The 55,995-nt window shown below is 72.0% G+C and carries 53 protein-coding genes (2 of these 53 only partly in view); 29 read left to right on the plus strand and 24 right to left on the minus strand.

What is annotated here, in order from left to right; all coding sequences use genetic code 11:
• Window positions 1-40 carry the 5' portion of a hypothetical protein gene (locus AB0M83_RS19540; protein ID WP_364518857.1) on the minus strand. It extends 422 nt beyond the left edge of the window, so 40 of the gene's 462 nt are visible here — the first part of the coding sequence; its start codon is at window positions 38-40; its stop codon lies off the left edge, out of view.
• 72 nt (window positions 41-112) lie between these two features.
• Window positions 113-1,513, minus strand: coding sequence for an NAD(P)H-quinone dehydrogenase (locus tag AB0M83_RS19545; protein WP_364518858.1), 1,401 nt, complete (start codon window positions 1,511-1,513; stop codon window positions 113-115).
• Between the two features lie 128 nt (window positions 1,514-1,641).
• Here AB0M83_RS19545 and AB0M83_RS19550 point away from each other — a divergent pair, with 128 nt between their 5' ends.
• A complete protein-coding gene (locus AB0M83_RS19550) occupies window positions 1,642-2,094 on the plus strand; it encodes a gamma-glutamylcyclotransferase (RefSeq protein WP_364518860.1) in 453 nt (150 codons plus the stop codon).
• A gap of 67 nt (window positions 2,095-2,161) precedes the next feature.
• Here AB0M83_RS19550 and AB0M83_RS19555 read toward each other — a convergent pair whose 3' ends face one another.
• The 6 genes from AB0M83_RS19555 to AB0M83_RS19580 form a co-directional block, all read right to left on the minus strand.
• Window positions 2,162-2,995 carry a DUF559 domain-containing protein gene (locus AB0M83_RS19555; protein WP_364518954.1) on the minus strand — a complete coding sequence of 278 codons (834 nt, stop codon included), beginning with the start codon at window positions 2,993-2,995 and terminating at the stop codon, window positions 2,162-2,164.
• A 205-nt stretch (window positions 2,996-3,200) separates the two neighbouring features.
• Entirely contained in the window at window positions 3,201-4,502 is a 1,302-nt protein-coding gene (locus AB0M83_RS19560) for an amidohydrolase (RefSeq protein WP_364518862.1), read from the minus strand.
• 197 nt (window positions 4,503-4,699) lie between these two features.
• Window positions 4,700-5,002: a hypothetical protein gene (locus tag AB0M83_RS19565; RefSeq protein ID WP_364518864.1), complete on the minus strand. Its 303-nt coding sequence runs from the start codon at window positions 5,000-5,002 to the stop codon at window positions 4,700-4,702.
• A gap of 49 nt (window positions 5,003-5,051) precedes the next feature.
• The gene (gene meaB / locus AB0M83_RS19570; protein WP_364518866.1) at window positions 5,052-6,047 is read right to left on the minus strand and encodes a methylmalonyl Co-A mutase-associated GTPase MeaB; all 996 of its coding nucleotides are present in this window, start codon (window positions 6,045-6,047) and stop codon (window positions 5,052-5,054) included.
• A gap of 3 nt (window positions 6,048-6,050) precedes the next feature.
• On the minus strand, window positions 6,051-8,219 hold the full coding sequence (gene scpA, locus AB0M83_RS19575) for a methylmalonyl-CoA mutase (RefSeq protein WP_364518868.1): 2,169 nt from the start codon (window positions 8,217-8,219) through the stop codon (window positions 6,051-6,053).
• On the minus strand, window positions 8,216-10,051 hold the full coding sequence (locus AB0M83_RS19580) for a methylmalonyl-CoA mutase family protein (protein ID WP_364518870.1): 1,836 nt from the start codon (window positions 10,049-10,051) through the stop codon (window positions 8,216-8,218). Before AB0M83_RS19580 ends, scpA begins: the two co-directional genes overlap by 4 nt.
• Window positions 10,052-10,147: 96 nt before the next feature.
• Between AB0M83_RS19580 and AB0M83_RS19585 the strand changes: the two genes are divergently transcribed.
• Window positions 10,148-11,917, plus strand: a complete 1,770-nt coding sequence (locus AB0M83_RS19585) for a serine/threonine-protein kinase (protein WP_364518872.1) — start codon at window positions 10,148-10,150, stop codon at window positions 11,915-11,917.
• Here AB0M83_RS19585 and AB0M83_RS19590 read toward each other — a convergent pair.
• Window positions 11,914-12,546 carry a MerR family transcriptional regulator gene (locus AB0M83_RS19590; protein ID WP_364518956.1) on the minus strand — a complete coding sequence of 211 codons (633 nt, stop codon included), beginning with the start codon at window positions 12,544-12,546 and terminating at the stop codon, window positions 11,914-11,916. The two genes, AB0M83_RS19585 and AB0M83_RS19590, sit on opposite strands and share 4 nt — an antisense overlap.
• A 113-nt stretch (window positions 12,547-12,659) precedes the next feature.
• Here AB0M83_RS19590 and AB0M83_RS19595 point away from each other — a divergent pair, with 113 nt between their 5' ends.
• Genes AB0M83_RS19595 through AB0M83_RS19605 form a run of 3 tightly spaced genes read left to right on the plus strand, consistent with a single transcriptional unit; the run spans window position 12,660 to window position 14,793 of the window.
• Entirely contained in the window at window positions 12,660-13,601 is a 942-nt protein-coding gene (locus tag AB0M83_RS19595; protein WP_364518874.1) for a hypothetical protein, read from the plus strand.
• Window positions 13,598-14,017 (plus strand): ABA4-like family protein, encoded by a 420-nt coding sequence (locus AB0M83_RS19600; protein ID WP_364518875.1) that lies wholly within the window; start codon window positions 13,598-13,600, stop codon window positions 14,015-14,017. The genes AB0M83_RS19595 and AB0M83_RS19600 overlap by 4 nt, the downstream gene beginning before the upstream one ends.
• The gene (locus AB0M83_RS19605; protein ID WP_364518877.1) at window positions 14,014-14,793 is read left to right on the plus strand and encodes a purine-nucleoside phosphorylase; all 780 of its coding nucleotides are present in this window, start codon (window positions 14,014-14,016) and stop codon (window positions 14,791-14,793) included. Before AB0M83_RS19600 ends, AB0M83_RS19605 begins: the two co-directional genes overlap by 4 nt.
• Before the next feature lie 126 nt (window positions 14,794-14,919).
• Here the strand turns inward: AB0M83_RS19605 and AB0M83_RS19610 are convergent, their stop codons facing one another.
• On the minus strand, window positions 14,920-15,879 hold the full coding sequence (locus AB0M83_RS19610; RefSeq protein ID WP_364518879.1) for a GNAT family N-acetyltransferase: 960 nt from the start codon (window positions 15,877-15,879) through the stop codon (window positions 14,920-14,922).
• Between the two features lie 143 nt (window positions 15,880-16,022).
• Between AB0M83_RS19610 and fmt the strand changes: the two genes are divergently transcribed.
• Genes fmt through AB0M83_RS19625 form a run of 3 tightly spaced genes read left to right on the plus strand, consistent with a single transcriptional unit; the run spans window position 16,023 to window position 18,864 of the window.
• Window positions 16,023-16,949 (plus strand): methionyl-tRNA formyltransferase, encoded by a 927-nt coding sequence (gene fmt / locus AB0M83_RS19615; RefSeq protein WP_364518881.1) that lies wholly within the window; start codon window positions 16,023-16,025, stop codon window positions 16,947-16,949.
• Window positions 16,946-18,370, plus strand: coding sequence for a transcription antitermination factor NusB (locus tag AB0M83_RS19620; protein ID WP_364518883.1), 1,425 nt, complete (start codon window positions 16,946-16,948; stop codon window positions 18,368-18,370). Before fmt ends, AB0M83_RS19620 begins: the two co-directional genes overlap by 4 nt.
• Window positions 18,367-18,864, plus strand: a complete 498-nt coding sequence (locus AB0M83_RS19625; protein WP_364518885.1) for a flavoprotein — start codon at window positions 18,367-18,369, stop codon at window positions 18,862-18,864. The genes AB0M83_RS19620 and AB0M83_RS19625 overlap by 4 nt, the downstream gene beginning before the upstream one ends.
• A 252-nt stretch (window positions 18,865-19,116) precedes the next feature.
• Here AB0M83_RS19625 and AB0M83_RS19630 read toward each other — a convergent pair whose 3' ends face one another.
• The 5 genes from AB0M83_RS19630 to AB0M83_RS19650 all read right to left on the minus strand — a co-directional run bounded on the left by AB0M83_RS19630 (window position 19,117) and on the right by AB0M83_RS19650 (window position 24,970).
• Window positions 19,117-20,244, minus strand: coding sequence for a serine hydrolase domain-containing protein (locus AB0M83_RS19630; RefSeq protein ID WP_364518887.1), 1,128 nt, complete (start codon window positions 20,242-20,244; stop codon window positions 19,117-19,119).
• A gap of 35 nt (window positions 20,245-20,279) precedes the next feature.
• Complete coding sequence (locus AB0M83_RS19635) at window positions 20,280-21,389, minus strand: serine hydrolase domain-containing protein (RefSeq protein WP_364518889.1); 1,110 nt, start codon at window positions 21,387-21,389, stop codon at window positions 20,280-20,282.
• A 174-nt stretch (window positions 21,390-21,563) separates the two neighbouring features.
• Window positions 21,564-22,958, minus strand: coding sequence for an alkaline phosphatase (phoA, locus tag AB0M83_RS19640; RefSeq protein WP_364518891.1), 1,395 nt, complete (start codon window positions 22,956-22,958; stop codon window positions 21,564-21,566).
• 156 nt (window positions 22,959-23,114) lie between these two features.
• Window positions 23,115-23,774 carry a response regulator transcription factor gene (locus AB0M83_RS19645; RefSeq protein WP_364518893.1) on the minus strand — a complete coding sequence of 220 codons (660 nt, stop codon included), beginning with the start codon at window positions 23,772-23,774 and terminating at the stop codon, window positions 23,115-23,117.
• Window positions 23,771-24,970 carry a histidine kinase gene (locus tag AB0M83_RS19650; protein WP_364518895.1) on the minus strand — a complete coding sequence of 400 codons (1,200 nt, stop codon included), beginning with the start codon at window positions 24,968-24,970 and terminating at the stop codon, window positions 23,771-23,773. The genes AB0M83_RS19645 and AB0M83_RS19650 overlap by 4 nt, the downstream gene beginning before the upstream one ends.
• A 138-nt stretch (window positions 24,971-25,108) precedes the next feature.
• Here AB0M83_RS19650 and rpe point away from each other — a divergent pair, with 138 nt between their 5' ends.
• The 5 genes from rpe (at window position 25,109) to AB0M83_RS19675 (ending at window position 28,755) form a co-directional block, all read left to right on the plus strand.
• Window positions 25,109-25,780 carry a ribulose-phosphate 3-epimerase gene (gene rpe / locus AB0M83_RS19655; protein WP_364518958.1) on the plus strand — a complete coding sequence of 224 codons (672 nt, stop codon included), beginning with the start codon at window positions 25,109-25,111 and terminating at the stop codon, window positions 25,778-25,780.
• 77 nt (window positions 25,781-25,857) lie between these two features.
• Window positions 25,858-26,487, plus strand: a complete 630-nt coding sequence (locus AB0M83_RS19660) for a riboflavin synthase (protein WP_364518897.1) — start codon at window positions 25,858-25,860, stop codon at window positions 26,485-26,487.
• A complete protein-coding gene (locus AB0M83_RS19665) occupies window positions 26,484-27,812 on the plus strand; it encodes a bifunctional 3,4-dihydroxy-2-butanone-4-phosphate synthase/GTP cyclohydrolase II (RefSeq protein WP_364518898.1) in 1,329 nt (442 codons plus the stop codon). Before AB0M83_RS19660 ends, AB0M83_RS19665 begins: the two co-directional genes overlap by 4 nt.
• Window positions 27,809-28,315: a 6,7-dimethyl-8-ribityllumazine synthase gene (gene ribH / locus AB0M83_RS19670; RefSeq protein ID WP_364518900.1), complete on the plus strand. Its 507-nt coding sequence runs from the start codon at window positions 27,809-27,811 to the stop codon at window positions 28,313-28,315. Before AB0M83_RS19665 ends, ribH begins: the two co-directional genes overlap by 4 nt.
• Window positions 28,312-28,755, plus strand: a complete 444-nt coding sequence (locus AB0M83_RS19675; protein ID WP_364518902.1) for a PH domain-containing protein — start codon at window positions 28,312-28,314, stop codon at window positions 28,753-28,755. Before ribH ends, AB0M83_RS19675 begins: the two co-directional genes overlap by 4 nt.
• Before the next feature lie 102 nt (window positions 28,756-28,857).
• On the opposite strand, the gene AB0M83_RS19680 is transcribed toward AB0M83_RS19675, so the two are convergent.
• Window positions 28,858-29,637 carry an exodeoxyribonuclease III gene (locus AB0M83_RS19680; RefSeq protein WP_364518903.1) on the minus strand — a complete coding sequence of 260 codons (780 nt, stop codon included), beginning with the start codon at window positions 29,635-29,637 and terminating at the stop codon, window positions 28,858-28,860.
• Between the two features lie 71 nt (window positions 29,638-29,708).
• Window positions 29,709-30,431, minus strand: coding sequence for a trypsin-like serine protease (locus AB0M83_RS19685; protein ID WP_364518905.1), 723 nt, complete (start codon window positions 30,429-30,431; stop codon window positions 29,709-29,711).
• Between the two features lie 189 nt (window positions 30,432-30,620).
• Here AB0M83_RS19685 and uvrC point away from each other — a divergent pair, with 189 nt between their 5' ends.
• Genes uvrC through whiA form a run of 4 tightly spaced genes read left to right on the plus strand, consistent with a single transcriptional unit; the run spans window position 30,621 to window position 35,461 of the window.
• The gene (uvrC, locus tag AB0M83_RS19690) at window positions 30,621-32,588 is read left to right on the plus strand and encodes an excinuclease ABC subunit UvrC (protein ID WP_364518907.1); all 1,968 of its coding nucleotides are present in this window, start codon (window positions 30,621-30,623) and stop codon (window positions 32,586-32,588) included.
• A 29-nt stretch (window positions 32,589-32,617) separates the two neighbouring features.
• A complete protein-coding gene (gene rapZ, locus AB0M83_RS19695; protein WP_003101350.1) occupies window positions 32,618-33,475 on the plus strand; it encodes an RNase adapter RapZ in 858 nt (285 codons plus the stop codon).
• Window position 33,476: 1 nt separating this feature from the next.
• Window positions 33,477-34,469 (plus strand): uridine diphosphate-N-acetylglucosamine-binding protein YvcK, encoded by a 993-nt coding sequence (gene yvcK / locus AB0M83_RS19700; protein ID WP_364518909.1) that lies wholly within the window; start codon window positions 33,477-33,479, stop codon window positions 34,467-34,469.
• Window positions 34,469-35,461, plus strand: coding sequence for a DNA-binding protein WhiA (whiA, locus tag AB0M83_RS19705; RefSeq protein WP_086671216.1), 993 nt, complete (start codon window positions 34,469-34,471; stop codon window positions 35,459-35,461). Before yvcK ends, whiA begins: the two co-directional genes overlap by 1 nt.
• Here the strand turns inward: whiA and AB0M83_RS19710 are convergent.
• Complete coding sequence (locus AB0M83_RS19710; RefSeq protein ID WP_364518911.1) at window positions 35,427-36,284, minus strand: hypothetical protein; 858 nt, start codon at window positions 36,282-36,284, stop codon at window positions 35,427-35,429. The genes whiA and AB0M83_RS19710 overlap by 35 nt on opposite strands.
• Window positions 36,281-36,691, minus strand: a complete 411-nt coding sequence (locus AB0M83_RS19715; RefSeq protein WP_364518913.1) for a DUF6086 family protein — start codon at window positions 36,689-36,691, stop codon at window positions 36,281-36,283. The genes AB0M83_RS19710 and AB0M83_RS19715 overlap by 4 nt, the downstream gene beginning before the upstream one ends.
• A gap of 177 nt (window positions 36,692-36,868) precedes the next feature.
• On the opposite strand from AB0M83_RS19715, the gene AB0M83_RS19720 reads away from it, so the two are divergent.
• Entirely contained in the window at window positions 36,869-37,903 is a 1,035-nt protein-coding gene (locus AB0M83_RS19720) for a glucosyl-3-phosphoglycerate synthase (protein WP_364518915.1), read from the plus strand.
• A gap of 1 nt (window position 37,904) precedes the next feature.
• Here the strand turns inward: AB0M83_RS19720 and AB0M83_RS19725 are convergent, their stop codons facing one another.
• Window positions 37,905-38,774, minus strand: coding sequence for a sterol desaturase family protein (locus tag AB0M83_RS19725; protein ID WP_364518917.1), 870 nt, complete (start codon window positions 38,772-38,774; stop codon window positions 37,905-37,907).
• Between the two features lie 70 nt (window positions 38,775-38,844).
• On the opposite strand from AB0M83_RS19725, the gene AB0M83_RS19730 reads away from it, so the two are divergent.
• On the plus strand, window positions 38,845-39,453 hold the full coding sequence (locus AB0M83_RS19730) for a TetR/AcrR family transcriptional regulator (protein WP_364518919.1): 609 nt from the start codon (window positions 38,845-38,847) through the stop codon (window positions 39,451-39,453).
• Between the two features lie 168 nt (window positions 39,454-39,621).
• Window positions 39,622-39,990, plus strand: a complete 369-nt coding sequence (locus AB0M83_RS19735) for a hypothetical protein (protein WP_364518921.1) — start codon at window positions 39,622-39,624, stop codon at window positions 39,988-39,990.
• 57 nt (window positions 39,991-40,047) lie between these two features.
• On the opposite strand, the gene AB0M83_RS19740 is transcribed toward AB0M83_RS19735, so the two are convergent.
• The 3 genes from AB0M83_RS19740 to AB0M83_RS19750 all read right to left on the minus strand — a co-directional run bounded on the left by AB0M83_RS19740 (window position 40,048) and on the right by AB0M83_RS19750 (window position 43,880).
• The gene (locus tag AB0M83_RS19740; protein WP_364518923.1) at window positions 40,048-42,210 is read right to left on the minus strand and encodes a PQQ-dependent sugar dehydrogenase; all 2,163 of its coding nucleotides are present in this window, start codon (window positions 42,208-42,210) and stop codon (window positions 40,048-40,050) included.
• Window positions 42,211-42,551: 341 nt separating this feature from the next.
• Entirely contained in the window at window positions 42,552-43,403 is an 852-nt protein-coding gene (locus tag AB0M83_RS19745; protein WP_364518925.1) for a coproporphyrinogen III oxidase, read from the minus strand.
• A 39-nt stretch (window positions 43,404-43,442) separates the two neighbouring features.
• Window positions 43,443-43,880: a PPOX class F420-dependent oxidoreductase gene (locus AB0M83_RS19750; RefSeq protein ID WP_364518927.1), complete on the minus strand. Its 438-nt coding sequence runs from the start codon at window positions 43,878-43,880 to the stop codon at window positions 43,443-43,445.
• A gap of 86 nt (window positions 43,881-43,966) precedes the next feature.
• Here AB0M83_RS19750 and AB0M83_RS19755 point away from each other — a divergent pair, with 86 nt between their 5' ends.
• The 6 genes from AB0M83_RS19755 (at window position 43,967) to AB0M83_RS19780 (ending at window position 52,111) form a co-directional block, all read left to right on the plus strand.
• Window positions 43,967-45,418, plus strand: coding sequence for a hypothetical protein (locus AB0M83_RS19755; protein ID WP_364518960.1), 1,452 nt, complete (start codon window positions 43,967-43,969; stop codon window positions 45,416-45,418).
• Window positions 45,418-46,218, plus strand: coding sequence for a hypothetical protein (locus tag AB0M83_RS19760; RefSeq protein WP_364518929.1), 801 nt, complete (start codon window positions 45,418-45,420; stop codon window positions 46,216-46,218). Before AB0M83_RS19755 ends, AB0M83_RS19760 begins: the two co-directional genes overlap by 1 nt.
• A 10-nt stretch (window positions 46,219-46,228) precedes the next feature.
• Window positions 46,229-50,683: a hypothetical protein gene (locus AB0M83_RS19765; protein ID WP_364518931.1), complete on the plus strand. Its 4,455-nt coding sequence runs from the start codon at window positions 46,229-46,231 to the stop codon at window positions 50,681-50,683.
• Window positions 50,684-50,720: 37 nt separating this feature from the next.
• Window positions 50,721-51,509 (plus strand): TIGR03620 family F420-dependent LLM class oxidoreductase, encoded by a 789-nt coding sequence (locus AB0M83_RS19770; RefSeq protein ID WP_364518933.1) that lies wholly within the window; start codon window positions 50,721-50,723, stop codon window positions 51,507-51,509.
• Window positions 51,506-51,832 carry a helix-turn-helix domain-containing protein gene (locus AB0M83_RS19775; protein WP_364518934.1) on the plus strand — a complete coding sequence of 109 codons (327 nt, stop codon included), beginning with the start codon at window positions 51,506-51,508 and terminating at the stop codon, window positions 51,830-51,832. The genes AB0M83_RS19770 and AB0M83_RS19775 overlap by 4 nt, the downstream gene beginning before the upstream one ends.
• Before the next feature lie 90 nt (window positions 51,833-51,922).
• Window positions 51,923-52,111 (plus strand): hypothetical protein, encoded by a 189-nt coding sequence (locus AB0M83_RS19780; protein ID WP_364518936.1) that lies wholly within the window; start codon window positions 51,923-51,925, stop codon window positions 52,109-52,111.
• 52 nt (window positions 52,112-52,163) lie between these two features.
• On the opposite strand, the gene AB0M83_RS19785 is transcribed toward AB0M83_RS19780, so the two are convergent.
• The gene (locus tag AB0M83_RS19785; protein WP_364518938.1) at window positions 52,164-52,808 is read right to left on the minus strand and encodes a LysE family translocator; all 645 of its coding nucleotides are present in this window, start codon (window positions 52,806-52,808) and stop codon (window positions 52,164-52,166) included.
• A gap of 71 nt (window positions 52,809-52,879) precedes the next feature.
• Here AB0M83_RS19785 and AB0M83_RS19790 point away from each other — a divergent pair, with 71 nt between their 5' ends.
• The 3 genes from AB0M83_RS19790 to AB0M83_RS19800 all read left to right on the plus strand — a co-directional run.
• On the plus strand, window positions 52,880-54,058 hold the full coding sequence (locus AB0M83_RS19790) for a winged helix DNA-binding domain-containing protein (RefSeq protein WP_364518940.1): 1,179 nt from the start codon (window positions 52,880-52,882) through the stop codon (window positions 54,056-54,058).
• Window positions 54,059-54,445: 387 nt separating this feature from the next.
• A complete protein-coding gene (gap, locus tag AB0M83_RS19795) occupies window positions 54,446-55,447 on the plus strand; it encodes a type I glyceraldehyde-3-phosphate dehydrogenase (protein WP_364518942.1) in 1,002 nt (333 codons plus the stop codon).
• A gap of 5 nt (window positions 55,448-55,452) precedes the next feature.
• A protein-coding gene (locus AB0M83_RS19800) for a phosphoglycerate kinase (protein ID WP_364518944.1) crosses the window boundary here: on the plus strand, window positions 55,453-55,995 show its 5' end (the start). It continues 672 nt past the right edge of the window; only the first 543 of its 1,215 coding nucleotides appear in the window; its start codon is at window positions 55,453-55,455; its stop codon lies off the right edge, out of view.

The raw sequence follows: 55,995 nt of genomic DNA on the forward strand, positions 1-55,995 counted from the left end.
CGATCACCGCTGCCACAACGAAAACCACCGTCTTGCGCACCTTCGCACCCTTCGCGTCCTTCAGCCGTACAACCGACAAGACGCGACGGGTGCGAAGGGGTTGCGTAACGGATCAGTCGAGATCGTCGTGGCGCATGAGCTGGCGCCCGGCCTCGGTGATCGAGCCCGACAGCGACGGGTACACCGAAAATGTCAGTGCCAGGTGGTCCACTGTGAGCTGGTTCTGGACGGCGAGCGCAATGGGAAGGATGAGCTCGCTCGCCTGTGGCGCCACGACGACTCCACCGACGACGACGCCGGTGGCGGGGCGGCAGAACAGCTTCACGAAGCCTCGGCGGAGGCCCTCCATCTTCGCGCGCGCGTTGGTGGCCAAGGGCAGCATGATGGTGCGCGCGGGCACCTCGCCGGAGTCGATCGCCTGCTGGCTGATGCCGACGGTGGCGATCTCCGGGTGGGTGAACACGTTGGCGGCGACGGTCTTGAGCTTGATCGGCGCGACGCCCTCGCCCAGCGCGTGCCACATCGCGATGCGGCCCTGCATGCTCGCCACCGAGGCGAGCATGAGCACGCCGGTGCAGTCGCCGGCGGCGTAGATCCCCGGAACGGAGGTGCGCGAAACGCGGTCGACGGTGATGAACCCGCCGGGGCCGGGCGAGATGCCGACCTTGTCGAGGCCGATGTCCTTGGTGTTGGGGACCGATCCGACGGTCATCAGCGCGTGGCTGGCTTCGATCACGCGGCCGTCGGCGAGGAAGATCTCGACGCCCTTTTCGGTGCGCTCGACGCGGTCGGCGCGCGCCTGCTTGGCGACGGTCGTGCCGCGCTGCGAGAAGACCTCCTCGAGCACCGCGGCGGCGTCGGCGTCCTCGTGCGGGAGGACGCGGTCGCGGCTGGAGACGACGGTGACCTTGACGCCCATCTCGGTGTAGGCGGAGGCGAACTCGGCGCCGGTGACGCCCGAGCCGATCACGGCGAGGTGCTCGGGGAGCTCCTCGAGCTCGTAGAGCTGGCGCCAGTCGAGGATGCGCTCGCCGTCGGGCACGGCGCCGGGCAGGACGCGCGGGGTGGCGCCGGTGGCGATCAGGACGACGTCGGCGGGCAGCTTCTCGGTGCCCTCCTGCGTCGTCACGGCGACCTTGTGGGTCGCGAGGCCGGGCTCTTCGTCGCAGAAGCGGGCTTCGCCGACGACGACGCGGACGCCTTCACGCTGGACGCGGGCGCGGATGTCGGCCGACTGGGCGAGCGCGAGGCCCTTCACCCGGCCGTGGACGGTCGGGAGGTCGATGCTCGTGTCGGCCATGTCGGTGTTGATGCCGAGCTCGCCGAGGTCGTGCATCTTCGCCAGCGCGCCCGAGCTCGCGATGAACGTCTTCGACGGGACGCAGTCGTAGAGGACGCACGCGCCACCGAGGCCGTCCCGTTCGACGATCGTGACGTCGGCCCCGTGCTGGGCTGCGACCAGCGCGGCTTCGTAGCCGGCCGGGCCCCCGCCCATGATCACGATCCTGGTCACCTGGGTCCTCCTCCGAGTGCGTGCGTGCGGTGCTCTCACCGTACGCGGCGAAGGTGACCGGACACTGAAGTGGGCGAACACGGCGAGTACGTCCACTCGGGTCAGCGAGGTGTCGCTACGCTGTCGGCGTGCCGTTGTATGCCGCGTACGGATCGAACATGGAGCCCGCCCAGATGCTGGAGCGCGCGCCGCACTCTCCGATGGCCGGCACCGGCTGGCTGGAGGGGTGGCGCCTGACCTTCGGCGGCGAGGACCTCGGCTGGGAAGGTGCCCTGGCGACGATCGTCGAGGACCCGGGTTCCCGGGTCTTCGTCGTGTTGTACGACGTGACGTCGCTGGACGAGGCGGGCCTGGACCGCTGGGAAGGCGGCGAGCTGGGGATCCACTCGAAGATCCGGTTACGGGTCCAGACGATGGACGGCTCGGTGCTGGCCTGGCTCTACGTCCTGGACGCCTACGAGGGTGGCCTGCCTTCGGCGCGTTACCTGGGCGTGCTGGCCGACGCCGCCGAGGCCGCCGGAGCCCCCGCCGACTACGTCGACGACCTGCGTACCCGCCCCTGCTCCGGCATCACCGGCTAACGAGTTCCGCCTCCAATCACGCGAGTTACGGTCCCAATCACGCTGGTGACGGGCTCGATCACGCGAGTTACGCCGCTCGTCGCGCGAAGCAAGTCTCCAGTTCGGCGAGCACTCGACTCGGGTCGCGGAGATCGGCCGCGGTCGCTCGGATCGTGACCCATCCCCGGCCGGCCAACCGCCGGTCGCGTTCGGTGTCCCGCTCCTGCCGGTCTTCATGAGCCGCGAAGCCGTCGTACTCCAGCGCAATGCGGAGCGCCGGCCAGGCGATGTCGAGCACGTACAACTTGCGGCCGTCGATGTCGGTGATCTCGAACTGAGCCTCCGGCACCGGGAACCCTGCCTCGACCACGACGAGCCGGAGGATGCTCTCCGGCGGCGATTCGGCCTTGCCTGTGGCGAGCGCCAGGAGCATCTGCGCCCTGTGGATACCTCGCTTGCTCCGGCGGTCCAAAACCCGGTCACGGACGTTGTCGCGAAGCCTCCGGCAGTGGTCGGCCGAGAGCCCGCGCATGGCCTGTTCGAGCGCGGCGAACGCGGTTCGCTTGTCGCCATCGCAGAGGAAATCGGCGAGGGCGAAGTCGAGCGAGAAGACCTTCAGCCCATCGAGTTCGACTACGTCGAACTCCGTGAATTCGGCTCGATGGATGACCAACCCCGGCCTCGACTCCACCCGCCTGGCATAGGGCACGGTGAGGTGCACAGCAGCATCGTCGATCACCGAAATCCCGTGCAGAGCAAGGGAAGTTGCGCCGGACAGAGCGGCAGGCGGACCCACCGCGATCAGTGCGGCCTGGGCCAGGGTCGCGAGATTGAGCGCGTCTGCCGCGTGGATGACCACGCCGCGCCACGGCTGCGCGAGCACGCCGGTGGCCAGCCCTTCGAGCACCGCCCGCCGCCCCAAGACCTTGTCGGCCTCGCGGCGTGAAACGGCTCCGTGTCGCCCTCCCCAAGTGATCACATCAACGAGAATGAGGCCCTTCGCCAACCAAGGGAAGAGCCTCATTCTCAAGCTGTGGATAACTCGGTCTACCTGTGGACAACTCGTGTGCGTAACTCCGAACTCGCGTGATTGAGGACGGAACTCGCGTGATTGGAGCCGGAACTCGTTAGGCGAGGGTGGTTAGGGCTGTGTGGACCAGGGTTCGGACTCCGCAGAGCAGGGCTCGTTCGTCCAGGATGAACGTGGGGCGGTGGATGTCGGACTGGGGTTCCGGCGAACCGGACCAAACGCCCAACCGGGCGAAAGCTCCCTGGATGTGCTCCAGGTACCAGCCGAAGTCCTCGCCACCCGAGGACTGCTCTGTCGAGGCCACCGCGCCTTCGCCCAGGGCCGCTTCGACGCCGGCGCGCATCAGGGCCGTCGAGTCCGCGTCGGACACCACCGGCGGGACGCCGCGGCGGTAGTCCAGCGAAAAGCCCACCCCCGTCGGCGCCAGCAGTGACTCCACCGACGACGCCACCAGCGGCTCCAGCGACGTCCAGACCTCGTGGTCGGCCGTGCGCAGCGTGCCGCGCAGGACGCCGTCCTGCGGGACCGCGTTGGCCGCCTGGCCCGCGTGGACCGCGCCCCACACCAGCACCGTGCCGGAACGGGGGTCGACCCGGCGCGAGAGCACCGCGGGCAGGGACGTGATGACCGTGCCCAGCGCGTGGACCAGGTCGGCGGTCAGGTGCGGGCGGGACGTGTGACCGCCCGGCGACGTCAGCCGCAGCTCGATCAGGTCCGCCGCCGACGTCAGCGCGCCGACGCGCATCCCGACCTTGCCCACCTCGAGACGCGGGTCCACGTGCAGGCCGTAGATCCGCTCGACACCGTCCAGCGCGCCCGCCGCGATCATGTCCAGCGCGCCGCCGGGCATGACCTCCTCGGCGGGCTGGAAGATCAGCCGCACGCGCCCCGGGAGCTCCGGCGCGCCGGCCAGGGCGCGGGCCGCGCCGAGCAGGATCGCCGTGTGGGCGTCGTGGCCGCACATGTGGGCCGCGCCCTCGACGGTCGACGCGTAGGGCAGCCCGGTCGCCTCGGTGAGCGGCAGGGCGTCCATGTCCGCCCGCAGCGCCACGCACCGCTCGCCGCTGCCGATGTCGCAGACGACGCCGGTGCCGCCGGGCAGCACCCACGGCTTGAGCCCGACGGAGCGCAGCAGCGTGACGACCAGCTCCGTGGTCGCGAACTCGTGCCGCGACAGCTCCGGGTGGGCGTGGATGTGCCGGCGCCACGCGAGCACGTCGGTCGCGTTGGCGCGCAGCCAGTCGTCCAGCCAGAACGGGCCGCGGCCCGCACCAAGGTCCTCCACGGGAGCCATGCTTACGCCGGCTTCGGAAATGAGCGCTTCGGACCCCTCCATGGGGTTGATGATGCGCCCGTGGGGGTCGCCTGGAACGTCCGGTCGTGAGTCGAGCACCGTCACGCCACACCTCCTCCCGCAACACGGGTAACCCGGGCAGCGGCTGGGGTCACGCAACGTGCCGATCGATCTGTCGTACGCATTTGCAGACGATCGTGCACCATGCAGGCGGCAACGCGCGCCTCGGAAACGGCCGTCCTAGATGGCCGGTACCGGATCTGCGTTGAACGGCGTGCAGTAGTTCGGCAAAGCCGAACGCGTCACGAGCTCTTGGCCTTCTTCGAACGGACCCGCCTGCCCCAGATCACGATGGCGAGCAGCGCCACCGCGACCACGCCGGCGATCAGCTTGTTCTTGGTCTTTTCGGTGTTCGCCTTGTCCGTCTGGGCCGGGTCGAGGACCGGGCCGGGCGGCTGGGTCTGCGCCGGGGCCGGCGCGACGGCCGCGTGCGCCACCGTCACCGTGACGGCCGCCTGACGCACCGGTTCGGCGGACGCCGGCGACGCGCTGAACAGCACCGCGCCCAGCACCCCGGCCAGGACCAGACCCCGCAGTTTCGCCATGTCATCCCTTCGCCGTCACCAGGCATTCTGCCCGCGGAACGCCGGTGCGTCAGCCACCGCGCGGTGGACCGAACGCGTCGAGGATCCGCTGAGCACCGAGGGTAGCCGTCAGCTCACCGTCGCGCACCGCCCGTTCGACGTCGGGAACGACCGTTCGCACGTCCGGATGTGCCGCCAGGCGACTCAGCAACTGTTCGCGCACCATCGCCCACGTCCAGTCGACCTGCTGCCGCCGGCGCCGCTCGTCGAGCTCGCCGGACGCCGTGAGCGTCTCGCGGTGCTTCTCGATCGCGCCCCAGACCTCGTCCAGGCGCAGGTTGTGCAGGCCGCTGCAGGTGAGCACCGGCGGCGTCCACGACGCCTCGGGCCCGTAGATCATCCGCAACGCGCCCGAAAGCTCCCGGGCCGCACGGCGAGCGTCCCGTTCGTGGTCGCCGTCGGCTTTGTTGACGGCGATGACGTCGGCGAGCTCCAGCACGCCCTTCTTGATGCCCTGCAGCTGGTCGCCCGTGCGAGCGAGCGTCAAGAACAGGAAGCAGTCGACCATGTTCGCGACGGTCACTTCGGACTGTCCGACCCCGACGGTCTCGACCAGGACGGTGTCGTAGCCGGCGGCTTCCATCAGCACGATCGTCTCGCGGGTCGCCCGGGCGACGCCGCCCAGCGTCCCGGACGTCGGCGACGGCCGGATGAACGCCCGTTCGTCGACCGCCAGGCGCGCCATCCGGGTCTTGTCACCGAGGATGGACCCGCCGGTGCGCGTCGACGACGGGTCGACCGCCAGCACGGCGACGCGGTGCCCGGCCGAGGTCAGGTCGGTGCCCAGCTGGTCGATGAATGTCGACTTGCCGACCCCAGGAACGCCCGTGATGCCGATCCGCCGCGCGCCACCGGACGAAGGCAGCAGCTCGACCAACAGCTCCTGTGCCTGGGCCCGGTGGTCCTCCCGCTGCGACTCGACCAGCGTGATCGCCTTCGACAGCGTGCCGCGGTCCCCCGCCAGGACGCCCTTGGCGTAGGCGGTGACGTCGACCTTGCGCGGCAAGGGTCAGGACTCCTGCGCCGTCAGCTGGCCGAGCAGGTCGATGGCCGCGTCCGCGAGCACCGTGCCCGGCCCGAAGATCGCCGCCGCCCCGGCCTCGCGCAGCGCCGGGTAGTCCTGCGGCGGGATGACGCCGCCGACCACGACCATGATGTCCTCGCGACCCAGCTCGGCGAGCTCGTGGCGCAGCGCGGGCACCAGCGAAAGGTGCCCGGCGGCCAGCGACGACACGCCGACGACGTGCACGTCCGCCTCGATCGCCTGCCGCGCCACCTCGGCCGGGGTGGAGAACAGCGGGCCGACGTCGACGTCGAAGCCGATGTCGGCGAAGCCGGTGGCGATCACCTTCTGACCGCGGTCGTGGCCGTCCTGGCCCATCTTCGCGACGAGGATCCGGGGCCGGCGACCTTCCTCCGCGGCGAACTCTTCGACCAGCTGACGAGCCTTCTCGACGTTCTGCGACTTACCCACCTCTTCGCGGTAGACGCCCGAAATCGTCCGGATCTGCCCGGAATGCCGGCCCCAGAGCTTCTCCAACGCGTCGGAGATCTCGCCGACGGTGGCCTTCGCGCGCGCCGCGCCGATGGCCAGCTCAAGGAGGTTGCCGCCGTTCCCGGCGCCTTCGGTGAGCCGCCGCAACGCGTCTTCGGTGGCGGCGGAGTCACGCTCTTCGCGAAGGCGTCGCAGCTTCTCGAGCTGCTGCGTCCGGACACCCGCGTTGTCCACTTTGAGCACTTCGATGTCTTCGTCGCTCGTGACCTGGTACTTGTTGACGCCGATCACGGGCTGCCGGCCCGAGTCGATCCGGGCCTGGGTGCGGGCCGCGGCCTCCTCGATGCGCAGCTTCGGGATGCCCGCGTCGATCGCCTTGGCCATGCCGCCGGCCTGCTCGACCTCGCTGATGTGACCCCACGCCTTGCGCGCGAGGTCGTAGGTCAGCTTCTCCACGAAGGCGCTACCGCCCCACGGGTCGATCACGCGCGTCGTGCCGGACTCCTGCTGCAGCAGCAGCTGGGTGTTGCGGGCGATCCGCGCCGAGAAGTCCGTCGGCAGCGCGAGGGCCTCGTCGAGGGCGTTGGTGTGCAGCGACTGCGTGTGGCCCTGGGTCGCGGCCATCGCCTCGACGCAGGTGCGGACGACGTTGTTGTAGACGTCCTGCGCGGTCAGCGACCAGCCGGACGTCTGGGAGTGCGTCCGCAGCGAAAGCGACTTCGGCGACTGGGGGTCGAAGCCCTTGACCAGCTTCGCCCACAGGAGACGCGCCGCGCGCAGCTTCGCGACCTCCATGAAGAAGTTCATGCCGATCGCCCAGAAGAACGACAGCCGGGGCGCGAACTTGTCGACGCTCAGCCCGGCGTCGACACCGGAGCGGATGTACTCGACGCCGTCGGCGAGGGTGTAGGCCAGCTCGAGGTCGGCGGTCGCCCCGGCTTCCTGCATGTGGTAGCCGGAGATGGAGATCGAGTTGTACTTCGGCATGTGCTGCGAGGTGTAGGAAAAGATGTCGGAGATGATCCGCATCGACGGCTGCGGCGGGTAGATGTAGGTGTTGCGGACCATGAACTCCTTGAGGATGTCGTTCTGGATGGTCCCCGCGAGCTGCTCCGGCTTCACCCCCTGCTCCTCGGCCGCGACGACGTACAGGGCGAGCACCGGCAGCACCGCGCCGTTCATCGTCATCGACACCGACATCTTGTCGAGGGGAATCCCGTCGAAGAGCTGGCGCATGTCGTAGATGGAGTCGATGGCGACGCCCGCCATGCCGACGTCGCCGGAGACGCGCGGGTGGTCGGAGTCGTAGCCGCGGTGGGTGGCCAGGTCGAAGGCGACCGAGAGACCCTTTTGGCCGGCGGCGAGGTTGCGCCGGTAGAAGGCGTTGGACTCCTCGGCCGTGGAGAACCCGGCGTACTGGCGGATGGTCCACGGCTGGTTGACGTACATCGTCGGGTAGGGCCCGCGCAGGAAGGGCGCGATGCCGGGGTACGTGCCCAGGAAGTCCACATCGGACAGGTCGGCGGCGGTGTAGACCGGCTTGACGCCGATGCCCTCGGGCGTCTCCCAGGCCAGCGCGTCCGGGCCCTTGCCGGTGGCGGCCTCCACCGCGCGCGCCCAGGCGTCGCGGTCGGCCGGCTCGGGCGATCCGAGGCCGACGTCGGCGAAGTTCGGGATGGTCATCGCGAAACTCCCAGCTTGGCGTGCAGACCGGTCAGGACTTCCAGGGCGTCGCACCCGGCGAAGACGTTGCCGTCGACGCCGTCGAACTCGCCTTTTCCGGCCAGGAGGACGTGGTCGGCTCCCAGCGCGGCCGCCACCTCGGCGGCCTGCGCCGCGTAGGCGTCGTCGGTGCCGCAGAGGCAGGCGATCCTGGCGCCGGACGCGCGGAACGCACCAGGCAGGTCGTCGGTCGCGCCCGGGTTGACGGCCTCGATCCCGCCCGCCTGGAACAGGTTGGCGGCGAAGCCGGCCCGCGCGGTGTGCGCGGCCACCGGGCCGAGCGTGGCCAGGAAGATCTTCGGCCGCTCACCGTGCTCGGCCAGGTAGGCGTCGGACGCGTCGCGCAGGGCCTCGAAGCCTTCGGCGTACCGGTGCCGCGGCAGCCCACCGTCCACAGGGGACCCGAGCGGCGTCCTGACCACCGGCTTCTCGGCCAGGTTCGGGAACTCGCTGACGCCGGTGAGCGGGTCGCGCCGGGTGGCGATCCGCTTCGCGCGCTTCTCCCACGTCTCGGCGAGCCGCCCGGCCAGCGCGCCGGACGACAGCTCGGCGACCAGGCCGCCGGCGCCCTCGATGGCGGTGAACTCGGCCCAGGCGGCGTGCGCGAGGTCGTCGGTGAGCTTCTCGACGTACCAGGAGCCGCCCGCCGGATCGGCCACGCCGGCCAGCTTGGACTCCTCCAGCAGCACGGCGTGGGTGTTGCGGGCGATCCGTGCGGAGAACGCGTCGGGCTTGCCGATCGCGGCGTCGAACGGCAGCACCGTGACCGCGTCCGCGCCGCCGACACCCGCGCCGAAGCAGGCGACCGTCGTGCGCAGCATGTTCACCCAGGGATCGCGCCTGGTCAGCATCGACGGCGACGTCACGGCGTGCTGGCGCATCGGCGAAGAGAAGCCGCACACCTCGGCGACGCGGGCCCACAGGCGGCGGGCCGCGCGCAGCTTCGCGATGGTGGAGAACTGGTCGGCGGTCGCGGCGATCCGGAACTCCAGCTGGCCGGCCGCGGTTTCGGCGTCGAGGCCCGCGTCCGTCAGCGAACGCAGGTAGGTGACGCCGGCGGCGACGAGCGCGCCCAGCTCCTGCGCGTCCGACCCGCCCGCTTGGTGGAACGGCAGGCCGTCGGCGACGATGGTGCGCACCTTCGGGTACTTCCCGGCGACACGCGCGGCGAGCGCGGCGGCCGGTTCGAGCACGGCGGCCGAGCCGATGCGCGCCGCGAGCCCGATCGGGTCGGCACCGAGCACCGCGGTGGCTTCGCTCGCCGGGATCTCGCGTTCGTCGAACAGCGCCAGCAGCTCCGAAGCAGCCTCTTCGTACGAAGCACCCGCGTCCAGCACGACCGGCGCCAGGTCGAGGTAGACCTCGTTGAGCGCGTCGGCGATCGACGCGGGCGGGACGGACAGCCAGATCGACGTCACGCCGCCCTCGAGGTCGGCGAGGATCGCGCGGTTGACCTCGCGGGCGTCCGCACCGGTGAACCGGGCCCGGACGTCCCAGCCCGTGCTGATCCGGCCGTCCGGGCGGGACCCTCGCACGAACGGCGGCAGTCCCGGGAACCCGGTTTCGCCGGGTACGTCTTCGGCCGTGTACAGCGGCTGGATCTCGATCCCGTCGTAGGTCCGCGTGACGAGCTTGCTCTCCGGCGCGCCCGAGAAGTCCTCCGGCAGCTTGCCGCTCTTGCGCAGGACCCCGGCCACGAGCTCCTGCCACTGCTCGCGCGTCGCCTGCGGGAACTCGGCCGCGAGATCGAGGTCGGAGATCGGCGCTGACTCCGGACCGGCCACTTCAGTCATACCCAGTGATGGTAGAGGCACCGGCCGCGTCCGACCTGTGACTCTAGTCGCGCCCCTAGGCAGCTAAGGGTCAGCCGGGTACGACACAATCAGGGGGTGCCCCCCTCCAGCGAAGAGACACGACTGGTCGCCGGTCGCTACCGGCTGCGCTCGGTGCTGGGTTCGGGGTCGATGGGCACCGTCTGGTCGGCCTACGACGAGTTCCTGCACCGGCAGGTGGCCGTCAAGGAGATGAAGGTGCCGCCGGGCATCCCCTCTTCGCAGGCCGACGAGCTGCGGGAGCGGACGCTGCGCGAGGCCCGCGCGATCGCCGTCCTCTCCCACCCGAACGTGATCATCCTGCACGACGTCGCGCGCGAGGACGACCAGCCGTTCGTGGTCATGGAGCTGCTGCCCTCGCGCAGCCTGGCGCACATCCTGCGCGACCACGGGCCGCTGACCGTCGGGCAGGCCGCCGCGGTCGGCATCGCCGTCGCGTCCGCGCTCGAGGCCGCGCACGCCGCCGGGATCACCCACCGCGACGTCAAGCCGGGCAACGTCCTGGTCGCCAGCGACGGCCGGATCAAGCTGACCGACTTCGGCATCGCGCGCAACGTCTCCGAAGCCACCATGACCCGCACCGGGATCATGCTGGGCTCCCCCGCCTACATCGCGCCTGAGGTCGCCTCCGGCGGCGCGGTCGTCCCGGCCGCCGACCTCTGGGGCCTCGGCGCGACGCTGTTCGCCGCGGTCGAGGGCGCGCCGCCGTACGACGCCGACGGCGACCCCCTGGAGACCGTCGGCAAGGTCGTCAACGGCAAGGTGCCCAAGCCGAAGGCCGGACCGCTCGCCGACGTCATCTCCGCGCTGATGAAGAAGGAGCCCGGCGACCGGATCACCCTGCGCGAGGTCCGCCACCGGCTCTACCCGCTGCAGTCGAAGACGCCGCTCGACCTGTTCGGACCCGAGCTGTTCCGCACCCCGGACGGCAAGAAGACGTCCGCGCAGCCGGACGCGACCGACACGCAGGTGATCAAGACCGTCCTGCCCGAGAAGCCGGGGAAGGCGGAGAAGAAGGCCGAGGGGTCGAGCAGCGAGCTCGCCACCGACCCGGGCCCGCTGCCGTTCCTGCGCCCGCCCGCCCCGGCGCCGGCACCCGCGCCTTCGCCGGAACCGGCGACGCTGTTCGTCGCGCCGCCGCCGCGACCGGCAGGCCGGCGCACCGCCCGCGCGAGCGCCGTGCTCGTGGCCGTGGCGATCCTGCTCTTCCTGCTGGCCGCGGGCGGCGGGTTCGCGCTGGCCAGGACGGTCGGCGGGCAGTCACTGCTGCCCCCGGCGGCCGAACCGGCGAGCACACCGAACGGGCCCACCCGGGTGCCGCCGCCGACGCTGGTGCACCAGACCGGCAACGGCAGCGCCCTGAACAACGACGGCGGGCAGTACGGCCTCGACGTGCCGGAGGGCTGGCAGCGGTTCGTCGCCCCGCACAACACCAAGTTCGGGCTGAGCCTGGCCGTCCAGTACGTCTCGCCGGACGGGCGCCGGTCCCTGCGCCTGGAGCGGCTGGCGAAGTACTTCGACCAGTTCGACAGCTACGAGGACTACCTCGGCTGGCTGCGGGGGTCCTACCAGGGCAGCGAGCTCGAGCTCTTCGCGCCGTCGAAGTCGGCCGACGGCAAGAGCGCCACGGTGACCTACCGCTTGGCCGAGGGCGGCGCGGCGGCCAAGGGTGACGGCAGCGGGGGCACCCGAGTGACGTTTGTGAAGCTGGTCCAGGCCGGCTTGAGCCTGTGGATCCTGTCGGTCACCGTGCCGGCCGAGCAGGAGTCCGCGGGCCAGGTGGACGTCTTCGACCGCGTGGCACCCACGCTGCAGGTTTCGGACTAAGGCGCCCGGTTCAGCACCTCGAAGGACACGGACTCCTGCGCGAGGTGGCGCAGTCCCGTGAAGATCCGGTCGCCCAGGACCGTGGCGACCAGGCCGGCCTCGATGATCTTGTCGAACGACGTCAGCCCCGTCACGACCTCGACGTCCAGCACGGCGACGCGCAGCGCCAGCACGCAGTACTCGTCCAGCCGCTCGGCGAGCTTCTCGTGCCCGAGCTCCTTCGCCGTCGCGAGTGCGGCGATCAGGTTGCCGATCGCCCGGTTCTCCGATCCGTGCCACTTCCAGCCGTGGCGGTGGGAGAGGTCCTGCAGGAGCGCGGTCGCCCACTCGGCGGCTTCGTCGGACACCTTCGGCGGGTCGCCGGCCAGCTCTTCCTGGACGACGCCCATCGTCTCGTGCGGGGTGGCGTTGCCGTCGATCGCCTGCAGGACGGCGCCGACCGACGCCAGCGGCAGGCCGCCGACCTCCGTCAGTGCCTTGACCAGCCGGAGCCGCTGGACGTGTTCCGCCGAGTACCGCGCCTGGTTGGGGCTGGTGCGCTCGCCCGGCGGGAGCAGGCCTTCGCGCAGGTAGTACTTGACGGTCGCGACCGGCACCCCCGATTCGGCGCTCAGTTCGGCCATCCGCATGCGCATCCGCTCCGATCCCAGGGTCGGCCTCCGGGACAACCCTGACGACTTCTCAGTATGGATAGTTTAACTTCCCATAACGGAGAGCATGACTATCCGTTATGGGAGGAACCATGACCATCCTTGCCGACGTCCGGAGCAGAGCGCGCGGGTGGCACCGGCCGTCCGCGCTGGCGGCCGCCACCTTCGGGGTGATCGCGGTGCTGTGCGTCGCCGCGCTGCTCGTCGACCAGCGGACCCTGGCCGGCGCCCCGATCTGGGCGAAGCCGCTCAAGTTCGCCATCTCCGGCGCGCTCTACTTCGCCACCTGGAGCTGGCTCGTCTCGCTGCTGCCGCGGTTCCGGCGCACGGCGGGCTGGTTGACGAACTTCCTGGTGCTGATCTTCGCCCTCGAGTACGTGCTGCTCGTGTTCCAGGCCGCGCGCGGCCGGGCGAGCCACTTCAACAACGCGACCCCGCTGGACGCCACCATCTACAGCGTCATGGGCAAGATGATCATCGGCCTGTTCGGCGCGACGCTGGTGCTGACCGTGCTGGTGATGTTCACGAAGATCGACGACCGGGCGAGCTTCTGGGCCGTGCGCGCCGGCGCCGTCTTGTCGCTGGCGGGGCTCTCGCTGGGCATCCTGATGACGAACCCGACCGCGCAGCAGCTCGCGCAGTGGAAGACGGGCGGCACCCCGGACATGGTCGGCGCGCACACCGTCGGGCTCGCCGACGGCGGCCCCGGCCTGCCGATCCTCGGCTGGAGCACGGTCGCCGGCGACCTGCGGATCCCGCACTTCGTCGGGATGCACGCGCTGCAGCTGCTGCCGTTGCTCGCCATCGCGCTGACGGCACTGGCCCCGCGCTTCGCCCGGCTGCGCGACGACGTCGTCCGCACGCGGCTCGTCCTGATCGGCGCGGCCGGGTACGCCGGGCTGACCGCGCTGGTCACCTGGCAGGCCCTGCGGGCGCAGTCGATCGTGCACCCGGACGCGACGACGCTGGGCGCGTTCGCGGTGCTGGTGGCCGCCGTCGGGCTGGGGTCGTGGGCCGCGGTGCGTGTCCGATGACCCTCTTCGGCCTGGCGTTCCCGCTCGCGGCGCCGTTCTGGGCGTTGCTGATCCTGGCGCCGAAGTGGCGGTGGACGGCGCGGATCATGGCGTCGCCGTGGGTGCCGCTGCTGCCGCTCGTCAGCTACTTCGCGCTCGCCGTGCCCCACCTCGGCGAGTGGGGACAGGCGATGCTCCGGCCCGACCTCGGCGTCCTGCAGGCGATCCTGGCGACGCCGTGGGGTGCCGGGCTCGTCTGGGCGCACCTCATCGCGTTCGACCTGTTCATCGCGCGGTGGATGTACTTCGAGGCGAGGGCCCGGGAGATCTCGCCGTGGATCGTGAGCCCGATCCTGGTGCTGACGATCTTCCTTTCGCCGTTCGGGCTGGTGGTGTTCCTGGTGGTGCGGAGCGTCCGGATACGCTCCCTCGCATGAGTGAACACGAGGCCGCGGCCGCCATCGCCAAGCGCACCGGCGTGGACGCGCACGACATCGCGGTGGTCCTGGGATCGGGCTGGCGCCCGGCGGCGGACGTCATCGGGGAGTGCGAGACGGAGATCCCGTTCGCCGAACTGCCCGGCTTCACCACGCCCGGCGCGGTGGGCCACGGCGGCACCATCCGCTCGCTGAAGGTCGGGGACAAGAACGTCCTGGTGCTGCTCGGGCGGACGCACTTCTACGAGGGCAAGGGCATCGACCCGGTGGTGCACAACGTGCGCACCGCGGCGGCGGCCGGCGTCCGGACCGTGCTGCTGACCAACGCGGCGGGCGGGCTGCGCCAGGGTTTCCGGGTGGGGCAGCCGGTGCTGATCTCCGACCACCTGAACCTGACCGCGCGCTCACCGATCGTCGGCGCGAACTTCGTCGACCTGACCGACCTGTACTCGGCGCGGCTGCGGAAGATCGCGCAGGAGATCGATCCGTCGCTGGAGGAAGGCGTCTACGCGGGCCTGACCGGGCCGCACTTCGAGACGCCGGCGGAAATCCACATGCTGCGCACGCTGGGCGCGGACCTCGTCGGCATGTCGACGGTCCTCGAGGCCATCGCGGCGCGCGCGGCCGGCGTCGAGGTGTTCGGCCTGTCGCTGGTGACGAACCTGGCCGCCGGGATGACCGGCGAGCCGCTGAACCACCAGGAAGTCCTGGAAGCGGGCCGCGCGGCGGCGACGCAGATGGGCACCCTGCTGCGCGAGCTCGTCACCCGCGCCTGACCCGAGCGCCCCAATGTGGCCTTGGTTGCGTCTGACGCACCCAAGGCGGCCTTCGGTGCGTCAGACGCACCGAACGCCACATTGGGTGCGTGGGACGCAACCAACGCCACATTGGGGCGCTCGGGATCAGGCTTCGAGGGCCCAGCGGACGTAGCGCGTCTTCGGTACGAAGCCGGCCTTCTCGAAGACCCCGGACGCTCCGGACGGGCTCGCCGAGTCGACGACCAGGCTCGCCTGGTCGTAGCCCTGCTCCGCCGCCGCGCGCAACGCGTGCGCCAGCAGCGCCGAGGCGACCCCGCGCTTCCGGTGCTCCCGCAGCGTCCCGACGACCATGAAGTGCGCGTCGCGGATCCCGGTCGCCTCGGTGTCGGCGTCCCACGACATCGTCACCAGCAGGCCCGCCGGCGCCCCGGCCGCGTCGCGGAGCAGGAAGCTGACCTCCGGCCGGAACGTCTGGTTGGTGATCTTGTTCCGCCACAGGTCGGCGGGCATCGGCACCGCACCCCAGACGTCCTCGAACGCCTCGTTCCGGACCCGCCGGAAGTCCTCGTCCGTCGCCGCCGACCACGGCTCGATCCGCGGCTCGTCCACCGGCGCCACGTCCCCGAGCGGGTGCTCCATGCGCTGGAAGTACCGGGCCGGCGCGAAGCCCTGGGACCGCATCAGCTCGGCGAGCCCGGCGATGTGCTCGGGCCGGTGGACGTCCACCGCGAGCCGCCGGCCTGGGTGATGCCGGGCGTGCAGCACCTTCGCCGCCGCGACCCCGGCCTCGACGAGCGCGGTGCCGACACCCCGGCGGCGGTGGGCCGGGTGGACCCCGCCGTCCAGGAAGACCCGGTGGACCTCGTCGGCGGACGGCTTGTAGCGGAGCTTCATGTAGCCGATCATCGCGTCGCCGTCGAAGGCCGCGAGGCTCCCGCGCTCCAGGTCCGCGTAGGGGTCGGCCAGCTCGGTGAGGGTGTCCTCGGCGGTGTAGTGCTCGCCGATCCGGTCGACGGTTTCGATGGCGTTGAGGAGGTCGGCCGACGCCTGGGCGTCGTCGCGGGTGAGCGGCCGCCAGGTCAGGGAAGATGATCGTCCGGGCATACCGGCGACGCTAGCCGGGCCCGCGCGGGCTGTCGCCCGGTTTCCCGGCGGGCGCGAGCGCGCCGTGATCATGAGAGCCTTCTAGACTCGTCCCCGATGTTCCAGCCACGTGAATCCTCCCCGCTCCCGCCGGGGGCCGGCCGATGAAGCTCGTCTTCGCCGGCACCCCCGAGCCGGCCGTCCCCGCGCTGCGCGCACTGCTCGACTCCGGCCGCCACGAGGTCGTCGCCGTCGTCACCCGGCCCGACGCCCAGGCCGGCCGCAGCCGCCGGGTCGTCCGCTCCCCGGTCGGCGCCCTCGCCGACTCCCGCGGCATCGAGGTCCTGACGCCCGCGCGCGCCGGCGACCCGGCCTTTCTCGCCCGGCTGGCCGAGCTGGCGCCGGACGCCTGCCCGGTCGTCGCCTACGGCGCGTTGCTGCCGCAGGCCGCCCTCGACATCCCGCGCCTCGGCTGGGTGAACCTGCACTTCTCGCTGCTGCCCGCGTGGCGGGGCGCGGCGCCGGTGCAGGCCGCGATCCGCGCCGGCGACGAGATCACCGGCGCGTCGACCTTCCGGATCGTCAAGGAGCTGGACGCGGGCCCGGTCTTCGGCGTCGTCACCGAGACGATCGGCGCGACCGACACGGCGGGCAGCCTGCTCGGACGGCTTTCGGAGTCCGGCGCCAAGCTGCTGCTGTCCACCATGGACGGTCTGGCCGACGGCAGCCTCGTCGCGCGCGAGCAGCCCGCCGAGGGCCTCAGCTACGCGCCGAAGGTGACCGTCGAGGACGCACGCGTGTCCTTCGCCGACCCGGCCTCGGCGGTCGACCGGCAGATCCGGTCGGTCACGCCGGAGCCGGGTGCGTGGGCGGAGTTCCGAGGCGAACGCTTCAAGCTCGGCCCGGTCACGGTGCTCGACGAACCCGGCCCGCCGCCGGGCGAGATCGTGGTCGAACGCAAGCGGGTGCTGGTCGGCACGGCGACGAAGCCTCTGCGGCTCGGCGACGTCCAAGCACCCGGCAAGAAACGGATGGCGGCCACCGACTGGGCCCGCGGAACCAGGATCGACCAGGGAGAACGCCTCCGGTGAACGACAACAGGGAACGCCGGCCGTCACGGCCGATGCGGGGCCGCCCGGCACCGCGCAAGGAAGGCCCGCGCCGCCCGCCGGAGGTGGACCCGGCCCGCCAGGCCGCGTTCGACGTCCTGCGCGCGGTCCGGGAGAAGGACGCCTACGCCAACCTCGTCCTGCCGGACCTGCTGCGCGAGCGGCGGATCGGCGGCCGGGACGCGGCGCTGGCGACCGAGCTCGCGTACGGCACGTCGCGGGCCCAGGGCCTGCTCGACGCCGTCATCGAGTCGTGCGCCGAGCGGCCGCTGGCCAAGACCGACCCGGTGGTGCTGGACGCGCTGCGCCTCGGCGTCTACCAGCTGCTGCGCACCCGCATCCCGGAGCACGCCGCCGTGACGTCCACTGTGGACCTCGTGCGGGCCGAAGCCGGTTCGTGGGCCACCGGTTTCGCGAACGCCATCATGCGCAAGGTGTCCGAAAAGGACGAAGCCGCCTGGCTGGACGAGGTCGCGCCGGACGAGGCCACCGACCCGATCGGGGCCTTCGCGCTGCGCACCGCGCACCCGCGCTGGATCGCCCGCTCGTTCGCCGAAGCGCTGGGGGACAAGGGCGAGGGCCTCAAGGCCGCGCTCGAAGCCGACGACGCCCGGCCCGAGGTGCACCTCGTCGCCCGGCCCGGCGAGATCAGCGCCGACGAGCTGGCGGCGATCACCGGCGGCGACCCGGCGCCGTACTCGCCCTACGGCGTCCGGCTGCCCGCGGGCGCGGGTGACCCGGGCGACGCGGAGCCGATCCGCGAGCGGCTGGCCGCGGTGCAGGACGAGGGCAGCCAGCTGTGCGCGATCGCCGCGACGAAGGTGCCCGTCGAGGGCACCGACGAGCGCTGGCTCGACCTCTGCGCCGGCCCCGGTGGCAAGGCGGCGCTGCTCGGCGCGCTGGCCGCGTTGAGCGGGGCGACCGTGGACGCCGTCGAGAAGGCACCGCACCGCGCGAAGCTCGTCGAGAAGGCCACGACCGGGCTGCCGGTGAAGGTGCACGTCGCCGACGGGCGCGAAAGCGGCCTGGAGCCGGGCTACGACCGGATCCTGGTCGACGCGCCGTGCAGCGGGCTCGGCGCGTTGCGGCGGCGGCCCGAGGCACGCTGGCGGCGGCAGCCGTCCGACGTCGCGGACCTGACCAAGCTGCAGGGCGAGCTGATCACCGCGGCGTACGCGCTGCTGCGGCCGGGCGGCGCGCTCACGTACGTCGTCTGCTCGCCGCACCTGGCCGAGACCGAAGGCGTGCTGACGGAGACGGCCCGACGCCTCAAGGCCGAAGTGGTGGACTCGCGGGAGTTCTTCCCCGGCGTGCCGGAGCTCGGTGACGGGCCGTACGTGCAGCTGTGGCCGCACCGCCACGGCACCGACGCGATGTTCTGCGCCGTGCTGCGCAAACCGTGAGGGATCTCGGGCTGGTCGCCGGCTCGTGCGGCGGGCTGGACACCCGGTTCGCCGCCGAGCTGGTCCGGCCCGCCGCCGAGCGCGGCTGGCGCCCGGCGATCACCCTGACGCCGACCGCGATGCGCTGGCTGGAGTCCACGGGCGCCCTCGCCGACGTCGCCGCGGCGACCGACCTGCCGATCCGCAGCGTCTCGCGGCTGCCGGGGGAGCCGCGGCCGCACCCGGACCCGGCGGTGTTCCTCTTCGCGCCGGCGTCGGCCAACTCGGTCGCCAAGCTGGCGCTCGGCATCGCGGACAACCAGGCGCTGACCGTGCTCGGTGACGTCCTCGGCGCGCCCGGGATCACGATCGTCGTCGCCTACCAGATCCAGGACACGCGGGTGCACCACCCGGCGTGGCAGCGCCACCTCGACACCCTCGCGGGCGCCGGGGTGACGCTGCACCGGCTCGACATCGGCCGCCCGTGGACCGAGGCCCTCGACCTGCTGCCCTGAGCCGGCCCGCTTCTTTGCGCAGCAAGCTTCCTCGCGCAGCAAGGGTTCCTTGAGCGGCCCGCGGGGGCGCCCCCCGTTTTCCACATTACCCGGGGGCACCGACAGTTCCGGGCCGCGCGCGGCGCACGCGGCCCGGCGCACCGCTCGCGAACGGCGAACTCCGGTCGGGGGACGGCACGGCCGTCGCAGCGCACGACCGCGGTCCGCGACTGCGCCCCACGACCGCGGCCCACGAACGCCTGCGGTCCCGGCCTACCTCCGGGCCAGCGCCACCTCGAACGCCGCTTCGGTGTCGGCCCGCACGGTGTCGGGGAGGGGATCCTCGTTGGCCGACACGGTGGCGCCGCGGCCGCCGTCGAGGGCGCCGGCGAGCGTGGCGAAACCGAAGATGTCGCCGCCGTGGCCCCAGTAGCGCGTGCCGTCCGGCAGGGTCCGGTGGAACAGCCCGAGGCCGTAGTCCGTGCCGGTTCCGCCCGGCACCGGGACCGTGCGCTGCATCTCGGCGAGCTGCGCGGGGCGCAGCAGGCGGCCGCCGAGCAGCGCGGTGTAGAACGTGTCGAGGTCCCGGCCGGTCGACACGAGCGCACCCGCGGCGCCGGCGATCGACGGGTCGAACTCGGTGAAGTCGAGCAGCTTCTCCTCGCCCGGCACGTACCCGCGCGCGTGCGGCACGGGCAGCAGTTCCTCGCCGCGCCCCGGCAGGGAGGTGCCGCGCAGGCCCAGCGGCCGGGTGATCCGGTGGGTGATCTCGGCGGCGACGCTGTGCCGCGTGACCTTCTCGACGAGCATCCCGGCGACGATGTAGTTGGTGTTCGAGTAGGACCACGAGCTGCCGGGTGCGAACAGCGGCGGGTGGTGCATCGCCAGGGCGACGAGCTCGCCGGGTTCGGCCCCGCGGTGGCGCAGCGACTCGAGGTCGCCCGTCGCCAGCAGGTCGTCGGTGTAGCTGTAGAGCCCGCTGGTGTGCTGCAGCAGCTGACGCACGGTGATCGCGCGGCCGTCGTTGCCGTTCCCGGCGATCAGCCCGGGCAGGTAGCGCTCGATCGGCGCGTCGAGGTCGACCTTCCCCTCGGCGACGAGCTGGAGCACCACGGTCGCGACGAACGTCTTCGTGATGCTCCCCGCGCGGAACTTCGCGTTCCGCGGGTACGGCGTCCCGGTGGTGACGTCGCCGGTGCCGCTGCGCGTCTCGGTGACGCGCCCGTGGTCGGTGACGACGGCCTCGGCGCCGGGCGCGCCGCCCTGGACGGTGACCCGGTCGAGCGCCCGCTGCAGCGGGTTCGTGGTGGTGGCGAGCGCGGGTGCCGCCGTGGTCGCCGCGAGGAGCGCGACGAGTGTGCCGCAAGCGACGATTCGCTTGCCGTGCAAGGATTTGCGCATGAAAGTGCCCCCTGGGGTTTCGATGTTGCGTGGACTCACTGGACTGAGCAGATCGCCGCGTCGGTGGCAGCGAGCAAGTGCTGGTTGGCCGCTGGCGGCGTCGGGTTCTGGTTCAGCACGACCGTCGCGCGGCGGCCGCCCGGGCCGACGCCGGACAGGTTGGTGAAGCCGAGGATCCCGCCTTCGTGCCCCCAGAACTCCCCGCAGGACAACGGGATGCTGCCCAGGCCCAAGCCGTAACGCGCCCCCGGGACGCCGAGGTTCGCCGGGACCGTGCGCCGCATCTCGGCCAGTTCGGCCGGACGCAGCAGGCGACCGCCGAGCAGGGCGCCGTAGAAACGGTCGAGGTCGGCCGGGGTCGAGACGAGCCCGCCCGCTGCCCACGCCATCGTGGTCTCGTAGTCGCTGAAGTCGACCAGGCTGCCGCGGACCGACACGTAGCCGACGGCGTGCGGCGCGGGCAGCTTCTCGTCGCCGCGGCGCGGGAGGTAGGTGTCGCGCAGGCCGAGCGGCCGGGTGATCCGGCGGGCGATCTCGTCGGTCAGCGCGTGCCCGGTGACGCGTTCGCCGAGCATCCCCGCGACGATGTAGTTGGTGTTGGAGTACGACCAGCTCGTGCCGGGCGGGAACAGCGCGGGGTGGTTCAGCGCGATCGCCACCAGCCCGCCCGGGTCCGCGCCGCGGTGGCGCATCGTCTCCGGATCGTTCAGCGGCAGGTCGTCGGTGTAGTTGTACAGCCCGCTCGTGTGCTGCAGCAGCTGCCGCACGGTGATCCGCCGGTCCGGCAGGAGCCCCGGCAGGTACCGCTCGACCGGTGCGTCCAGGTTGACCCGGCCCTCGGCCACGAGCTGGAGCACCACGGTGGCGACGAACGACTTCGTCACACTGCCCGCGCGGAAGGAACCGTTGCGCGGTAACGGTTTTCCGGTGGCGACGTCCCCGGTGCCGCTGCGCGTGACTCGCATCCGGGAGCCGTCCTGGACGACGGCTTCGGCGCCCGGGACGCCGTCCTGCGCGGTCAGCGTGTCGAGCGCGTCCTGGACCGGATCGACCGCGGCGAGCGCGGGTGCCGCGGTGGTCGCCGCCAGCAGCGCGACGAGCGTGCCGACGGCGACGATCCGCCTGCCACATAAGGATTTCCGCATGGAAGAACCCCCTGGTGTCTCGGTGCTCCCAACCTAGGGAGCCGAGCCACCAGGGGGCATGGGGCAAGCCGCCGGAAACCTTCGGGGGCCAGCCCTACCACCCGGCAAGGGCCGGGAATGTCGCATTGCGGGACTCAGCGTCCCGCAATGCGACATTCACGGCTTTACGCGGGGTCAGCGCAGGCGCAGGGCCCGCTTCAGCGTGCCGAACAGGTCGGTCTGGTTGGTCAGGCCGACGATGTTGGCCGCCTGCGGGCCCATGGCCGCGATGCGGACCTGGGTGCCCGTGTGCGACTGCGAGCCGCCGGGCTCCGCGGTGCCGTACGCGAGGGTCATGTTCGCGCCCTCGTTGGTGATCAGCGTGGCGGTCAGACCCGGGGTGGCCGTCGGCTCGACGATCTGGCTGCTGTGGCCGTGGTCGGCGGTCACCAGCACCAGCGTGTCGGGGTGGCTGCGGGCGAACGCCGTGCCCGCCGCGATCGCCGCGTCGAAGTCGACCGTCTCACCGATCTGGCCGCACGGGTCGGCCGCGTGGTCCTGCTTGTCGATGCTCGCGCCCTCGACCTGCAGGAAGAAGCCCTTGTCCGAGTGGCGGTCGTCGAGCAGCTCCAGGGCCTTGCGGGTCTGGTCGGCCAGCTTCGGCTGGGTCTTCGGCAGCGCCGGGTTGGCGGTGCAGCGCGCCGGCGCCGTGCCGCCGTGGACCGCCGCCGGGCCGGTCCAGTTCACCGGCATGTTCCCGTCGGCGAACAGGCCGAGGACCGGCTTGCCCTTCTTCGCCGCCGCCAGGTCCGCGGCGGTGTTGACGACGTTGTAGCCGGCCGCCTTCGCCTGGTCCAGCACCGTCTTGCCGGCGAACTTCCCGGCCGTGACCTTCTGGTTGAAGTACTTCGCGCCGCCGCCGAGCAGGACGTCGGGACGGGTCTGGACGAGCTGCTCGGCGATCGAGCCGGCGCCGCCGTTCTCCTTGGCGTTGACCGCGCACTTCGCGGTCGTCTCGACCGGGCCCTTGCAGTCGCGGCTGACGACGTGCGAGCCGAGCACGGCCGGGGTGGCGTCCTGGACCTCGGCGGTGGTGACGTCGCCGGTGCGCAGGCCACCGCGCTTGGCCAGCTCGAGGATCGTCGGCACGGGGTTGCCGTACGCGTCCACGGAGATGGCGCCGTTGTAGGTCTTGACGCCGGTGGCCCAGCCGGTGCCGGACGCGGCCGAGTCGGTCACGTAGTTCGGCTTGCCGGGGTTGTTCTGCTCCACCGCGTAGGTGGTGTAGTCGCCGGTCAGCGGCAGCTCGTCCATCGCGAGCCGGCCGGCGGCGCCGCGTTCGTAGTTGCGCGCCGACGTGATCTCCGACTGGCCCATGCCGTCACCGAGGAACAGGATGACGTTGCGGGCACTGCCGCCTTGGATCGCGGAGCGGACGTCGGCGGTGCGGTCACCGGTACCGGCCGACGAGCGCGCGTCAGCGTTGTCGGAGCCGTTGGTGGCCAGGGCGACCGGGGCGGCGGCGACCAGCGCGGCGCCGAGCGCGCCCGCGACCAGCCACCGGCGGCGGCCGGTGAGCAGCGAAGCCATGTTTCTCCTCTTCGGGGACTTCGGGAGGTACGAGTCCGGGTTCCGGACACGGGTTATTAGTCCCTTTGCATGTGTGCCGAGGAGGGACGGCGGGTGAGCGCCGGGTGACCACCGGCCGAACTCATGGCTTCCCGGAGGTGACCGGGAACACGCCGGTCATCGGCCGGCGAGGTGGCCGGGCGCGACGAGGCCCGATTCGTACGCCATGACCACCGCCTGGCTGCGGTTGGCCGCGCCGAGCTTGCCGAGGATGTTGCCCACGTGGGTCTTCACGGTCTCGAGGCTGATCACGAGCGCGGCCGCGATGTCGGCGTTGGACAGTCCGGTGGCGATCAGCCGCAGCACCTCGGCCTCGCGCCGGGTGAGCGTCTTCGCGGCCCGCGCGTACTTCCCGCCGGGTGGGCGCCCGCTCACCAGCCGCCGGATCGACTCCGGGAACAGCAGCGACTCCCCGGCGGCGACGGTCCGCACGGCGTGCGCGATCTCCTCCTTGCGCGCCCGCTTCAGGATGAACCCGCTCGCCCCGGCCAGCAGCGCCTCGTGCACGTAGTCGTCGTTGTCGAACGTCGTGACCACGAGGACCTTCGGCGGCTCGGTCAGCTCCGCGAGGAGCCGGCGGGTCGCCTCGATGCCGTCCGTGCCCGGCATCCGGACGTCCATCAGCACGACGTCCGGATGCGTGCGGCGCACCGCGGGCAGCACCTCGGCGCCGTCGGCCACCTCGCCGACCACCGGCAGGCCCTGCTGCTCCAGCAGCGCCCGCAGGCCGGTGCGGACCAGCGGCTCGTCGTCGGCCAGGAGCACGGTGGGCGTCACGTGCCCGCCCGCAGCGGGATGGTCGCGCGCAGCTGCCACCGCTCGCCGTCCGGACCCGCGTCGAGCTCGCCGCGCAGCGCCTCGACGCGCTCGGCGAGGCCGGTCAGCCCGCGCCGCCCGGGCCGCGGCGCCACGCCGGGCAGGGCGTTGACGACGGCGATCGCCAGGCGCTCGGCCCCGGCCTCGACGCGGACGTCGACCGCGCCCGGGCCCGCGTGACGCAGTGCGTTCGTCAGGCCTTCCTGGACGATCCGGTAGCCCTCGCGCGACACCGTGGCGGGCAGCGCGCCGACCGGCCCGGTGACGGTCAGCCGGACGTCGAGCCCCGCGTCGCGGGCGCGCACGGCGAGGACGTCGACTTCGGCGAGCGTGCGCGCCGGCTCCTTGGCCGCGGGTTCTTCGCGGAGCAGGCCGAGGACGTGGTCGAGGTCCTCGAGGGCGGTTCGAGACGCTTCTTCGATCGTGCCGAGTGCGCGGCGCACCTGGGCCGGGTCGGCTTCGACCAGGTCGGCGGCGGCCGCCGCCTGGATGGTCGACGTCGTCAGCGTGTGGCCGATCGAGTCGTGCAGCTCGCGGGCCAGCCGGTTGCGCCGGGCTAGTACGGCGGCCCGGCGCTCGGCCAGCGCCACGCGTTCGGCCGCCGACGGACCCAGCAGCGCTCGCGCGCCGGCCCGGAAGCCGCGGGTGGCGGCGGCCGCGAGCAGCAGCGCGGCCACGAGCATGACCAGCGCGACCGGCACCGTCCAGGGCCCGGCCTCGGTGGTCGCGCCGAAGAACGAGAACTGCCCCTGGTCGCCGTTCAGCCACATCGCCGGCACGAGGACGCCGAGCAGCAGCCCGCCTTCGACCATGAGCAGCAGCCCGCCCAGCGCGCCGTGCAGCACCAGCCAGGCGGCCGAGCGCAGCCGGTCCGGCCAGGCGAGCCGGGCACGTCCCGGTGCGGGCAGGTCGGTCCCGAGCATGGCGTTGGCCACGGCTACGCCGAAGCGCCGCGTGGGCCCGGCCAGCCCGGCGAGCCCCAGCACGAGGGCGACCACGGCCAGCGCGAGCACGAAGTGCAGCTGAGGTGGGCCGGGGACGAGCGCCACGACGAGGGCGAAGGGGAACGCGGGCAGCGTCAGGGCGGTCCCCAGCAGGGCGTAGGGCACGCTGAGGTAGCCGCCGGGACGCAGCAGGGAACGGGGGAAACCGGACATGACGCCGAGGTTATGGGGCACCGGGGCCCGGGTGCTTCCCCCTCCGGAGCCAGATCCTGGTCGTACGCCAGATCCGTCACAACCGGTTAGCAGTCGTTAGCGCGCTCCTCCTACACTCGGGACGTGGCAGACCGACCCCTGATCGCCCCCAGCATCCTGTCCGCGGACTTCGCCCGGCTCGGCGAGGAGATCGCCGCCGTGGCCGGCACCGGTGACAACCGTGCCGACTGGGTGCACGTAGACGTCATGGACGCGCACTTCGTGCCCAACCTGACCCTGGGCCTGCCCGTGGTCAAGGCGCTGCTCAAGAGCACCGACGTGCCGATCGACTGCCACCTGATGATCGACGACCCGGACCGCTGGGCGGTCGGCTACGCCGAGGCCGGCGCCTACAACGTCACCGTGCACGCCGAGGCCGCGAAGGACCCGGTCGCGCTGGCCAAGAACCTGCGCGCCGCCGGCGCCAAGGCCGGCCTGTCGCTGAAGCCGGGTACCGCGCTCGAGCCGTGGCTCGACGCGCTCAAGCACTACGACACGCTGCTGGTCATGTCGGTCGAGCCGGGCTTCGGCGGGCAGTCGTTCATCGCCGACGTCTTGGAGAAGGTCCGCACGGCGCGGCGGCTGGTCGACACCGGGCACCTGAAGCTGGTCGTCGAGATCGACGGCGGGATCAACGCCGAGACCATCGAGCAGGCCGCCGAGGCGGGCGTCGACTGCTTCGTCGCCGGGTCCGCCGTCTACGGCGCCGGCGATCCGGGCAAAGCGGTCGCCGCGCTGCGCGAGCAGGCGGCCCGCGGCCGGGCCGGCTGAACCGCGGCGGCACCGGAGAAGCCACCGGGCCGCGGCGGGTGTTGGATGGGGAGGACCGGCTCACAAGGAGGCAGGACGTGTTCACCGGCATTGTCGAGGAGATCGGCGAGGTCACCTCGGTCGAGCAGCTGACCAACGCGGCACGGCTGCGGGTCCGCGGCCCGCTGGTCACCAGCGACGCCGGGCACGGCGACTCCATCGCGGTCAGCGGGGTGTGCCTCACCGTCGTCGAAGTGGCGGGCGGTGAGTTCACCGTCGACGTCGTGCACGAGACGCTGCAGCGCTCCAGCCTGGCCAAGGTCGCGGTCGGCGACCGGGTCAACCTCGAACGCGCGACCCCGGCGGGCGGCCGGCTCGGCGGGCACATCATGCAGGGCCACGTCGACGGGACCGGCGTGTTCCTCTCCCGCGACGAGGACGGCGTGACGACGTTCGCACTGCCCGCGCACCTGGCCCGGTACGTGGTCGAGAAGGGATCGATCGCGGTCGACGGGATCTCCCTCACCGTCGCCGCCGTCACCGACGACCGGTTCAAGGTGGCGCTCATCCCGACCACCCTCGAGGCGACCACCCTCGGCGGCCGGGAGGCCGGCGACCTGGTGAACCTCGAGGTCGACGTGGTCGCGAAGTACGTGGAAAAGCTGGCCGAGGCACACATCCGCGACCAGGTGCACAATCGGGACGGCGGCACGGAGGAGCGGTCATGAGTGAAGCGAGTGCGGCAGAACCCGAAGCGGGCTGGACGCCCTGCGGCACCGGGGCGGTGTTCGACGCCGACGCCATCGAGCGGGCGATCGCGGACGTCGCGGCGGGCCGCCCGGTCGTCGTGGTCGACGACGAGGACCGCGAGAACGAGGGTGACCTCATCTTCGCGGCGGAGAAGGCGACACCGGAGCTGCTGGCGTTCATGGTGCGCTACACCTCGGGCTACGTCTGCGTGGCGCTGACCGAGGCCGAGGCCGACCGGCTGGACCTGCCGCCGATGTACCACACGAACCAGGACGCGCGCGGCACCGCGTACAGCGTCACGGTCGACGCCGCCGAGGGCATCAGCACCGGCATCTCCGCCGCCGACCGCGCGCACACGATCCGGCTGCTGGCCGACCCGGCGTCGACCGCGAAGGACTTCCGCCGTCCCGGGCACGTCGTGCCGCTGCGGGCGAAGGGCGGCGGCGTGCTGCGCCGGCCCGGGCACACCGAGGCGTCGGTCGACCTGGCCCGGATGGCCGGGCTCGCGCCGGCCGGGGTGCTCTGCGAGATCGTGTCGCAGAAGGACGAAGGCGACATGGCCCGCCGCGACGAGCTCGAGGTGTTCGCCGCCGACCACGACCTGGCGATCATCACCATCGCCGACCTCATCGCCTACCGCCGTCGCACCGAGAAGCAGGTCGAGCGCGTCGCCGAGGCCCGCATCCCGCTGTCCGCGGGCACGTTCCGCGCGGTCGGCTACGACTCCCTCCTGGACGGCATCGAGCACGTCGCGTTCGTCTACGGCGAGATCGGCGACGGCCAGGACATCCTGGTGCGCGTCCACTCCGAGTGCCTGACCGGCGACGTCTTCGGCTCCCTGCGCTGCGACTGCGGCCCGCAGCTGGAGGCGGCGCTGGAAGCGGTGGCCGCCGAGGGCCGCGGCGTCGTGCTCTACATCCGCGGTCACGAAGGCCGCGGCATCGGCCTGCTGCACAAGCTGCAGGCCTACCAGCTGCAGGACGACGGCGCGGACACGGTGGACGCCAACCTCGCCCTCGGCGTCCCGGCCGACGCCCGCGACTACGGCACCGGCGCGCAGATCCTGTGCGATCTCGGCGTCCGCACCATGCGGCTGCTGTCGAACAACCCGGCCAAGCGGATCGGCCTGGAGGGCTACGGCCTGCGCGTCACCGGGCGCGTGCCGCTGCCGATCTCGCCGAACCCGGAGAACCTGCGCTACCTGCGGACCAAGCGCGACCGGATGGGGCACGACCTCGCCCAGCTGGAGCACTACGACCAGGTCGGTGCGGGGACCGAGCACCCCGACGGAGGAAAGCTGTGAGCGGCGAAGGCCGTCCTGACGTTTCGCTGGACCTGACCGGCTGCAAGTCGCTCAAGCTCGGCATCGTGGCGACGCGGTGGAACGCGGACATCACCGACGTCCTGCTGGAGCGCGCCCTGTTCGCGGCGCGCGAGGCGGAGCTGGAGGAGGAGCCGACCGTGGTCCACGTCGCGGGCGCGGTCGAACTCCCGGTGGTGGCGCAGGCGCTGGCCCGCAACCACGACGCGGTGGTCGCGCTGGGCGTGGTCATCCGCGGCGGCACCCCGCACTTCGAGTACGTGTGCGACGCGGTGACGGCGGGCCTGACCCGGGTGGCCCTGGACGAGAGCACCCCGGTCGGCAACGGAGTCCTGACGTGCGACACGCACGAGCAGGCGGTCGACCGCTCGGGCCGTCCGGGCTCGAAGGAGGACAAGGGCTACGAAGCGACTGTCGCGGCCTTGGACTCCGCACACGTGCTGCGGAGCCTGCGCCAGCCGTGGACCGAGCGGGGTTTCGTGTGACCGTGAAGACTCTCCTGGTGATCCGCCCCCGGCGCGCGCTGATCATGTGCAGCGTGCTAGCGGTGGCGCTGCTGGCGGTGTTCGTGGTGGTGGCGGTGTTGCTGCGCAACGGCAACACGGGAGTCCACTTCCAGCGCTCCGACCAGGCGGCGATGATCGGCATCGGCATTTTGCTGGCGTGCGGCGTGATGCTGTTCGCGATCGCCCGGGTACGCGCGGACTCCGAGGGCATCGAGGTCCGCAACGTGCTGATGACCCGGCGGTTCGCGTGGGACGAGGTGCTTTCGGTGAGCTTCCCGGACGGCGCGTCGTGGGCGCGGCTGGAGCTGCCGGAGGACGAGTACCACGCGGTGATGGCGGTACAGGCGGTGGATCGGGACCGGGCGGTGGAAGCGGTGCGAGCGCTGAGGAAACTGCACCGCGCGGCGACCGGCGGCTGATCTCCGCCCCAAGGTGGCCTTCGGTGCGTCTGACGCACCCAAGGCGGCCTTCGGTGCGTTGGACGCAACCAAGGCCACCTTGGGGCGTTCGAAGGCCGGTGGTCAGAGGTCCAGGTCGACCACGATCGGGGCGTGGTCCGACGGACCCTTCCCCTTCCGCGCGTTCCGGTCCACATAGGAATCCGTCACCGCGCCGGAGAACGCGGCGTTCCCGTACACGAGATCGATCCGCATCCCCTTGTTGTTCGGGAAGTTTCCCGCCCGGTAGTCCCAGTACGTGAACGGGTGGTCGTACTTCAACGGCCGGGGGAACACGTCCGACAATCCCAGGTCCCGCAGCCGGGCCAAGGCTTCCCGCTCCGGCTTCGTCACGTGCGTCGACTCGGCGAACAGCGTGATGTCCCAGACGTCCGCGTCCGTCGGGGCCACGTTGAAGTCCCCGAGCACCGCGAACGGCCCGTCCGAGGCAAGCTCCGAAGCCACGAGCGACCGCAAAGCCTCCAGCCACTCCAGTTTGTACGCGTAGTGCGGGTTGGCCGGCTCGCGCCCGTTCGGCACGTACACCGACCACACCCGCACGCCCCCACACGTCGCGCCGATCGCACGCGCCTCGGCAGCTCCGTCGAACTGCGGCTCGCCCGGCAGGCCTCGCACCACGTCGGACAGGCCCACCCGGGACACGATCCCGACGCCGTTCCACTGCCCGAGCCCGTACGCCGCCACCTCGTACCCCAGCGCCTCGATCTCGGCGGCCGGGAACTTCTCCGTCGTGCTCTTCAGCTCCTGCAGGCACAGCACGTCCGGTGCCGTCTGCTCCAGGAAGTCCAGCACACGCGGCAGGCGGGGGACGATGGAGTTCACGTTCCAGGTGACGATCCGCATGCCCGCGAGCATCCCACACCCCACCGACAAGAACGGGGCGGCGCCGGAGCGCCGCCCCGCCGGAACGAACCTCAGACTCCCGCGGTCGTCCGGATCCAGGATCGGCTCGAAGCCACACTCGCGTAGTTGTTGGTGCCGCGCGTGTTCGTGCCGCTCTGGTTCTGGACCGTCGACGCGACGCCGACCTGCACGCCACCCGACAGCTGCGGCCCGCCCGAGTCGCCCTTCCACGCCGACCCGTTGATCCCGACGCTCTGGATCGCGCGGCCGCCGTACGCGTCCGTCGACCGGCCGGTCACCTGGACGTTCGCCGTCTTCAGCGCCGACGCCGGCGGGCCGGTCGGGGTGGTGCGGCCCCAGCCGTAGAGCTGGTTGGTGCTGCCCGTCGACGGGTCGGCGCTGCCCAGCCTGATCGGCGCCGCGCTGGTCGCCGACGCCAGGTGCAGCAGCGCGATGTCGCCGTTGGGGGACTCGTACTCGCCGTCGACCGCGATCTGCGTGCCGGAGAACAGCGTGTTGCTGCCGACCTTGACGTGCATGCCCGAGCCGTCCTGGTCGAGGCAGTGCACCGCCGTCATGACCCAGCGCGCGGCGATCACCGTGCCCGAGCAGTTGAAGCCCTCGAAGTCACGGCCGGGCGTGTTCACGTACACCTGGGCGCCCCACGACACGGTGGGGGCGGTGGTGCCGCCGACGATGTTCGGCTGGACGCCGGCGGAGGCGACGGCGCCACCCGCGAGGGTCAGCGCGACGGCGGCCGCCGAAGCGGCACCTAAAACACGGAGAGAGCTCACGGTGGGGATCCTTTCGGACGGGGGCCGGATCGGCCGGTCGGAAAGTAACCACCGCGTCACCCGGGGCGACACCTACCGAAGTCGGAACCGGGCGAACACCCTACTTCCGGCGGGGCGGACAGCCCGGGCGCCGCCGCGGCAGACCGGGGGGCGGCGGGGACTGTCGGTGGTGGCCCATAAGCTGGGGGAGTGGCTGACCCGACCACCTACCGACCCGCTCCGGGAAGCATCCCGGAGGCCCCTGGCGTGTACAAGTTCCGCGACGCGACCAAGCGGGTCATCTACGTCGGCAAGGCGAAAAGCCTGCGCAGCAGGCTGAACTCCTACTTCGCCGACCTCTCCGGCCTGCACCCGCGCACGCGCCAGATGGTCACCACGGCCGCGAGCGTCGAGTGGACCGTCGTCACCACCGAGGTCGAGGCGCTCCAGCTCGAGTACAACTGGATCAAGGAGTTCGACCCCCGGTTCAACGTCCGCTACCGCGACGACAAGAGCTACCCCATGCTCGCGGTGACGCTGAACGAGGAGTTCCCCCGCCTGCACGTCTACCGCGGCGCGCGCAAGAAGGGCGTCCGGTACTTCGGCCCGTACGCGCACGCGTGGGCCATCCGCGAGACGCTCGACCTGCTGCTGCGCGTCTTCCCGGCGCGCACCTGCTCGGCCGGGGTGTTCCGGCGGCACGGCCAGATCGGCAGGCCCTGCCTGCTCGGCTACATCGACAAGTGCTCGGCGCCGTGCGTCGGCCGCGTCTCGGCCGGCGAGCACCGCGACATCGTCGAGGACTTCTGCGATTTTCTCGCCGGCAAGACCGACGTCATGATCAAACGCCTCGAAGCCGAGATGGCCGCCGCGTCCGAAGACCTCGAGTTCGAGCGCGCCGCCCGGCTGCGCGACGACCTCGGCGCGCTGCGCCGCGCCATGGAGAAGCAGGCCGTGGTGCTCGGCGACGGCACGGACGCCGACGTCGTGGCGTTCGCCCACGACGACCTCGAGGCCGCCGTCCAGGTCTTCCACGTGCGCGGCGGCCGGGTCCGCGGCCAGCGCGGCTGGGTGATCGACAAGGCCGAGGAGATGGACGTCCCGGCGCTGGTCGACCACTTCCTCACCCAGTTCTACGGCGACGAAGCCGAGTTCGACGCCCGCGACGACGTCGATGCCGGCCCGGTCGTCCCGCGCGAGGTGCTGGTGCCGGAGCTGCCCGCGGACGCCGACGCGGTCGCGGAGTGGCTCACCGGGCTGCGCGGCTCGCGGGTCCAGCTGCGGGTGCCGCAGCGCGGCGACAAGAAGGCGCTGGCCGAGACTGTGCAGCGCAACGCGGGGGAGGCGTTCACCCAGCACAAGCTGCGCCGCGCCGGCGACCTCACGGCACGCTCGGCGGCCCTCACCGAGCTGCAGGAGTTCCTGGCCCTCGACACCGCGCCCCTGCGCATCGAGTGCATCGACATCAGCCACATCCAGGGCAGCGACGTCGTGGCGTCGCTGGTCGTGTTCGAGGACGGTCTGGCGCGCAAGTCCGAGTACCGGCGCTTCGCCCTGCGGGAAGCGGCCACGGAGGGTGATGTCGCCTCGATCGCCGAGGTCGTCCGGCGCCGGTTCTACCGCTACCTCAAGGAAACCGCGGAGGAGTCGAGCACACCCGGCCTCGACCCGGAGACCGGCCGGCCGAAGAAGTTCGCCTACCCGCCGAACCTGCTGGTCGTCGACGGCGCGGGCCCGCAGGCCACCGCGGCCGCGGACGTGCTGGCCGAGCTCGGCATCACCGACATCTCGGTGATCGGGCTGGCGAAGCGGCTCGAAGAGGTGTGGCTGCCCGCCGACCCCGACCCGGTGATCCTGCCGCGGACCTCGGAGGGGCTGTACCTGCTCCAGCGGCTGCGTGACGAGGCCCACCGGTTCGCCATCGCCTACCACCGCGAGAAGCGCTCCAAGCGCCTGGTGACGTCCGAATTGGACAGTGTGCCCGGGCTGGGGCAGGCTCGCCGCACCGCCCTGATCAAGCACTTCGGTTCGGTGAAGAAGCTCAAGCAGGCCAGGATCGAAGAGATCGAGGCGGTGCCCGGCTTCGGCAGGCGCACCGCGGAGGCCGTGGTCGCCGCGCTGGCCGGGGAGTCCGGCGCGAGCAACGGCACAGAGCAGGGGAGTAGGGAAACACAGTGAGTGCGCAAGAAGAAATCCGCGGGTCCGGCATGGAGGTCGCGGTCGTGTCCGGGCTGTCCGGGGCGGGCCGCAGCACGGCGGCCAAGTGCCTGGAGGACCTGGGCTGGTTCGTCGTCGACAACCTGCCCCCGGAGCTGATCGCCACGATGGTCGAGCTGGGCGCGCAGGCGCGCGGCGCGATCACGAAGGTGGCGGTGGTGATGGACGTGCGCTCGCGCGCGTTCACCGACGACCTGGCCTCGGTCATCAAGGACCTGGACGCCCGCGGCTACAAGCCGCGCGTGCTGTTCCTGGAGGCGACCGACGCGGTGCTGGTGCGGCGCTTCGAGGCCGTCCGCCGCGGCCACCCGATGCAGGGTGACGGCCGGCTCGCCGACGGCATCACGGCGGAGCGGACCCTGCTGGAGCCGCTGCGCGAAGAGGCCGACCTGGTGCTCGACACGTCGTCGCTGTCGGTGCACGACCTGCGCGCCAAGATCGAGGACGCGTTCGGCTCCGAGGCGAGCACCCAGACCCGCGTCACCGTGCTGTCGTTCGGCTACAAGTACGGCCTGCCGATGGACGCCGACCTGGTGATGGACGTCCGGTTCCTGCCGAACCCGTTCTGGATCCCGGAGCTGCGTGAACACACGGGCCTCGACGGCGAGGTCCGCAACTACGTCCTCTCGCAGGAAGGCGCGGAGGAGTTCCTCGACCGCTACCACCAGCTGCTGCGGCTGATCGGCGCCGGCTACAAGCGCGAGGGCAAGCGGTACCTGACCCTCGCCGTCGGCTGCACCGGCGGCAAGCACCGCAGCGTGGCGCTGTCCGTGGAGCTCGCCCAGCGTCTGTCCAAAGAGGACGGTATGGCCGTGAAGGTGGTGCACCGCGACCTTGGTCGTGAATAACGTGCGCGCGGTCGCCCTCGGGGGCGGCCACGGTCTGCACGCCACGTTGTCCGCGGTGCGGCGGGTGACCCCCGACGTGACCGCGATCGTCACCGTGGCCGACGACGGCGGGTCGTCCGGCCGGCTGCGCCGCGAACTCGGGCTGCTGCCGCCGGGCGACCTCCGGCAGGCCTTCGCCGCGTTCGCCGCGGAAGACGGTGGCACCCTGTGGGCCGAGGTCTTCCAGCACCGCTTCGGCGGTGACGGCGCGCTGGCCGGGCACGCGGTGGGGAACCTGCTGCTGGCCGGGCTGTTCGAGGTGCTCGGCGACCCGGTGGCGGCGCTCGACGAAGCGTGCCGCCTGATGGGCGTCTCGGGTCGCGTGCTGCCGATGTCGCCGGAGCCCCTGGAGATCGTAGGCCAGGTCAGCGGCCTCGACAGCGAAAACCCGGACGCTCTGCGCACGATCCGCGGGCAGGTCGCGGTGGCGACCACACCCGGGCAGGTGCAGCGCGTCAGTCTGCGTTCACCGGGCGGCTCGGGGCGGCCGCCGCTGGCGTGCGAGGAAGCGGTGGAAGCCGTGCTCGGCGCCGACGTCGTCTTCCTCGGCCCGGGCTCGTGGTTCACGAGCGTTTTACCTCACCTGCTGGTGCCCGGCCTGCACGACGCGCTCGTGAAGACCACCGCGACGAAGGTGCTGGTGCTGAACCTTGTCCCCCAGCCGGGGGAAACCGCGGGATTCTCCCCGGAGCGGCACCTGGACGTACTCTTCGAGCACGCGCCCGATCTGCGGGTGGACGCGGTGATCGCGGACCGCGATTCCGTGCCCGACCCGGCGAATCTCCGGCGCGCGGCGGAACGGCTCGGCGGGCGCGCGCACCTGGGGGCGGTGGGCGACCCGGAAGTGGCGGGACGGCATGATCCTGATGCGCTCGCGCGATGCATGCGGGAGGCTCTCGGTCTCGGCAGGGGCGGGGAGCACGGGGGAGGAGCGAAAGGCAGGGAGGGGCAGTAATGGCGATGACCGCCGCGGTGAAGGACGAACTGAGCCGGCTGGAGATCACGAAGATCGGGCCGCGCCGGGCGGAGGTCGCGTCGCTGCTTCGCTTCGCTGGCGGGCTGCACATCGTGGCCGGCCGGGTGGTCGTGGAGGCGGAGCTGGACACGGGCTCGGTCGCCCGGCGGCTGCGCAAGGAGATCCACGAGCTCTACGGCCACCATTCGGACGTCCACGTCATCACCGCCAGCGGCGGGCTGCGCAAGGGCACCCGGTACGTCGTGCGCGTGGTCAAGGACGGTGAGGGCCTGGCCCGCCAGACCGGGCTGATCGACCAGCGCGGCCGCCCGGTGCGCGGGCTGCCCGCGGCCGTGGTGTCCGGGGGAGTGGCCGACGCGGAAGCGGCGTGGCGGGGCGCGTTCCTCGCCCACGGGTCCCTGACGGAACCGGGCCGCTCGTCGTCCCTGGAAGTGACGTGCCCCGGCCCGGAGGCGGCACTGGCGCTCGTCGGCGCGGCCCGGCGGATGGGCATCCAGGCGAAGTCGCGCGAAGTCCGTGGCGCCGACCGCGTGGTGGTCCGCGACGGCGACGCGATCGGCGCGCTGCTGACCCGCCTGGGCGCGCACACGAGCGTCCTGCAGTGGGAGGAACGCCGCATGCGCCGCGAGGTCCGGGCGACGGCGAACCGCCTGGCCAACTTCGACGACGCGAACCTGCGCCGCTCGGCCCGCGCGGCGGTGGCGGCGGCGGCCCGCGTGGAGCGTGCCCTGGAGATCCTCGGCGACACGGCTCCGGACCACCTGCTGGCGGCGGGCAAGCTCCGGCTGTCCAACCGGCAGGCGTCCCTGGAGGAGCTGGGCCAGCTGTCGGACCCGCAGATGACGAAGGACGCGGTGGCCGGGCGCATCCGCCGGCTGCTGGCGATGGCGGACAAGCGGGCCAAGGACCTGAACATCCCGGACACCGAGTCCGCGGTCACGCCGGAGATGCTCGAAGAAGAAGACGCCTGACGAGGTCCCGCAGCCACGCCTCGGAGAGCGCCGGCTCGCGGTCGAGGACCCGGGCGAGCCGGGCGCGGACGGCCGGGGTGCGTCCGGCTTCGACGACGGCGACCGCTTCGGCCAGCGCCCGGCGGGTCCGGTGGTCGCGAGCGGGCGTGCGGACGTCTCCGTCGGCCCAGAGTTCCCGGCCGAACGAGCGCGTCAGCTTCTGCTGCCGGTCGGCGAAGTAGCTGAACACGGCCGACTCGACGGAGACGTTCCGGATCGTCAGGTCCCGTGCCCAGCCGGCGTGCTGCTGCCACCGGTGGGTGTTCGGGCTGGTGTGCGTGCGCCGGGTCAGGCCGGCGATCCGGACCCGGCGGCGGACGGCGGCCCAGTCGGCGCGTTCGTCGGCGGCCCAGTCGCGCAGGATGTCCAGCAGCTGCCGCAGCGTCCGGCCCGTCGACACGACGTCGACGAACACGACGGGCCGGGACCCGCGGCCGAGCGCGGCGGGGCTCAGTCCGTGCGCGGTCAGGTTGGCGCGCAGCTGCGCGACTTCGGCCGGGTGGAGCCGGCCGTGCGGCCAGCCGTCGACGGACGCGGTGGACAACGGCAGCAGGTGCAGCCGCCCCGGGTCCGGCAGGGCACCGCCGAGCAGGTCGAACACGGAGTCGACGGACCGGCCGACGAAGTACAGCTCACCGTCCTCGGACCGCGCGAGCACCTTGGCGGCACAGTCGATCAGCTCGTCGAGGAACCACAGATCCGGCTCGGGAAGGCCGTCGAGCAGGGAGCCGAGGTGGTCGGGGCGCACGAGGCCCCAGCGGAACGGCCGGTTCGGTTCGATCACGCGGGCATCGCGCGTTCGCACTCGGCCATCAGCTCCGCCAAGCGGTCCGGTCCGGCCGCGCCACCACCGGGAACGTCGCGCGACGAGGTCCCGGCCGGACCGTCGAGAGCGGGCAGCGCACAGCCACCGCGGCGGGCGAGGACGGCCGCCGTCGCCACGAACCCTTCGAGCAGTGCGCGGGTGATCGGGTGCGAGGTCGCGCGGTATTCGGCGACGAGTGCGCCGACGAACTCCGCGAAGACCGCGCCGTCGATCGGGTGGTCGTCGGGATCGCCGGGGGTCACGCCGATCCCGGACGGCCGCCCGGCCGGCGTGACCAGTGCCTCCGCCAGGCGCGCGAACAGCCGCCCGGGCCCGTTCGAGGGGGTCCAGACGTCCTGGCCGTCGATGCTGAAGCACTGGCTCATCGGCGCCGAGCCTAGAACGCGCGCCGCCGCCGGTCAGCCGGTTTTCCGCCGGTGCGGTTAACGGGATCGGTGCCGCCGGGGCGATCTCGTAACACCGCGGTAGCACCGGGGAGCGGCCGCCGAAACGCGGCGCGTCGAACCTCGGGATGGATACGCCGAACGAGGGAAGGGGTACCCATGCGCACGAGCACGAACGGCGCGCGGCTGCAGGTTTCGCCGGAGGTCGGCACCTGGCTCGCCCGGCGCAGCAGCAAAGCGGGGGACTGGACGGCGGAAGACCTGGTCGCGGCCAAGCGCGGCACGACGGTCTCGGTCGTGATCCCGGCGCGCAACGAAGAAGCCACTGTCGGCGCGATCGTCACCGCGATCCGCGAGGAACTCCACGAGCACCACCGGCTGGTCGACGAGATCCTCGTCGTCGACAGCCACTCGACCGACGCCACCGCCGAGGTGGCCGCCGCGGCCGGGGCGCGGGTCGTCGCGCAGGACGCCGTCTTCCCCGCCCTCGAAGGACTGCAGGGCAAGGGGGAAGCCCTCTGGAAGGGCGTCGCGGCCACCACCGGCGACCTCGTCGTCTTCGTCGACGGCGACCTCTACGACTTCACCACGAGCTACGTCACCGGGCTGCTCGGCCCGCTGCTCACCGACCCGTCCGTGGCCTACGTCAAGGGCTTCTACCACCGCCCGCTCAACGGCGCGGCCGGCAGCGAGCCCGAAGGCGGCGGCCGCGTCACCGAGCTCGTCGCGCGGCCCCTGCTCAACATGTTCTGGCCGGAGCTGGCCGGGTTCGTGCAACCCCTCGCGGGCGAGTACGCGGGGCGGCGCGAGGTGCTGGAGAGCATCCCGTTCGTCGTGAACTACGGCGTCGAGATCGGGCACCTCATCGACCTGGTCGAGCTGCGCGGCCTCGACGCGCTGGCCCAGGTCGACCTCGGCCACCGCGTCCACCGGCACCAGAGCACGCAGGCGCTGGGCCGGATGTCCGGGCAGATCATGCAGACGCTGTTCGACCGCCTGGAGCGCTACGACCGGCTGGTCACGGCCATCCCGCCGGCCACGATCCTGGCGCAGTTCCAGCGCGGCGCGTCCGCGGACGGCGTCGAGCGAGAACTGGTGCTGACCGACCTGACGTCGCGGCAGCGCCCGCCGCTGGCGAGCCTGCCGGTGACGCTGCGCCCGGAGAACGAACGGACCCTGCAGGACACCGCGTAGGTCACTCGGCGAGCGCGCGGGCTTCGACGGGCTGCCAGCCGGGCGGCCCGACCACGTAGCCCGCGCGCTCGCGCCACGTCCGCGCCCCGCGGAGGTCGCGCAGGATCGAGCCGTACTCGTGGAAGCCGACCTTGAGCAGGTGGTACGTCCCGATGTTCTTCGTCAGCCCGTAGGTCGGCCGCTTGCCTTCGGGCACGAAACTGCCGAACAGCCGGTCCCAGATGATGAAGATGCCGCCGTAGTTGGCGTCCAGGTACTCGGCGTCGCTGCCGTGGTGGACGCGGTGGTGCGACGGGGTGTTGAAGACGTACTCGAACCAGCGCGGCAGCTTCCCGATCTTCTCGGTGTGCACGAAGAACTGGTAGACGAGGTCGATCGAGAGGCCGGTCAGGATCATCCACGGCGGGATCCCGCACAGCGCCAGCACCGACCAGAACGGCAGCTGGAAGTACGGGGTCCACTTCTGGCGCAGCGCCGTCGAGAAGTTGTAGTGCTCGCTGGAGTGGTGCACCTGGTGCCCGGCCCACAGCAGGCGCACGCGGTGGCTGGCGCGGTGGTAGGCGTAGAAGACCAGTTCCTGGCCGAGCAGCATGAGCACCCAGGTCCACCAGTCGCGCGGGTCGAACTTGACCGGCGCGAGCTCGAACAGCGCGGCGAAGACGACGAGCATCACCAGCCGGAACAGCGCGTTGACGCCGACCGCGACGGTGCCCATCAGCATGCTCGTGCGGGTGTCGGCCGGGCTGTAGCCGATCACGTTGTCGTCGTGCCCCAGCACGTGCACCGCGACGACCTCGATCGCCACGAACAGCACGAACACCGGGATCGCGAACAGCACGGGGTCGCGCAGGTGCGCCAGGAACTCGGCCACGTCGCCTCCTTGGATCTGACCCGGCGGTAACTTACCCTCGGGTCACTTTACGCACGGTAGGCTCTCCGGCGTGACGCAGTCAAGGGCGGTCGGGACCAAGGGCATGCCCCGCGAAGAGCGGGAAGCCCAGCTCGTCGTGGCCGGCACCGAGGAGTTCGGCCGGGCGGGCTACGCGGGCGCGTCGATGGTCGAGATCGCGCGCCGCGTCGGCGTCACGAAGCCGTTGCTTTACCAGTACTTCGGCTCCAAGGACGGGCTCTACCTGGCCTGCCTGCACCGCGCGGGCGACCGGCTGACCGAGGGCGTCGCGACGACCATGGCGGCCGGCGGCGAGCCCGAGCGGATGCCGCTGAAGGTGCTCTCGGCGATCTTCACGACGTTCGACCACGACCGGTACGCGTGGCGCCTCCTGCGTGACGAGACGGTCCCCGCGACGGGCGACATCGCGGCCGCGGCGGCCGACTACCGGCGCCGCCTGGACGCGTTCGCCCTGCTCGGCGCGACCCAGCTGATGACGGCACGCGGGCTGGCCGACCCCGTGGACATCGAGGCGATCGCCCAGGTGTGGACCGGCGTGGTCGACTCGCTGATCAGCTGGTGGATCGACCGCCCGGGCGAGGACGCGGCGGCGATGACGGCCCGCTGCGCGCGGATCATGACGGGCCTGTTCGGCTGGTGACCCGCCGTTGCCGGACCAAAGCCTCTGAAGGCCGCTCCCGGCCACACCGCTTGTCCGGCGTTCAAGACCACGGAGAGTGGTCCTCGGCGAAACTCTTCCCGAACGGCGTAGCGAAACCGGTGCCGTTCACGATTAATCAGGGAAGCCATCGTGTCGAGAGGTTGTCCCATGCCCGAGCCCGTCGCCCCCGTCCCGGTCGATCCCCGCCTCGCCGCGCGGTTCACCGAGGACCTGCTCGACGGCTGCCGCGTCCTGGCGAAGGACTACGGCTACCGGCCGGCCCAGTTCGAGCGGATGGTGCGCGAGCACGGCGGCGTCGAAGCGGCCCGGCTGCTGCTGCGCGGCGCCGGGACCGCCGGCGGGTTCACGGTCCTCTGGGAGAAGAACCAGCTCGGCCGCAGCTCCGAGGCGACCATGCTGCGCGACGAGTACGCCGAGCTGTTCACCCCCGACGAGCTCCTGCTCGCCCGGCGGCGCCTGGAGGAACACGGCTTCGACGTCGACGCCCATCTCCGCAGCATCGCCGGACCCGGCTGAGGGGGAGCAGGGCGGCAGGGGTGACCGGCGCCGCTCCGGTCACCCCTGCCGCGGCTTCTAGGCTGCCGCGCCGGACTTCCCGCGCAGCGCGACGCTGCCCGCCGAGGCGTCCTTGACCGCCGTCTCGGCCTGGGCCATCGTCGAGGACGAGCTCAGACCGGGGAACTTCAGCCGCACGATCACGTTGTCCAGCACCGACGGCGTGCCGCCGTTCTTGTCGTTGTTCGTCGACGTCAGCCACAGCCCGCCGTCCGGGGACTTCGTGACCGAGCGCAGCCGGCCCCAGCGGCCGGAGAACAGCGTCGACACGGTGCCGACGCCGGTGCCCGCGGAGTTCATCTGCGTCGCGAACATCTGCTGCCCGGTGACGCCGGCGATGTAGATCCAGTCGTTGACGATCTCGAGCCCGCTCGGCCCGGCCTGCGACGTCGACCACGTCTTCTTCGGGGCGATGAAGCCACTGCAGCTGCCCTGCGTGCCTTCGCAGCTCGGCCAGCCGAAGTTGCCGCCCTTCTGGATCAGGTTGAGCTCGTCCTGGCTGCTCTCGCCGAACTCCGCCGCCCAGAGCTGGCCGCGGGAGTCCCAGGCCAGGCCCTGCGGGTTGCGGTGGCCGTAGCTCCAGACGTACCGAGCGTTGCCGCCGGTTCCGAAGAACGGGTTGTCGGACGGAGCCGATCCGTCCGGGTTCAGCCGGAGGATCTTCCCGTTGAGCGAACTCTTGTTCTGCGCGTTGTCGCTGTTCTTCGCGTCGCCGACGGTGGCGTACAGCTTGCCGTCCGGGCCGAACTTGATCCGCCCGCCGTTGTGGTAGCGGTTCTTCGCGATCCCGGTCAGCACCGGCGTCGACGTCGAGGACAGCGTGGTGCCGTCGTAGGTCATCTTCACGATCCGGTTGTCGCCGGATGCGGTGTGGTACAGGTAGATCGCGTGGTCACTCGACCAGTTCGGCGAGATCGCCAGGCCGAGCAGGCCGCCTTCGCCGGTGGTGCCGACCGCGCCCGGCACCTTGCCCAGCGTGGTCTTCTGGCCGGACGGCGTCACCAGCAGGAGCTCGAACCGGTCCCGCTCGGTCACCAGCGCGTTGCCGTTCGGCAGGAAGCCCACCGACCAGCCGAGGTCGACCTTCGCGATGTCCTTGTCGTACTCCGGGATGCCGCCCGCGCCGCCCGGAGCGCTCGTCTTGGCGGTGACCGCGTTGCTCGCCGCGGAGCTGTTGCCGTCGGGGTCGCGCGCCTTGACCGTGAAGGTGTACGAGGTGTCCGGGTTCAGGTTCGTCACGGTCGTCCCGAGCGAAGTCGTGGTCGCGACCTTCGTGGCGCCCTGGAAGACGTCGTAACCGGCGACCGTGCCGCCGTTGTCGGTGGAAGCGTTCCACGCCAGGGAAACGCTGTTCGCGGTGACGCCGGTGGAGCGCAGGTTGCCCGGCACGCTGGGCGGGGTGGTGTCGTCGCTCGGCGGCGTGGTGAAGGTGACCACGTTGCTCTGCTGCGACGGGTTGCCCGCGGCGTCGAACGCGCCGACCGAGATGTCGTAGGCGGTGTTCGGGGTCAGGTTGTCGACGGTCGCGCTCGTCGTGGTCCCGTCGACGGTCTTGAGGATGTTGCCGCCGCGGTTGATCTCGTAGCGCACGACACCGACGTTGTCGGTCGCGGCGGTCCAGAAGAACGTCGCGGCGGTCGGGAGGATGGTGCCCGCCTTGAGGTTCGACGGCGGCGACGGCGGTTCGCCGTCGCTCGGCGCGGTGAAGGTGTCGGTGAGCTTGTCCGCGTTCGGGCCGCCGTTGGCGGTGGTCGCCGTGGTGCGGATCTTGTTTATGCCGGCGGTGAGCTGGACGGTCGCGGTGACGGTCTTCCACGTCGTCCACGCGCCGGTGGCGGGGAAGTCGACGGTGCCCTTGTCGCCGCCGTCGACGACCAGCTTCACGGGCCGGTTGTTGGCGGTTCCGTTGGCGTAGCGGAAGGTCAGGGTGTGCGTGCCCGCCTGCGCGGCGTTCACGGAGTATTCGACGTAGCTGCCGGCGACGTTGTCGAAGTTGACGAACCCGGTGCCGGAGTAGCCGGCGTGGTTCGATTCGACGGCGCCCTGGGAGACCACGGCGTTCTCGGACTCGTAATCCGTTGGGGCGGCCGCGAAAGCGCTTACCGGGCTGAGTGCGGTGAGGCCGAGCGCCGCGACGGCGGTACCGGCCAGTACCACGCGCCACGGGGGACGGGGTGCCACTGGGAGCCTCCTGCGTGGGTCGGGGGACAGGGGGTGACCGGGGCGGAACTGGTCGGCGGACCACCGGAACCGGATCTAATAGTTAGGAAAGTTTCCTATCTATAGGGAGAGATTTCACACCCTCCGAACGGGCCGTGTCAATACTCGACACGGGCGCTCACCCGTGGTGAAGAAGGGTTTCCCGCTCACCGGTGCGTGCACCCGGCTCGCGGACACCAGCGCCCCAATGTGGCATTGGGTGCGTGGGACGCACCGAACGCCACATTGGGTGCGTGGGACGCACCGAACGCCACATTGGGTGCGTGGGACGCACCGAACGCCACATTGGGGCGCTCGATGCGTCAGCCGGCGATCCGGGTGTCGGACGCGGTGGTTTCGCCCGCCCAGTCGCGCGGTGCGAGGAAAGCGGCCAGCGCCGCTTCCGGGCTCCCCGGCTCCGGCGCGAACCCGGCGTCCCACCGGACCAGCGGCGGCAGCGCCGCCAGCACGGCCTCGGCTTCGGCCCGCGTGGCCGAAGCCGCGTGGAAGAGCGCGGACTCCGCGAACCGCCCGCGCCGGTGGAGCTGCCACTGCCGCTCGCGCTCGCCGTGCGGCAGGTCGCGTCGCCGTCGCACGATCGGCAGGTACGCGGGGGCGATCGTCGCGATGCCCGCCGCCGTGAACGCGGCTCCGCGCCGCCAGCCGTGCGGGCCGGCCGGGCTGAGGTGGTCGAAGGCGATGCCGCCGAGCCCGTGCGGCTCGTCGCGGTGCGGCAGCCGGAACCGGTCGTCGGCGGTGCGCTTCGCCTGCGCGTGGAACGCCGGGTCGAGTGTGTCGCAGTGGTGCCTGAGCACCCGGTGGAAGTGCGTCGCGTCCTCGGCGAAGCCGTAGCACGGGACGAGTTCGACGGCGCCGCCGAACCACCAGGTGTCCCCGGATTCGCAGTACCGGAAGTGCGCCTGGAACGCGGGCACGTGGGGATTGCGCGGGTGGATCACGACCGACAGCCCGCTGGTGAAGTACCCGCCGTCGGCCGCGGCCGTCACGCAGACCCCCGCGCGCTCGAAGACGTCCCCGCCCTCCAGCAGGCGCGTCCGGCCCCGGCCGAACCGGGCCCCGCCGTCGAGGCGTTCCAGCTCCGCGACCAGCTCGCGCTGCCCGGAGTTCATGATCGCCTTGACGGCGTCCCGTCTGCTGTCCTCACCCGAAAGCATGGCCCCCACCCCCACCGGCAGGGTACCGCGAAAACCCGGTCAGCCGGCGATCTCGGCCCGCGCGATGACCTTGGTGATCTTCGCCCGGACGAGCGATTCCTCGGGTACGGCGTTGCGCTTGCCGTACTCCTCGGCCCGCGCGGCGCCCATGTACCGGCCACCGAGCCGGGTCGCCCAGTCGAGCATCTCCTCGAAGTCGTGGGTGAGCCGCGCCTCGGCGGTGAACTGCACGTAGGAGTACGGCGGCTCCTGGTCGTCGACGACGAGGGAGATCCGCGGGTCGCGGGCGATCGCCTTGCCCTTGAGGGTGTCGGTGCCGGTGGTGAAGACCAGCTCGTCGCCGTCCGGGCCCTCGTCCAGCAGGAACCAGATCGGGGTGACGATCGCGGCACCGTTGGCCCGGACCAGGCCGAGCTTGCCCGTCCGGGTCCCTTCGGAGGCGAACTTCCACCACTCGTCACGGCTCATCTCACGCATGAGGGGGACGTTATCCCGTCACCCGAGCGTGCGCAGAGGGTGGCCGACTAGCCTGGCCAGCTGTGCGAGACGACGACAGGGCCGCGATGGGACTGGCCGACGAGGGGCTGACCCGCCGCCTCAAGGCGCTGGCCTGCACCGCTCCGCTGCACGACCTCGACGCGCGGAAGGCGAAGCTCGACTGGGCCGACGCCACGATCTACCAGATGGCCGAGATCGCGCTGCACACGATCGACCAGGTCACCATCGCGATGGACTTCGACACCGGCGCCGGCCACGACGAGGTCATCGACCGGCTGCTGCCGTTCATCGCGCAGCAGGCGCCGTCGCGGATGCCCGAGGAGCACGTCCGCGTGGCGAAGTGGGTCCTCGACAACCTGATCAACGTCGGCACCACCGAACGCGGCTTCCGGCGCGTCTACGGCTCGATGGGCCCGGGCGGCTACCAGCGGCGCCAGTTCGACTTCAAGCTGCTCGTCGAGCTGGCCGCCCGCGACGGCGAGGTCTACCTGCGCGCCACCGACGAGGCGATCAACGTCCTCGTCGGCGCGCTGGACACCGACGTCGAGTCGGCCCAGATCGCCGCCGAGGTCAAGCTCGAGAACCTCATCAACCGCGGGCGCTTGGCCGACGCGAAGCTGGCCGCCGAGCAGGCGCGCTACCGGACCGTCCAGTACGGCGAGACGCTGCGCGCGAAGCTCGACGCGACCCGCCGCGACGTCCGGTCGGTCGACTGGGAACGCGAGGTCCCGGAGCTCCTGGACAGCGCGCTGAGCCACATCGAAGCCCGGTTCCGCGCCGAGAACGCCATCCTCAAGAACATCACCACCGCCCGCGACGAGACCGAGGACCTCGACCGCAAGCGCCGCGCCGCCGAGCTCGTCGACATCGTCGGCGACTGCATCCGCCGGCACACCCGCCTGCAGTCCCGGCTCGCCGACGCGGGCGCGGTGTTCCGCGCCGAGCAGGACCGCCAGCAGTTCTCCGGCCCGCCCCAGCGCGCGACCCTGGATCTCTTCGGCCAGCTCCTCGTGCCCACCCTGGGCCTGCCGCTGGCCGACGCCGTCGCACCCGCCGAACACTTCTTCCACGCCGCCGCCGGCATCACCGCGCCGGTCGTGCCGTCGCTGTCCTCGCTCGTCTCCCTGCTGCTGCGGCCCGCGCCGGAACGCGATCAACTGGTCGGGGAGATCCCCGAGCCCGAGCTCATGCCCGCCGAGGTCACCGACAAGTTCGGCGACGACGTCTGGCGCGCCGCCGACGAACTCCTCGACCTGCCCGAGGTCCCGCGCCGGCTGTCCGGCCTGCTCGAAGAAGCCCGCCGCAGCCGTCAGCCCGGGCTCCCGGCCCTGGTCGCGCTGCGCGCGGTGCACGCCTACAGTCCCGGCATCGGCGCCGCCCGGCGCCAGGGCGACCGCTCGGTCCTCCTGGCCGTCGACGACGGCACGCTGCTCGACGACCCGGACTTCGGCGGCGCCGACCTGCTCCTGTCCACCGCCGCCGTAGAGCGTGCCGACGAAGAAGAGGAAGTCGCGTAATGGCGCTGTCCCACAGCAGCGTGGACGCCGAAGCCGCGGCCCGGCTGGTCGCCTTCGGCATGCGGCCGAAGCAGCTGCCCGCGCGTGACGTCGTCTACGGCGACCTCGTGCGCCGCTACGGCGAGGACAACGCGTTCAAGGCGCTCACGCACGCCGTCGCCGCCGGGCTCGGGCTCATGGTCCTCGAGGTCAACCAGCAGGCCGGCGCGGTCCTCGCGGCGACCGACGAGTCCGTGTTCGAGATCAAGATGGACTCCTACGCCCGGCAGGCCAAGATCCGCGAGCGCCGCGAGACGGAGAAGGTCCTGCACGGCCTGATCCACCTCGCCGCCGCGGCGCTGGGTTACCCGCGCCCGGACGACCTCGCCAACGACACCTACATCGGCCGCGTCAGCGTCGAGCAGGTCGACGCGATGGTCCGCGAAGCCGCCCGCATGCTCGACGAGCGCGCCGCGGCGGCCGAGGCCAACAACGACCCCCTGGCCGACGCGCCCGAGCTCGAACAGGCCTGGCGCGCCTACGCCCGCCGTCCCGCGGCCGCCGCCACCAAGGACGGCCGGCTCGCCGCCGACACCACCCGCGGCATGGTCAGCCGCGCCCTGCGCTTCCTCGCCGACCAGGGGTTCCTGGTCCCGGTGAGCGACGAGCAGGGCGGCACCTACCGGACCACGCCGCGCTACCAGATCCAGGTCCGCGAGCTCGCGGCCGACGCCGCCTTCGACGACCTGCTCGCGCTCGACGTCGTGGCCGTCGCGAACGACGGCGGGACGCTGCGCGCGGCCGCGTCGGACACGCTGTAGAGGGGAATCGATGTACGAGCTTTCGCGGGTCCGCCTGCATTCCGTGGGCCCGGCGGGCGCCCGGTACCAGGACGTCGTGCTCGACTTCAGCGGCGTCGGCGCCAAGATCACCGCACCCCAGCAGGACGCGCTGTTCAGCGCCGGCATCCACGCGACCGGCCCGGCCGAGCTGCGCCGCCCCTCGCCGGCGAGCGTGCTGTTCCTCGAGAACGGCGGCGGCAAGTCCGTCCTCATCAAGCTGATCTTCTCGGTCATGCTGCCCGGCCGCCGCCAGGTCGTCGGCACCACGAGCACCAAGGTCCTCGAGAAGTTCGTCGCCGCCAAGGACGTCTCGCACGTCGTGCTGGAGTGGCTGCACGTCGAAAGCGGCCACCGGATCATCACCGGCAAGGTCTCCGAATGGCGCGGGCACGTCGTGTCCGCCGACTCCGAGAACCTCGCCGACTCCTGGTACTGCTTCCGCCCGACCGCCGCGCTGGGGCTCGACTCCCTGCCGATGACCCAGGACGGCCGGCTGCTCACCATGTCCGGCTTCCACGACAAGCTCGCCGCCGCCCAGCTGGCCGAACCCGAGCTGGAACTGTCCTGGACCCGCCGCCACCACGAGTGGACCGGCCGGCTCGACGGGCTGGGCCTCGACACCGAGCTGTTCCGGTACCAGCGGGCGATGAACGCCGGCGAAGGGGAAGCGGCGGACGCGTTCGCCTTCGGCACCGACGACGCGTTCGTCGAGTTCCTGCTGAAGGCGGTGATCTCCGAGGACGAGCCGAAGGACCTCGCCGAGGTCGTCTCGACGTATTCGCACAACCTCGCGCAGCGCGGAGACCTGTTGTCCGAGCGCGACTTCGTGGCCGGTGCGCTGGACCTGCTGGGGCCGCTGGCCGCCGAGGAAGGCGTCGCCGCGGAGTCGCGGAAGATCGCCGAGTCGGCCAAGGCCGCCATGGCGGAGCTGGCCGGGCGCGTCGTCGCGCGCGACGAGCTGGAGAACGCGCGGCTGTCCGGGCTCGAGGAGCACGTCACCGAGGTCAAGTCCGCGGAGAAGCTCGCCGAGGGCGACCACCGGAGGCTCGCCGCGGGGGTCACGGAACTGCGCCGACTGGTGGCGGTGCTGCGCCTGGACGAGGCCCAGGAGGCCCGCAAGCGCGTCGACGCCGAACTCGCCGAGGCCAAGACCGCGGCCGAAGCCTGGCGCGAAACCGCGACCGTGCTCAACCAGCTCAACGCGGCCCGCAAGGCGAAGGACCTGCGCGAACTCGTCGGCAGCCGCGAGGAGAAGGCGCGTCCCGCACTGCAGGCGCGCAATGACGCGGCTTCGGCGCTCGCCCGCGGGTTGCACGCCTTGGCGCAGGACGCCCAGCGGCAGGCCGACAAGGCCGAGGCGCACGCGGGTGCGTTGCGGGCCGAGGCCGAAAAGGCCCAGACCGAGCGCGACGAGGCCGCGAACCTCGCGGCCGGGCGGCGGGCCGAAGCCCGCGGGCTGACCACGCGGATCACCGAGCTGCGCGAAGAGGTCCAGAACGCCGTCCGCGCCGGGCTGCTGCCTTCGGGTGCCGACGTCGCGGAGGCTTCGCGGGCCGCTCGAAGCGCCGCCGAAGCGGCGTCCGCCGAGCTGGCCCGGCGTGAGCAGGAGCTGGACCGCGTCGCGGCGGATCTCCAAGCGGCACAACGGGCCGTGAACGAGGCGCACCAGCTGGCGGGCACCACCCAGGACCGCTTCGAGCGCGCCACCGAGGACCTCGACCGCGCCCATCGCCGCACCGACGCGCTCGCCGCCGAGAGCCGCCTGGTCGAGCTGCTCGGCGCCGACGACGTCGCGTTGGAGAGCGACCTGCCGGTGCTGCTGGAGCGGCTGCGCGAAGCGAGCGCGGCCGTCGAGAAGGAGCAGACCGCGCTGCGGATGGAGGAGTCCGCCGACGAACGGGCCCTGGCCGCCCTCGGTTCGGGTGGGCTGCTGCCGCCGCCGGAAGACGTCCAAGCCGCTCTGGACGTTTTGGAGGAAGCCGGGATCACGGCGTGGTCCGGCTGGCGGTATCTGTCCAAACTAGACTCCGGTCGTCGCGCCGAAGTGCTGGAAAGCCTGCCACAGCTGGTGTCCGGCGTGCTCCTCAACGACGCGGCGCACGTCGATCGCGCCCGCGAAGTGCTCACGAAGCGGCGGCTGCTGCCGTCCGCGACCATCGCCGTCGGCACCACCGAAGCACTGCTGGCCGAGGTGCCCGCCGCACCCGGCGTCGAGTTCCTCGTGCCGCCGAACCCCGCGATGTACGACGAAGAAGCCGCCGACGCCGAGCGGGAAGCCGTGGCCCGCCGGCACACCGAGCGGCAGCGGCGCCTGGAAGCGCTGGCCGCCAAGCTGTCCGCGGACGGCGCCTTGACGTGGAAGCTCACCACCTGGCGCGAGGACTACCCGCCCGGCGCGATCGCTACCCTCGCCGAGCAGGCTCAGGCCGCGCGGACCGCGCGCGAGACCGCGCGCACGGCGCTGGAGCAGGCCGACGCGGAATTCGCGCGGTTGAGCGAAAAGGCCGCGTCGCTGCGCGAGCGCGTCCCGGAACTGCGCGCGGCCGCGGCCGAAGCCGAGGAGAAAGCGCGACGGCTCGGGGAGCTGGGGGCCCGCAGCGCGCGGATCGCCGAGTGGACCGAAGACGTCGAGCGCGCCACCGAGGTCGCCGAACGCGCCGACCTGCAGGCCGCCGACGCCGCGGGCAAAGCCGCGCGGCTGCGCGAGCAGGCGGGTGAGGAGCAGCGCACCGCCGACGGCCACCGCCGCACCGCGACCACCGCCCGTGCCGAGCTGGCCGAGGTCCCGGGCGCGGCCGAAGCGGCCGACGGCCCGGTGCCGGCCGAGCCCGTCGACGCGCTGCGCCGGACCTACTTGTCAGCGTCCGAGTCGTACGCGAAGGTCGAGGTCGGCAGCGACCTGCGGGCCGAGCTGGAGCAGGCCGAGTCCGCCGAAGCCGCCGCGGGATCGGCCGTCGAGTCGCTCGACGAAGCCGTCCGGGTCCGTGCCGCCGAACTGCTCGAGACGCCGGACGGTTCCGACGCCTCGGCCCGCGCGGCCGCGTTGGCGCGCGCCCGCCGGGTCGTCGACGGCCTGGAGGACGAGCGCACCGAAGCCATCGGGCTCGTCTCGACGCGGCGCGCCGAGCTGGACGCGCTGCCGCTGCAAAACGGCGTCAACGGGGAGAAGCCGCGCGACATCGAGCACGGCCTGGAGCTGATCGACGCCGCCGGGCTCGAGGTGTCCGTGGCCGCGCGGAAGTGGGAAGAGCTGCAGGAACGCCGGGCGGCGGCCGAAGCGACGCTGGAGTCGGCCCGCACTTCGGCGTCGGGCTTCTCGCTGCTCGCGCAGTCGATGGCCCACTTGGTGACCGACACGGACGCGGTGGCCTACGACGGCGACGTCGAGACCGCGCGAGCTCAGCACGCGCGGCTGAACGCCACCTTCAGCGAGGCCCAGGAAGCCGCCGACGCGGGCGACCGCCGGGTGCGCGCGGCGGCCGACCAGCTCGCGCAGTACGCGACGGAAAAGCGGTTCGAGAAGCTGAGCACGCCGGTGCGCCAGCAGGTCATCTCGGTCAAGCGCGACCAGCTGCCCGCGCACGCCGCCGAGTGGGCCGAGGCGCTGCGGCCGCGGCTGCGGTCGCTCACCGACGACCTCGCGCAGATCGACCGGCACCGCGGCGGCATCATCACGCGCCTGCAGGGCATGGTGGACGGCGCGCTCCGGACGTTGCGCTCCGCCCAGCGCGTGTCCCGGCTGCCCGACGGCCTCGGCGACTGGTCCGGGCAGGAGTTCCTCCGCATCCGCTTCACCGAGCTGGAGGACAACGCACTCGCCGAGAAGCTCGGCGAGGTCGTCGACGAGGCCGCCGTGGGCAAGACCGCCGACGGCCGCGACGTCAAGCGCGACGGGCTTTCCCTGGTGCTGCGCGGAGTCCGGGCCGCGGCGCCCAAGGGCTTCCGCGTCGACATGCTCAAGCCGGACTCGGTGCTGCGGACCGAACGCCAGCGCGTCTCGGAGATCCGCGACGTGTTCTCCGGCGGCCAGCAGCTCACGGCCGCGATCATCCTGTACTGCACCCTCGCCGCGCTGCGGGCCAACAACCGCGGCAAGGCCCGCAACCGGCACTCGGGCGTGCTGTTCCTGGACAACCCGATCGGCCGCGCGTCGGCCGGGTACCTGCTGGAGCTGCAGCGGGCGGTGGCCGAGGCGCTGGGCGTGCAGCTCATCTACACGACGGGCCTGTTCGACGCGGGTGCGCTGGCGGAGTTCCCGCTGATCGTGCGGCTGCGCAACGACGCCGACCTGCGGGCCGGTCGCAAGTACCTGTCGGTGGACTCGACGATCCGCACCTCCCTGGACGACCTGGGCGACCCGGACGGCGTCGCGCGGCTGTCGGCGACGCGGATGTTCAGCCGGCCGGCCGAGCAGGATTCCGCTGAGGACGAACAGACGGCCTGACGGGAACATCTCCCGCGGTTCCGTGGTTGCCCGGCGCATGACGAACCTGGGGGCGCTGGGCGCCACGTTGGGCACGACCGGGCCGGAGACCGTCACGGTCGCGGCCGAGCTGGAGGAGCTGGGGTACGCGACGCTCTGGCTGCCGGGCGGGCAGGGCAGCAACCTGCCGCTGATCACCGAAGTGATCCACGGGACCGCCGAGATCCCGGTGGCGAGCGGCATCCTGCCGGTCGACCGGGTGCCCGCCGCCGACGTGGCGCGGGCGTACGCGGACCTGCCGGCCGGGCGGTTCGTGGTCGGCCTCGGCGGCGCCCACGGCCCGCGTCCGCTGGCCACGCTGAACGACTACCTGGACGAGCTCGACGACACGGTCCCCGCGTCCGAGCGCATCCTTTCCGCGCTGGGCCCGAAGATGCTGGAGCTGTCCCGGGATCGCGCGTCCGGTGCCTACCCGTTCCTCGTGACGACGGACTACGTCGCCTCGGCGCGGGAGATCCTCGGCGCGGGCAAGCAGCTGGTGGTCCTGCTGAGCGTCGTCGCGGAGGCCGACGCCGGTGCCGCCCGCGAGCGGGCTCGCGAAGGTTCGCTGCGTTTCCTGGCCGGGATGCCCGGCTACGCGAACAACTTCCGCCGCATGGGCTTCACCGACGCCGACATCACGGACCTCTCGGACCGGCTCGTCGACGGCCTCACCGTGCGCGGCGACCTCGACACGGTCGTGGCGCGCCTGCGCGAGTACCGGGCAGCGGGGGCGGACCAGGTCGTCGTCCCGGCCGGTGACCTGCCCCGCGAGTGGTGGCCGGCGCTGGCGGAGGCCCTGCGGTGACCTCGGCCCGGGCCCGCGGGCTCACGCACGTCGTCCCGGCGGAGGTGTCCCTGCAGGACGCCCTCGCCGCGGTCGCCGATCCCGTGCGCCGCAGCATCCTGCGCTCGCTCGCCGAGGTCCCGGAGTGGACGAAGGCGTGCGGCACGTTCGACCTGCCGGTGGCGAAGGCGACGCTCAGCCACCACTTTTCGGTACTGCGCGCGGCGGGCTTGATCGAGCAGCGCGACGCGGGCCCACGGCGGTTGAACCGCTTGCGGCGCCCGGAGTTCGACGCGGCGTTCCCGGGGTTGCTGGACCTGGTGCTCAGTCACCCCGGCCGGTGAAGGCGAGGGTGGTGCCGAGGCCGATCATGACGAGGGTCGAGGATGACCTTCACGAGAGCCACGGCCGCACGCCCGGCGAAAGGGAGACTCATGGCCAGGAACAGCAAAGAGCACCCGATGGGGTTGGTGCCCGACGACGAGTTGCTGACGCGGGGCGAGGCCGGCGGCTACACGAGTGAAATCGTGTGGCGCAAGCAGATGCTCCTCGAGAGCCGCCGTCAGACATTGCTCTTGACGGAGATCCGGGACCACTTCAAGTCCTGGGCCGTCGAGGAGTAGGCGCTTCCCGCGGCAAGGGCTTGCTTTCCTTCGAGCGCGGCATCGCTGGTGCTCAGTCACCCCGGCCGGTGAAGGCGAGGGTGGTGCCGAGGCCGATCATGACGAGGCCGCCGGTGCCGCCGACCGCCTCCAGGCGCTTCGGTGAGCGGGCGAACCACGCCCGGGCCGTGCCCGCCACCAGCGCCCAAGCGGAGTCGGTGGCCAGTGCGATCGCCGGCAGGCACAGGCCGAGCAGCAGCATCTGGACCGCGACGGACCCGGCGCGCGGGTCGGCGAACTGCGGCAGCAGCGCCGCGAGGAACACGATCGACTTCGGGTTCGCGAAGCCGACGACGAACCCGTCGCGCAGCACCGCCAGCACGCGGCCGGGCTTGGCGGGCACCTTCGCGGCCATCGCGTCGGTGAGCTTCCTGCGGTGCCGCAACGCCTGGACGCCCAAGTACACGAGATAAAGCGCGCCGGCGATCTTGATCGCGGTGAACACCGCGGCCGACGTCGTCACGAGCACGCCGAGGCCGAACGCGACCGCGACGACCTGCGTGTAGACGCCGACGGAGTTGCCCACGACCGTGAGCAGCGCGTCGCGCCGCCCGACCGTGAGCGCGCGGCTGATGGTGAAGAGCACGCTCGGACCGGGGACCACGACCATGAGGAACGTCAGCGCGGCGAAGGCCGCGAAGTGCGCACCGGAGACCATTCCGCGAGCGTAAACGGCCCCCGGCCGGGCGACCAGGCGTTTTTGTCGGTGCCGGGTGGTATCAACAGCGGGTGCCTCCGAAGATCAGCACCCAGCAGCGCCGGGCCCGCCTCGCCGTCCGGCACCACCTGGCCGCGCCCGCGGCCACGGTGGAGGACGCCGTGGCCGGGGTCGTCGCCCTGCACGCCACCGACCCGGCGACCGTCCACCTTTCGGCGTGCGCGCGGCTCGCTTCCCCGGCGATCGCCGCGGTGGAACGGGCTTTGTACGAAGAACGCACCCTGCTGCGGCTGCTGGGCATGCGCCGTACGGTCTTCGTCACCGGACTGGACACGGCGGCGCTCGTGCAGGCCGCCTGTTCCGCCGACATCGAAGTCAAGCAGCGGAAGCTCCTGGAGCAGCACCTCGGTCAGCAGGGGCACCCGGAGAACGTGCCGGAGCCCGCGAACTGGCTGCGGGACGTCGAAGCGTCGGTCGAAGCGGCGCTGCGGGCCCGGGGTTCGGCGACGGCGCAGCAGCTCAGCGAGGACGAGCCCCGGTTGCGGCAGCAGCTGCTGATGGCGGCGGGGAAGCCGTACGAGGCGATCGGGAACGTCACCAGCCGGGTGCTGTTCCTGCTCGCGGCGGCCGGCCGGATCGTCCGCGGGCGTCCGCGTGGGAGCTGGATCAGCACCCAGTACGTCTGGCATCCCCTGGACGAGTGGGTACCCGGATTGCCGGCGTGGGACGCGGAGGAGGCGCGGGCCGAGCTGGCGCGGCGCTGGCTGCGCGCGTACGGCCCGGCGCCGGTCTCGGACCTGCGGTGGTGGACGGGCTGGACGGCGAGCCAGACGAAGAAAGCCCTGGCTGTGGTGAAGCCGGCGGAGGTCGACCTCGACGGCGTGCCGGGAGTGGTGCTGCCGGACGACCTCGAGCCGGTGCCGTCGCCGCCGCCGTGGGTGGCCTTCCTGCCGGCGCTGGACCCGACCCCGATGGGCTGGCAGGAGCGCGACTGGTTCCTGGGCGCGCACCGGCCGGCGCTGTTCGACCGCAGCGGCAACATCGGCCCGACGGTCTGGCTGAGCGGCCGCGTGGTCGGCGGCTGGGCCCAGCGCGCGTCGGGGGAGATCGCGTTCCGGCTGCTGGAGGACGTCGGGAGCGAGGCATCGGCCCTGATCGAGGCGGAGGTGGAGCGCTGCGCCGGGTGGTACGGCGAGGTCCGGGCGGTGCCGCGGTTCCGCACGCCGCTGGAGCGGGAGCTGGCGGGATGAGCCGGTCACTGGATCGGTCGAGTCATCGACCTCACGTACCGCCCGCGGGCTCCCGCGGAGACCCCCGTGGAAGCCTCGGTTCCGGGTGATCCACTGAACCGTTCCAGTGGCTCGCCGACGCCGCCACTCGGCCCCTCGGGCGTACCCGGTCCTCCCAGCGGAAACAGGAGGATCGCGGGCCGCGCCGGTCCGCCGTGGTCCAGGTGTCGATCACGTGAACCCGACCCCGCTTCCGGCCCCGGCTTCTTAATCGATTCTTGACCCGTTCGCCAAGTGGTGGAAGTCTCGTCAGGGCAGTCAGGGACGCGCATGCCCGCACGCTAGGGTTGCCGCGAGCCCGCAAGTCACGGCCGGATGCCCCGGCCGATCCTCAGAGGAGTGGCAGCAGTGACCGTTCGCGTAGGTGTCAACGGCTTCGGCCGGATCGGCCGCAACTTCTTCCGCGCCGTCAAGGCGAGCGGCCACGACATCGAGGTCGTCGCGTTCAACGACCTCGGCGACGTCGCCACGATGGCCCACCTGCTGAAGTACGACTCCATCCTGGGCCGGTTCCCGGGTGAGGTCAGCGTCAGCGACGAGGGCATCGTCGTCGACGGCAAGACCATCAAGGCCCTCGCCGAGCGCGACCCGGCCAACCTGCCCTGGGGCGACCTGGGCGTGGACGTCGTGGTCGAGTCGACCGGCTTCTTCACCAACGCCGACGCCGCCAAGGCGCACATCGCCGGCGGTGCGAAGAAGGTCATCATCTCCGCGCCCGCCAAGGGCGAGGACCTGACCGTCGTCCTCGGCGTCAACGACGAGAAGTACGACGGCTCGCAGAACATCATCTCCAACGCCTCGTGCACCACCAACTGCCTCGGCCCGCTGGCCAAGGTCCTCAACGACGCCTTCGGCATCGAGCAGGGCCTGATGACCACGATCCACGCGTACACCCAGGACCAGAACCTGCAGGACGGCCCGCACAAGGACCTCCGCCGCGCCCGCGCCGCCGCGCTGAACGTGGTGCCCGCCTCGACCGGTGCCGCCAAGGCGATCGGCCTGGTGCTGCCGGAGCTGCTGGGCAAGCTGGACGGCTACGCGCTGCGCGTCCCGGTGCCGACAGGCTCGGCCACCGACCTCACGGTGACCCTGAAGAAGGCCGCCACGGTCGACGAAATCAACGCCGCCTACAAGGCCGCCGCCGATGGTCCGCTCGCCGGCATCCTGCGCTACTCGGTCGACCCGATCGTGTCCTCGGACATCGTCACCGACCCGGCGTCCTGCATCTACGACTCGCCGCTGACCAAGGTCATCGGCAACCAGGTCAAGGTCGTCGGCTGGTACGACAACGAGTGGGGCTACTCCAACCGCCTCGCGGACCTGATCAAGCTCGTCGGTTCGAAGCTCTGAGCCGGATGACCGTCAAGAACCTCGACGACCTGCTGGGCGAAGGCGTTCAGGGCCGCTACGTACTCGTGCGTTCCGACCTGAACGTCCCGCTCGACGGGGACCGCATCACCGACGACGGCCGGGTCCGCGCCGCGCTGCCGACGATCAAGAAGCTCGCCGACGCGGGCGCGAAGGTCGTCGTCACCGCGCACCTCGGCCGCCCCAAGGGCGAGCCGGACCCGAAGTACACCCTCGCGCCCGTCGCGAAGCGGCTCTCCGAGCTGCTCGGCGCCGAGGTCGCGCTGGCCGGTGACCTGGTCGGCGAGTCGGCCAAGGCGCTGACCGGAGCCCTGGCCGACGGCGGCGTCGTCCTGCTGGAGAACGTGCGCTTCGACGCGCGCGAGACCAGCAAGGACGCCGTGGACCGCTCCGAGCTGGCCGCCGAGCTGGGCGCACTCGTCCCGGGCGGCGCGTTCGTCTCCGACGGCTTCGGCGTGGTGCACCGCAAGCAGGCCTCGGTCTACGAGGTCGCTTCGGTGCTCCCGGCGTACGCGGGTGGCCTGGTGCTG

It is taken from the genome of Amycolatopsis sp. NPDC051106, assembly GCF_040682775.1.
Lineage (GTDB): Bacteria > Actinomycetota > Actinomycetes > Mycobacteriales > Pseudonocardiaceae > Amycolatopsis.

What these genes read in the sequence shown, in the direction of transcription:
- AB0M83_RS19565 (WP_364518864.1), bottom strand. Translation starts at nt 5,002, where the DNA reads ATGGCGAAACTGCGGGGTCTGGTCCTGGCCGGGGTGCTGGGCGCGGTG.
- scpA (WP_364518868.1), bottom strand. Translation starts at nt 8,219, where the DNA reads ATGACCATCCCGAACTTCGCCGACGTCGGCCTCGGATCGCCCGAGCCG.
- AB0M83_RS19580 (WP_364518870.1), bottom strand. Translation starts at nt 10,051, where the DNA reads ATGACTGAAGTGGCCGGTCCGGAGTCAGCGCCGATCTCCGACCTCGAT.
- AB0M83_RS19590 (WP_364518956.1), bottom strand. Translation starts at nt 12,546, where the DNA reads ATGCGGATGGCCGAACTGAGCGCCGAATCGGGGGTGCCGGTCGCGACC.
- AB0M83_RS19595 (WP_364518874.1), top strand. Translation starts at nt 12,660, where the DNA reads ATGACCATCCTTGCCGACGTCCGGAGCAGAGCGCGCGGGTGGCACCGG.
- AB0M83_RS19600 (WP_364518875.1), top strand. Translation starts at nt 13,598, where the DNA reads ATGACCCTCTTCGGCCTGGCGTTCCCGCTCGCGGCGCCGTTCTGGGCG.
- AB0M83_RS19605 (WP_364518877.1), top strand. Translation starts at nt 14,014, where the DNA reads ATGAGTGAACACGAGGCCGCGGCCGCCATCGCCAAGCGCACCGGCGTG.
- AB0M83_RS19610 (WP_364518879.1), bottom strand. Translation starts at nt 15,879, where the DNA reads ATGCCCGGACGATCATCTTCCCTGACCTGGCGGCCGCTCACCCGCGAC.
- fmt (WP_364518881.1), top strand. Translation starts at nt 16,023, where the DNA reads ATGAAGCTCGTCTTCGCCGGCACCCCCGAGCCGGCCGTCCCCGCGCTG.
- AB0M83_RS19630 (WP_364518887.1), bottom strand. Translation starts at nt 20,244, where the DNA reads ATGCGCAAATCCTTGCACGGCAAGCGAATCGTCGCTTGCGGCACACTC.
- AB0M83_RS19635 (WP_364518889.1), bottom strand. Translation starts at nt 21,389, where the DNA reads ATGCGGAAATCCTTATGTGGCAGGCGGATCGTCGCCGTCGGCACGCTC.
- phoA (WP_364518891.1), bottom strand. Translation starts at nt 22,958, where the DNA reads ATGGCTTCGCTGCTCACCGGCCGCCGCCGGTGGCTGGTCGCGGGCGCG.
- AB0M83_RS19650 (WP_364518895.1), bottom strand. Translation starts at nt 24,970, where the DNA reads ATGTCCGGTTTCCCCCGTTCCCTGCTGCGTCCCGGCGGCTACCTCAGC.
- AB0M83_RS19665 (WP_364518898.1), top strand. Translation starts at nt 26,484, where the DNA reads ATGAGTGAAGCGAGTGCGGCAGAACCCGAAGCGGGCTGGACGCCCTGC.
- AB0M83_RS19680 (WP_364518903.1), bottom strand. Translation starts at nt 29,637, where the DNA reads ATGCGGATCGTCACCTGGAACGTGAACTCCATCGTCCCCCGCCTGCCG.
- rapZ (WP_003101350.1), top strand. Translation starts at nt 32,618, where the DNA reads ATGGAGGTCGCGGTCGTGTCCGGGCTGTCCGGGGCGGGCCGCAGCACG.
- whiA (WP_086671216.1), top strand. Translation starts at nt 34,469, where the DNA reads ATGGCGATGACCGCCGCGGTGAAGGACGAACTGAGCCGGCTGGAGATC.
- AB0M83_RS19715 (WP_364518913.1), bottom strand. Translation starts at nt 36,691, where the DNA reads ATGAGCCAGTGCTTCAGCATCGACGGCCAGGACGTCTGGACCCCCTCG.
- AB0M83_RS19720 (WP_364518915.1), top strand. Translation starts at nt 36,869, where the DNA reads ATGCGCACGAGCACGAACGGCGCGCGGCTGCAGGTTTCGCCGGAGGTC.
- AB0M83_RS19735 (WP_364518921.1), top strand. Translation starts at nt 39,622, where the DNA reads ATGCCCGAGCCCGTCGCCCCCGTCCCGGTCGATCCCCGCCTCGCCGCG.
- AB0M83_RS19745 (WP_364518925.1), bottom strand. Translation starts at nt 43,403, where the DNA reads ATGCTTTCGGGTGAGGACAGCAGACGGGACGCCGTCAAGGCGATCATG.
- AB0M83_RS19750 (WP_364518927.1), bottom strand. Translation starts at nt 43,880, where the DNA reads ATGCGTGAGATGAGCCGTGACGAGTGGTGGAAGTTCGCCTCCGAAGGG.
- AB0M83_RS19755 (WP_364518960.1), top strand. Translation starts at nt 43,967, where the DNA reads ATGGGACTGGCCGACGAGGGGCTGACCCGCCGCCTCAAGGCGCTGGCC.
- AB0M83_RS19760 (WP_364518929.1), top strand. Translation starts at nt 45,418, where the DNA reads ATGGCGCTGTCCCACAGCAGCGTGGACGCCGAAGCCGCGGCCCGGCTG.
- AB0M83_RS19765 (WP_364518931.1), top strand. Translation starts at nt 46,229, where the DNA reads ATGTACGAGCTTTCGCGGGTCCGCCTGCATTCCGTGGGCCCGGCGGGC.
- AB0M83_RS19770 (WP_364518933.1), top strand. Translation starts at nt 50,721, where the DNA reads ATGACGAACCTGGGGGCGCTGGGCGCCACGTTGGGCACGACCGGGCCG.
- AB0M83_RS19780 (WP_364518936.1), top strand. Translation starts at nt 51,923, where the DNA reads ATGGCCAGGAACAGCAAAGAGCACCCGATGGGGTTGGTGCCCGACGAC.
- AB0M83_RS19785 (WP_364518938.1), bottom strand. Translation starts at nt 52,808, where the DNA reads ATGGTCTCCGGTGCGCACTTCGCGGCCTTCGCCGCGCTGACGTTCCTC.